The sequence below is a fragment of the Streptomyces sp. NBC_01428 genome, from assembly GCF_036231965.1.
Classification (GTDB): Bacteria; Actinomycetota; Actinomycetes; order Streptomycetales; family Streptomycetaceae; genus Streptomyces.
Window position 1 is genome coordinate 7,220,216 of the sequence record NZ_CP109499.1, and the last position, 57,671, is coordinate 7,277,886.

The 57,671-nt window shown below is 71.3% G+C and carries 46 protein-coding genes and 1 tRNA gene (2 of these 47 running past the window's edge); 24 read left to right on the forward strand and 23 right to left on the reverse strand.

What is annotated here, in order from left to right; genetic code table 11:
• Both OG406_RS31290 and OG406_RS31295 read right to left on the reverse strand, forming a co-directional pair.
• On the reverse strand, window positions 1–152 hold the 5' end (the start) of the coding sequence (locus OG406_RS31290) for an NUDIX hydrolase (protein ID WP_081223535.1). It extends 364 nt beyond the left edge of the window; the window shows 152 of its 516 coding nt (coding positions 1–152); its start codon is at window positions 150–152; its stop codon lies off the left edge, out of view.
• 75 nt (window positions 153–227) lie between these two features.
• Window positions 228–1,121: a DMT family transporter gene (locus OG406_RS31295; RefSeq protein WP_266854607.1), complete on the reverse strand. Its 894-nt coding sequence runs from the start codon at window positions 1,119–1,121 to the stop codon at window positions 228–230.
• A gap of 297 nt (window positions 1,122–1,418) precedes the next feature.
• Between OG406_RS31295 and OG406_RS31300 the strand changes: the two genes are divergently transcribed.
• From OG406_RS31300 to OG406_RS31320, 5 genes are all read left to right on the forward strand, one after another.
• Window positions 1,419–3,074: an FAD-binding dehydrogenase gene (locus OG406_RS31300; RefSeq protein WP_329188970.1), complete on the forward strand. Its 1,656-nt coding sequence runs from the start codon at window positions 1,419–1,421 to the stop codon at window positions 3,072–3,074.
• Between the two features lie 254 nt (window positions 3,075–3,328).
• On the forward strand, window positions 3,329–4,279 hold the full coding sequence (locus OG406_RS31305) for a hypothetical protein (RefSeq protein ID WP_164372512.1): 951 nt from the start codon (window positions 3,329–3,331) through the stop codon (window positions 4,277–4,279).
• Window positions 4,280–4,320: 41 nt separating this feature from the next.
• Window positions 4,321–5,886, forward strand: coding sequence for an APC family permease (locus OG406_RS31310; RefSeq protein WP_329188973.1), 1,566 nt, complete (start codon window positions 4,321–4,323; stop codon window positions 5,884–5,886).
• A 123-nt stretch (window positions 5,887–6,009) separates the two neighbouring features.
• Window positions 6,010–6,777: a molybdopterin-dependent oxidoreductase gene (locus OG406_RS31315; protein ID WP_164372510.1), complete on the forward strand. Its 768-nt coding sequence runs from the start codon at window positions 6,010–6,012 to the stop codon at window positions 6,775–6,777.
• Window positions 6,761–7,405, forward strand: a complete 645-nt coding sequence (locus OG406_RS31320; protein ID WP_081223528.1) for a cytochrome b/b6 domain-containing protein — start codon at window positions 6,761–6,763, stop codon at window positions 7,403–7,405. The genes OG406_RS31315 and OG406_RS31320 overlap by 17 nt, the downstream gene beginning before the upstream one ends.
• A 103-nt stretch (window positions 7,406–7,508) precedes the next feature.
• Here OG406_RS31320 and OG406_RS31325 read toward each other — a convergent pair whose 3' ends face one another.
• Window positions 7,509–8,906, reverse strand: a complete 1,398-nt coding sequence (locus tag OG406_RS31325) for a GntT/GntP/DsdX family permease (RefSeq protein WP_267050335.1) — start codon at window positions 8,904–8,906, stop codon at window positions 7,509–7,511.
• A 138-nt stretch (window positions 8,907–9,044) separates the two neighbouring features.
• Window positions 9,045–9,569 carry a gluconokinase gene (locus OG406_RS31330; RefSeq protein ID WP_329188974.1) on the reverse strand — a complete coding sequence of 175 codons (525 nt, stop codon included), beginning with the start codon at window positions 9,567–9,569 and terminating at the stop codon, window positions 9,045–9,047.
• Window positions 9,570–9,699: 130 nt separating this feature from the next.
• Between OG406_RS31330 and OG406_RS31335 the strand changes: the two genes are divergently transcribed.
• Complete coding sequence (locus tag OG406_RS31335; protein ID WP_164372507.1) at window positions 9,700–10,401, forward strand: FadR/GntR family transcriptional regulator; 702 nt, start codon at window positions 9,700–9,702, stop codon at window positions 10,399–10,401.
• A gap of 17 nt (window positions 10,402–10,418) precedes the next feature.
• Here the strand turns inward: OG406_RS31335 and OG406_RS31340 are convergent, their stop codons facing one another.
• The 4 genes from OG406_RS31340 to OG406_RS31355 all read right to left on the reverse strand — a co-directional run bounded on the left by OG406_RS31340 (window position 10,419) and on the right by OG406_RS31355 (window position 16,556).
• The gene (locus OG406_RS31340; protein ID WP_164372506.1) at window positions 10,419–10,793 is read right to left on the reverse strand and encodes a YchJ family protein; all 375 of its coding nucleotides are present in this window, start codon (window positions 10,791–10,793) and stop codon (window positions 10,419–10,421) included.
• 4 nt (window positions 10,794–10,797) lie between these two features.
• Complete coding sequence (locus OG406_RS31345; RefSeq protein ID WP_164372505.1) at window positions 10,798–12,195, reverse strand: M1 family metallopeptidase; 1,398 nt, start codon at window positions 12,193–12,195, stop codon at window positions 10,798–10,800.
• Window positions 12,196–12,268: 73 nt separating this feature from the next.
• Window positions 12,269–16,144 (reverse strand): Pls/PosA family non-ribosomal peptide synthetase, encoded by a 3,876-nt coding sequence (locus tag OG406_RS31350; protein WP_329188978.1) that lies wholly within the window; start codon window positions 16,142–16,144, stop codon window positions 12,269–12,271.
• Between the two features lie 327 nt (window positions 16,145–16,471).
• Window positions 16,472–16,556: transfer RNA gene (locus tag OG406_RS31355), tRNA-Leu, on the reverse strand.
• A 187-nt stretch (window positions 16,557–16,743) separates the two neighbouring features.
• On the opposite strand from OG406_RS31355, the gene OG406_RS31360 reads away from it, so the two are divergent.
• The 3 genes from OG406_RS31360 (at window position 16,744) to OG406_RS31370 (ending at window position 19,724) form a co-directional block, all read left to right on the forward strand.
• On the forward strand, window positions 16,744–18,069 hold the full coding sequence (locus OG406_RS31360) for a M20/M25/M40 family metallo-hydrolase (protein ID WP_164372503.1): 1,326 nt from the start codon (window positions 16,744–16,746) through the stop codon (window positions 18,067–18,069).
• A gap of 144 nt (window positions 18,070–18,213) precedes the next feature.
• Window positions 18,214–18,447: a chaplin ChpH gene (chpH, locus tag OG406_RS31365; RefSeq protein ID WP_081223521.1), complete on the forward strand. Its 234-nt coding sequence runs from the start codon at window positions 18,214–18,216 to the stop codon at window positions 18,445–18,447.
• Window positions 18,448–18,641: 194 nt separating this feature from the next.
• Window positions 18,642–19,724 (forward strand): chaplin, encoded by a 1,083-nt coding sequence (locus OG406_RS31370; protein ID WP_329188981.1) that lies wholly within the window; start codon window positions 18,642–18,644, stop codon window positions 19,722–19,724.
• A 105-nt stretch (window positions 19,725–19,829) separates the two neighbouring features.
• On the opposite strand, the gene OG406_RS31375 is transcribed toward OG406_RS31370, so the two are convergent.
• Entirely contained in the window at window positions 19,830–20,018 is a 189-nt protein-coding gene (locus OG406_RS31375) for a DUF5703 family protein (RefSeq protein ID WP_081223519.1), read from the reverse strand.
• A 47-nt stretch (window positions 20,019–20,065) separates the two neighbouring features.
• Between OG406_RS31375 and OG406_RS31380 the strand changes: the two genes are divergently transcribed.
• The gene (locus OG406_RS31380) at window positions 20,066–20,758 is read left to right on the forward strand and encodes a hypothetical protein (protein ID WP_081223518.1); all 693 of its coding nucleotides are present in this window, start codon (window positions 20,066–20,068) and stop codon (window positions 20,756–20,758) included.
• Window positions 20,759–20,928: 170 nt separating this feature from the next.
• On the opposite strand, the gene OG406_RS31385 is transcribed toward OG406_RS31380, so the two are convergent.
• Together OG406_RS31385 and OG406_RS31390 are read right to left on the reverse strand one after the other, a co-directional pair.
• Complete coding sequence (locus OG406_RS31385) at window positions 20,929–23,259, reverse strand: helix-hairpin-helix domain-containing protein (protein WP_329188983.1); 2,331 nt, start codon at window positions 23,257–23,259, stop codon at window positions 20,929–20,931.
• The gene (locus OG406_RS31390) at window positions 23,256–24,239 is read right to left on the reverse strand and encodes an aldo/keto reductase (RefSeq protein ID WP_081223516.1); all 984 of its coding nucleotides are present in this window, start codon (window positions 24,237–24,239) and stop codon (window positions 23,256–23,258) included. Before OG406_RS31390 ends, OG406_RS31385 begins: the two co-directional genes overlap by 4 nt.
• A 298-nt stretch (window positions 24,240–24,537) precedes the next feature.
• Here OG406_RS31390 and OG406_RS31395 point away from each other — a divergent pair, with 298 nt between their 5' ends.
• Both OG406_RS31395 and OG406_RS31400 read left to right on the forward strand, forming a co-directional pair.
• Complete coding sequence (locus OG406_RS31395) at window positions 24,538–25,593, forward strand: LLM class F420-dependent oxidoreductase (protein WP_164372499.1); 1,056 nt, start codon at window positions 24,538–24,540, stop codon at window positions 25,591–25,593.
• Between the two features lie 225 nt (window positions 25,594–25,818).
• The gene (locus OG406_RS31400) at window positions 25,819–26,607 is read left to right on the forward strand and encodes a ferritin-like domain-containing protein (protein ID WP_267050330.1); all 789 of its coding nucleotides are present in this window, start codon (window positions 25,819–25,821) and stop codon (window positions 26,605–26,607) included.
• Window positions 26,608–26,623: 16 nt separating this feature from the next.
• Here the strand turns inward: OG406_RS31400 and corA are convergent, their stop codons facing one another.
• Window positions 26,624–27,622, reverse strand: coding sequence for a magnesium/cobalt transporter CorA (corA, locus tag OG406_RS31405; RefSeq protein ID WP_266612371.1), 999 nt, complete (start codon window positions 27,620–27,622; stop codon window positions 26,624–26,626).
• A gap of 98 nt (window positions 27,623–27,720) precedes the next feature.
• On the opposite strand from corA, the gene OG406_RS31410 reads away from it, so the two are divergent.
• The 4 genes from OG406_RS31410 to mshC all read left to right on the forward strand — a co-directional run bounded on the left by OG406_RS31410 (window position 27,721) and on the right by mshC (window position 31,248).
• The gene (locus tag OG406_RS31410) at window positions 27,721–28,407 is read left to right on the forward strand and encodes a histidine phosphatase family protein (RefSeq protein ID WP_164372496.1); all 687 of its coding nucleotides are present in this window, start codon (window positions 27,721–27,723) and stop codon (window positions 28,405–28,407) included.
• A 120-nt stretch (window positions 28,408–28,527) separates the two neighbouring features.
• On the forward strand, window positions 28,528–29,118 hold the full coding sequence (locus tag OG406_RS31415; RefSeq protein ID WP_081223511.1) for a DUF3090 domain-containing protein: 591 nt from the start codon (window positions 28,528–28,530) through the stop codon (window positions 29,116–29,118).
• Window positions 29,082–29,909 carry an SCO1664 family protein gene (locus OG406_RS31420; protein WP_329188987.1) on the forward strand — a complete coding sequence of 276 codons (828 nt, stop codon included), beginning with the start codon at window positions 29,082–29,084 and terminating at the stop codon, window positions 29,907–29,909. Before OG406_RS31415 ends, OG406_RS31420 begins: the two co-directional genes overlap by 37 nt.
• Window positions 29,910–30,018: 109 nt before the next feature.
• Entirely contained in the window at window positions 30,019–31,248 is a 1,230-nt protein-coding gene (gene mshC, locus OG406_RS31425; RefSeq protein ID WP_266612365.1) for a cysteine--1-D-myo-inosityl 2-amino-2-deoxy-alpha-D-glucopyranoside ligase, read from the forward strand.
• 65 nt (window positions 31,249–31,313) lie between these two features.
• Here mshC and OG406_RS31430 read toward each other — a convergent pair whose 3' ends face one another.
• The 8 genes from OG406_RS31430 to OG406_RS31465 form a co-directional block, all read right to left on the reverse strand.
• The gene (locus OG406_RS31430) at window positions 31,314–32,006 is read right to left on the reverse strand and encodes a hypothetical protein (protein WP_329188989.1); all 693 of its coding nucleotides are present in this window, start codon (window positions 32,004–32,006) and stop codon (window positions 31,314–31,316) included.
• Window positions 32,007–32,070: 64 nt separating this feature from the next.
• Window positions 32,071–33,828 (reverse strand): S8 family peptidase, encoded by a 1,758-nt coding sequence (locus tag OG406_RS31435; RefSeq protein WP_329188991.1) that lies wholly within the window; start codon window positions 33,826–33,828, stop codon window positions 32,071–32,073.
• 389 nt (window positions 33,829–34,217) lie between these two features.
• Window positions 34,218–35,381 carry a PAC2 family protein gene (locus OG406_RS31440; protein WP_164372491.1) on the reverse strand — a complete coding sequence of 388 codons (1,164 nt, stop codon included), beginning with the start codon at window positions 35,379–35,381 and terminating at the stop codon, window positions 34,218–34,220.
• Between the two features lie 305 nt (window positions 35,382–35,686).
• Window positions 35,687–36,358, reverse strand: a complete 672-nt coding sequence (locus OG406_RS31445; RefSeq protein ID WP_164372490.1) for a FadR/GntR family transcriptional regulator — start codon at window positions 36,356–36,358, stop codon at window positions 35,687–35,689.
• Between the two features lie 217 nt (window positions 36,359–36,575).
• Window positions 36,576–38,192, reverse strand: a complete 1,617-nt coding sequence (locus tag OG406_RS31450; protein WP_267050326.1) for a glycerol-3-phosphate dehydrogenase/oxidase — start codon at window positions 38,190–38,192, stop codon at window positions 36,576–36,578.
• A gap of 19 nt (window positions 38,193–38,211) precedes the next feature.
• Window positions 38,212–39,750, reverse strand: coding sequence for a glycerol kinase GlpK (gene glpK, locus OG406_RS31455; RefSeq protein WP_266612356.1), 1,539 nt, complete (start codon window positions 39,748–39,750; stop codon window positions 38,212–38,214).
• Between the two features lie 61 nt (window positions 39,751–39,811).
• On the reverse strand, window positions 39,812–40,603 hold the full coding sequence (locus OG406_RS31460) for an MIP/aquaporin family protein (RefSeq protein WP_081223504.1): 792 nt from the start codon (window positions 40,601–40,603) through the stop codon (window positions 39,812–39,814).
• Between the two features lie 350 nt (window positions 40,604–40,953).
• Entirely contained in the window at window positions 40,954–41,718 is a 765-nt protein-coding gene (locus tag OG406_RS31465; RefSeq protein WP_081223503.1) for an IclR family transcriptional regulator, read from the reverse strand.
• A 269-nt stretch (window positions 41,719–41,987) separates the two neighbouring features.
• On the opposite strand from OG406_RS31465, the gene metH reads away from it, so the two are divergent.
• The 4 genes from metH (at window position 41,988) to OG406_RS31485 (ending at window position 50,075) form a co-directional block, all read left to right on the forward strand.
• Window positions 41,988–45,515, forward strand: a complete 3,528-nt coding sequence (gene metH, locus OG406_RS31470) for a methionine synthase (RefSeq protein ID WP_329188997.1) — start codon at window positions 41,988–41,990, stop codon at window positions 45,513–45,515.
• Between the two features lie 139 nt (window positions 45,516–45,654).
• Window positions 45,655–46,356, forward strand: coding sequence for an HAD family hydrolase (locus OG406_RS31475; protein WP_164372486.1), 702 nt, complete (start codon window positions 45,655–45,657; stop codon window positions 46,354–46,356).
• A gap of 464 nt (window positions 46,357–46,820) precedes the next feature.
• Window positions 46,821–48,425: an ABC transporter substrate-binding protein gene (locus tag OG406_RS31480; RefSeq protein ID WP_164372485.1), complete on the forward strand. Its 1,605-nt coding sequence runs from the start codon at window positions 46,821–46,823 to the stop codon at window positions 48,423–48,425.
• Between the two features lie 69 nt (window positions 48,426–48,494).
• On the forward strand, window positions 48,495–50,075 hold the full coding sequence (locus tag OG406_RS31485) for an ABC transporter substrate-binding protein (protein ID WP_164372484.1): 1,581 nt from the start codon (window positions 48,495–48,497) through the stop codon (window positions 50,073–50,075).
• A gap of 126 nt (window positions 50,076–50,201) precedes the next feature.
• Here the strand turns inward: OG406_RS31485 and OG406_RS31490 are convergent, their stop codons facing one another.
• On the reverse strand, window positions 50,202–50,873 hold the full coding sequence (locus OG406_RS31490; RefSeq protein WP_081223499.1) for a response regulator: 672 nt from the start codon (window positions 50,871–50,873) through the stop codon (window positions 50,202–50,204).
• A 14-nt stretch (window positions 50,874–50,887) separates the two neighbouring features.
• Window positions 50,888–51,835: a RecB family exonuclease gene (locus tag OG406_RS31495; RefSeq protein ID WP_164372483.1), complete on the reverse strand. Its 948-nt coding sequence runs from the start codon at window positions 51,833–51,835 to the stop codon at window positions 50,888–50,890.
• 284 nt (window positions 51,836–52,119) lie between these two features.
• Here OG406_RS31495 and OG406_RS31500 point away from each other — a divergent pair, with 284 nt between their 5' ends.
• From OG406_RS31500 to OG406_RS31510, 3 genes are all read left to right on the forward strand, one after another.
• Window positions 52,120–53,877, forward strand: a complete 1,758-nt coding sequence (locus tag OG406_RS31500; protein WP_329188999.1) for a site-2 protease family protein — start codon at window positions 52,120–52,122, stop codon at window positions 53,875–53,877.
• A 49-nt stretch (window positions 53,878–53,926) separates the two neighbouring features.
• Window positions 53,927–54,829: a tRNA (adenine-N1)-methyltransferase gene (locus tag OG406_RS31505; RefSeq protein ID WP_081223496.1), complete on the forward strand. Its 903-nt coding sequence runs from the start codon at window positions 53,927–53,929 to the stop codon at window positions 54,827–54,829.
• Between the two features lie 388 nt (window positions 54,830–55,217).
• A complete protein-coding gene (locus OG406_RS31510) occupies window positions 55,218–55,793 on the forward strand; it encodes a hypothetical protein (RefSeq protein WP_164372481.1) in 576 nt (191 codons plus the stop codon).
• Window positions 55,794–55,911: 118 nt separating this feature from the next.
• On the opposite strand, the gene OG406_RS31515 is transcribed toward OG406_RS31510, so the two are convergent.
• Window positions 55,912–56,217 (reverse strand): ferredoxin, encoded by a 306-nt coding sequence (locus tag OG406_RS31515; RefSeq protein WP_164372480.1) that lies wholly within the window; start codon window positions 56,215–56,217, stop codon window positions 55,912–55,914.
• Between the two features lie 253 nt (window positions 56,218–56,470).
• Between OG406_RS31515 and arc the strand changes: the two genes are divergently transcribed.
• A protein-coding gene (gene arc, locus OG406_RS31520) for a proteasome ATPase (protein WP_081223493.1) crosses the window boundary here: on the forward strand, window positions 56,471–57,671 show its 5' portion. The gene runs 566 nt beyond the window's last position; only the first 1,201 of its 1,767 coding nucleotides appear in the window; the start codon lies at window positions 56,471–56,473; the stop codon falls past the right edge of the window.

The following is a 57,671-nucleotide window of genomic DNA, read 5'->3' on the forward strand; positions in this document are numbered from 1 at the left end:
CGGTGGACGAAGACCCGGCCCTCGGCGTCCCGAGCCTGGATGAACACGCACCGGTGACGCAGCCCGCGCTCGTACGCCTCCCCGCGCGGGGACTGCCCGATGACCTGGTCGTTCTCGTCCACGATGTCGAGGATCTCGTCAGCGGCACTCATGGACCCCATCCAAGCAGCCGGGGGCGGCCGAGGGAGGCCGTCGAGGGGGAGTGCCCGTGTCGCCGGCGGGTCGTGTCAGTGCGGCTGGAGGTCCCGCGAGTGCTCCGGCTCGGCCGTGCCCGAGGGCATCGCCGGGTGCATCCCGAGCAGGATGATCCCCGCCACGACCCCCGCGAGCCCCGCGGCCTGCCAGGCGAGGGCGCCCACGTCGGTGCGGAGCTGGTCGCCGAGGAAGCCCACCCCGCAGGCGATGCCGGCCAGCGGCTGGGCGGCGGTGAGAGCGGGCAGCGACATCCGCAGGGGAGCGGTCTCGAAGGCGCTCTGGACCAGGATCAGGCCGGTCACGCCGAGGACGAGGACCGTGTACGGCTGCCAGCCGGTGAGCAGCTCGGACCAGCCGCCGTCGCCGAACCGCTGGCCGCTCACCCGGGTGAGCGCGTCCTGCAGGCCGTACAGCAGGCCGGCGGCGGTGGCGAGGAGCACGGGTCCCGCGCTCAGCCGGGAGCGTTTCGCGTAGGCGGTGAGCAGCAGGGCCAGCCCGACCACGATCCCGATGATCAGCCAGTGCCGCAGCGGATCGTCGATGGCCTCGCCGCCCTGCGGCTGCCCGGCGACGATGAACGCCGAGACGCCGCCCGCGAGCAGGATGAGCCCTGCCCAGCCCTGCCGCCCGAGCGGCTGTTTGGTCTGGTGGCGGGAGAGGGCCAGCGCGAAGAGGAGGTTCGTGGCGAGGAGCGGCTCCACCAGGGAGACCTCGCCCTTGCCGAGCGCGATCGCGCCGAGCACCATGCCGCACACCATGAGCCCGATGCCGCCCAGCCAGCGCGGGACCCGGACGAGGTCCAGCAGGATGCGCGGGGAGAGGAAGTCGCTCAGCGGGGCGTGCGAGGCGGCGTTCTGCTGGAGCACGAAACCGAAGCCCAGGCAGCAGGCCGCGCTCACTGCGAGGACCAGAACGAGAACCGACACGCTGGGTACCTCGATACATCGGGGTCGGGGGCCACGGTGCGTTTCCCGCCGACTTTAGTGCCAAGGGCCGGGGCCTGCTCCGGGAGTCCCGGGAGCCAGGCGGTTGACTCGGTCACCTTTCTTGCCGAAGGATCTGACCGATCAGTAACAACGGCTGGTCGCCCGTCGTGGCCGACCACCACATCTCCAATGTCTCATCAACCAGCGAAGCTGCCGATCGGTTCGTGACAAACGTCATCACGTCGTCCCCGGGCGCCGATCCGATCCGACCAGTCGGAATGCCGAGAGGACGGGCCCATGGCCTACGACGCAGATGTGATCGTCATCGGAGCGGGCCTCGCGGGGCTCGCGGCGACCGCCGAGCTCGTCGACGCGGGCCGCAAGGTGATCCTCCTCGACCAGGAGCCCGAGCAGTCGATCGGCGGGCAGGCGCACTGGTCCTTCGGCGGGCTCTTCTTCGTCGACTCCCCGGAACAGCGCCGCCTGCGGATCAAGGACAGTCACGCCCTGGCCCTCCAGGACTGGATGGGCACGGCCGGCTTCGACCGTCCGGAGGACCACTGGCCGCGCCGCTGGGCCGAGGCGTACGTCGACTTCGCGGCCGGTGAGAAGCGGTCCTGGCTGCACGGCCAGGGCGTGCGCTTCTTCCCGGTGGTCGGATGGGCCGAACGCGGGGGCTACGACGCCACCGGGCACGGCAACTCCGTACCGCGCTTCCACATCACCTGGGGGACCGGCCCCGGCCTCGTCGCGCCCTTCGAACGCCGGGTGCGCGAGGGCGTCGCCCGCGGCCTCGTCGAGCTGCGGTTCCGCCACCGGGTGACCGGACTGTCCCGCAGCGCCGGCTCGGTCGACACCGTCACCGGCGAGGTCCTGGCACCGTCCGGCATCGAGCGCGGCCAGGCCAGCAGCCGCGAGGTCACCGGCGCCTTCGAGCTCCGGGCCCAGGCCGTGATCGTCACCTCGGGCGGCATCGGCGGCAACCACGACCTCGTCCGCGCCAACTGGCCGGAGCGTCTCGGCACCCCGCCCGAACGGATGATCTCCGGCGTGCCCGCGCACGTCGACGGGGCGATGCTCGGGATCGCCGAGGAGACGGGCGCCCGGCTCATCAACCGCGACCGCATGTGGCACTACACCGAGGGCATCCAGAACTGGAACCCCGTCTGGGACAAGCACGGCATCCGCATCCTGCCCGGACCGTCCTCCCTCTGGCTGGACGCGCGCGGCAACCGGCTGCCCGTCCCGCTCTTCCCCGGCTTCGACACCCTCGGCACCCTCGAACACATCATGAGCACCGGATACGACTACACGTGGTTCGTGCTCGACCAGAAGATCATCGGCAAGGAGTTCGCGCTCTCCGGCTCGGAGCAGAACCCCGACCTGACCGGCAAGTCGATCCGCGACGTCATCGGACGCGCCCGCGCCGACGTGCCCGCCCCCGTGAAGGCCTTCATGGACCACGGCGCCGACTTCGTCGTGGAGAAGGACCTCGCCGCCCTGGTGCGCGGGATGAACGCGCTCACCAAGGAGCCGCTCATCGACGAGGCCGCGCTGCACCGCGAGATCGTGGCGCGCGACCGGGAGATCGCCAACCCGTTCACCAAGGACCTCCAGGTCATGTCCATCCGCGGAGCCCGCAAGTACCTCGGGGACAAGCTGATCCGCACCGCGAGCCCGCACCGCATCCTCGACCCCAAGGCGGGCCCGCTGATCGCCGTCCGCCTCAACATCCTCACCCGCAAGACCCTCGGCGGCCTGGAGACCGACCTCTCCTCGCGCGTGCTGACCGAGGGCGGCGAGGCGCTGGAGGGCGTGTACGCGGCCGGTGAGGCCGCCGGGTTCGGCGGCGGCGGTGTGCACGGATACCGGTCCCTGGAGGGCACCTTCCTCGGAGGCTGCCTCTTCTCCGGCCGGACGGCGGGCCGCGCGGCGGCCGGGGCGGTCGGCTGAGCCGAGGCTTACGCGGCGGGCCGGGTACGGGCAGATCCGCACGGAGGCCGTACCGCGGTGAAGGTCGGACGTCGAGGGACGTCCGACCTTCCGGGGACGCTTCGGGACGATGGGGGCGGTGAGGGTCAACTTCACCGCACGCCCCGCCAGTTGACACGTGTAGCGACTTGGCCGGCTCTTGACGTGAACTCTGGCTGAGGGTTTGCTGTCCGTGATCACTCTCTGACGAACCGCGCCTGTGAGGTTGAGCAGCGGTGTCACCACCCCCGCCACCCCTGGGCCGCGGCCGCAAGCGTGCGGCCCAGTCGTTCGACGCCGCCCTCGACGACGCCGAACTCGTCGCCGCCCGCACCTCGTTGAGCCAGGGGCGGTGGACCGCCGTCCGCGCCCTGCTCGCCGGGACCGGCGAGGACTGGGACCGCCGCGGACACCGCCTCACCGTTCTCGCGCAGGAGTCCGCCACCCTCGCCTGGGCCCGTGACTGGCAGCTCGCCGAACCGGAGTCCCCCGACGCGGCCGTCCTGCTCGGCTGCGCCACGGTCGAGCGCGCCCTGAACGGCAAGGAGCGCCCCGAACGCGCCCGCGACGCCTGCCGGTCCGCGGCGGCGCTCGCCCCCGCCGACCCCACGCCCTGGCTCGCCCTGCTCCTCCTGGAGCGCTCGCTCGGCGCTGAGGAGGACGTCGTCCGGCTCTTCGACGAGGTGCGCCACCGGCACCCCGACCACCACCACGCGCACCACCTGATGGTCGCCCGGCTCGCCGAACGCCGCGCCACCGCGGGCCAGGACCCGCTGCACGAGGTCTACGACTTCGCCAACTGGGCCGCCGAGCTGGCTCCCGCCGACTCGCCGCTCGCGATCCTCCCCGTGGTCGCGCACGCCGAACGCTTCCGGGTGCTCGCCGCCGCCGGGAGCGAACCCGCCGATCCGGTCGCCTCCGGACACTGGGTCGGACGGCGGGCCCGGCAGGTGATGAAGGCCGCCTTCGACTGGTGGCTGGAGTGGGAGCGCGACGACCATCCGCGGCGCCTCGTCGACCTCAACTTCCTTGCCCACGCCAAGTTCTGCGAGGGCCGGGGCGCCGAGGCCGCCGCCCTGTTCCACCGCATCGGCGAGCACCCCACCCCGGCTCCCTGGTCCTATCCGGACCGCGATCCGTACACCGCCTTCCGTACCGCACGCGACAGCGCGCTCGGCACGGTGTGAACGCCCCCCGACGACCAGACATCCGAAAGGACGACCCCGCGATGACGACGGGCAGTTCGAGCACATCGAGTACGTCGAGCACGGGAAGACCGGCCGCCGACGAGGCCGGCATCAGCACTTTCAAGGGGCAGGACCGCGCCCTGCGCGCCGGCCGCCTCGGCACGGGGGGCCTGCTGCTGTCCGTCCTCGCGGCGACCGCTCCCCTCATGGTGGTCGCGGGTGTCATGCCCACTACATTCGCGGTGATGGGCATCGTCGGGCAGCCGCTGCTCTTCGTCATCCTCGGTGTCGTCCTCGTGCTCTTCAGCGTCGGGTACGCCGAGATGAGCCGGCACGTCCACAACGCCGGCGCCTTCTACGCGTACATCTCCCGCGGACTCGGCGGCACCCCCGGCGCCGCCGCGGCGGCGGTCGCCCTGGTCGCCTACAGCGCGCTCCAGGTCGGCATCTACGGCCTCTTCGGCTTCGAGGTCTCCGGACTGTTCGCCACCTACCTCGACACCGAACTCGTCTGGTGGATACCGGCGCTCGCCGCCGTGCTCGTCGTCGGCGCACTGGCCTGGCTGAAGATCGACGTCAACGCCTGGGTGCTCGGCGTGCTGCTGGTCATCGAGGTCGCCCTCGTCGTCGTCTTCGACGTCGCGGCCGTCGCGGATCCCGCCCAGCAGGGCCTGTCGCTGCACGCGTTCAACCCGGACACCCTCACCGGAGCAGGCGTCGGCACCGCGCTGTGCTTCTGCATCGCGGCCTTCACCGGCTTCGAACAGGCCCCGGTCTACGCGGAGGAGACCAGCCGCCCGCACATCCTGGTCCCGCGCGTCATGTTCCTCGCGATCGGCTTCGTCGCCGTCTTCTTCGCGATCAGCTCCTGGGCGCTGACGGTGGCCACCGGGCCCTCCGCGATCATCGGGACGTCCCAGAAGCAGAGCGCCGGACTGCTGTTCTTCCTCACCGAGTCGCGGCTCGGCACCACGTTCACCGACGTCCTGCACGTCCTCTTCGTGACGGGCATGTTCGCCGCGCTGCTCAGCTTCCACAACGTCGTCTCGCGCTACGCCTTCGCCATGGGCCGTGAGGGGCTGCTGCCCGCCGCCTTCGGCCGGACCACGGAGTCCAGCGGCGCCCCCGGCACAGGCTCCCTGCTGCACACCGTCGTCTCCCTGGTCGTCGTCGGCGGCTTCGCACTCGCCGACGACAAGCCGACCGGCGACCCGACCGCACCCGTGCTGCACCTCTTCACCTGGGGCGGCAACGTCGGAGCCCTCGGGGTCATCCTCCTGATGGCGGCCGCCTCGCTGTCGGTCATCGTGTTCTTCGTCCGCCGCGGCGCCGCCCGCGCCCAGGGCTGGCGCCTGGCCACCTCCGCCGTCGCCGGCGTCGCCCTCCTCGTCATCGTGGTCTACACCGTCAAGGACTTCGACGTCCTCGTCGGCACCGGTCCGGGCTCCACCCTCAGCTGGCTGCTGCCCGCCGTCATCGGGGCGGCCGCGGTCGTCGGACTGGTCCAGGGACTCGTGCTGCGCTCCCGCAAGCCCGAGGCGCACGCCCGGATCGGTCTCGGGAACGAGGCGTTCCAGTTGGACAAGGCGGCCGAGTCCACCTCCTGAGGCGGCCCGCACGTCCTGTTCGGAGCCCCGCGCTTCGAACAGGACGTGAGAAGAGATGACGGAACGCTGACGAGCACCCGCCACCGCTGGCTTTTTGGGGGTCGCGGGTGCTCGAATCAATGAGTGAACACTGAACGGCCCGGCGAACCGGACCCCGAGCGGCCCGACGAGCCCGCCCGTCCCGAGGAACGCGGCAAGCCCATCGGCCGACGCGTCCTGCTCGGCACCCTCGGACTCGGCGCCCTCGGCGTGCTGACGGCGCCGACCCTCCAGAGCACCATGGAGTCCTTCCTGGCGGGCGCGTCCGAGAAGGACCCCACGGGCCTGACCGGACTGCTGCCCAACGGCGGCGGCTTCCGCTACTACTCGGTGACCTCCTCCGTCCCGCACAAGGACGAGAAGAACTACCGGCTCACCGTCGACGGCCTGGTCGACCACCCCGCCTCGTACACGCTCGCCGACCTGCGCGCCCTGCCGCAGACCCGGCTGGTCCACGACGTCCAGTGCGTCACCGGCTGGCGGGTCCCCGGCACCCCCTTCGAGGGCGTCCGGCTGTCCGACCTGCTCGACGCCGCGGGAGTCCACCACACGGCCGGGGCGGTCCGCTTCACCTGCTTCGACGGGGCGTACTCGGAGAGCCTGACGCTCCGCCAGGCCCGCCGCGCGGACGTCCTGGTGGCCCTGCGCATGCAGGACAAGCCCCTCGGCCACAACCACGGCGGCCCCGCACGCCTCTACGTCGCGCCGATGTACTTCTACAAATCCGCCAAGTGGCTCTCCGGCATCACCGTCACCGAGGACGTCCGTCCCGGGTACTGGGAGGACCGGGGCTACGACGTCGACGCCTGGGTCGGCCGTTCGAACGGACGCGACGATGAACCCACGAGCTGACGGCGCCCCGGACGTGTCCGCCGCCCCCGCCCCGTCCCGCCAGGTCCACCGCTTCACCCGGGCCGAACACTGGGTGCACCGCGTCACGGCCCTGCTGATGGGCGTGTGCGTGGTCACCGCGGCCTGCCTCTACGTACCCGAGCTGGCCGAACTCGTCGGCCGCCGCGAACTCGTCGTCCGCGTCCACGAGTGGGCCGGTCTGATGCTCCCGGTCCCGGTCGTCGCGGGCCTCGCCTCCCGCGCGTTCCGCCGCGACCTCGGTCACCTCAACCGCTTCGGCCCGCACGACCGCGTGTGGCTGCGGGCGGCGCTGCGCCGCGACAAGGACCGGGACTCCCGCCCCGCGGCCAAGTTCAACGCGGGGCAGAAGGTCTACGCCGCCTGGATCGCCGGCGCCACCCTGGTCATGGTGGGCACCGGGCTGCTGATGTGGTTCACCCACCTCACGCCCCTGATGTGGCGCACCTCGGCGACCTTCGTGCACGACTGGCTGGCCCTGACCATCGGCATCGTCCTCGCGGGCCACATCGGCATGGCACTGGGCGACCCGGAGGCGAGGCGGGGTCTGCGCACCGGGTCGGTGAGCCGCGAGTGGGCCGAGCGGGAGCACCCGTTGTGGCGGCCGTGAGCCGCGGGACCGCCTGAGCCCACGGAACGGTGAAGCGGGCCCGGAGATCCGGACCCGCTTCCGACCGGCGTGATCCGGTCCCGTCCTGAAGAGCCGTCAGGCCCTAGACGACAAGCGACAGCAGCAGCACCAGCCCGCCCGCCACCACCGAGATGATCGTCTCCATGACGGACCACGTCTTGATGGTCTGGCCGACGTCCAGGCCGAAGTACTCCTTCACCAGCCAGAAGCCCGCGTCGTTGACATGGCTGAAGAAGAGGGAGCCCGCGCCGATCGCGAGGACGAGCAGCGCCGTGTGCGTGCTCGACATGTCGGCCGCCAGCGGCGCCACCAGACCCGCCGCCGAGATGGTGGCCACGGTCGCCGAGCCCGTCGCCAGCCGGATGATCACGGCGATCAGCCAGGCGAGCAGCAGCGCGGGGATCGACCAGTCCTTGGAGATCTCCAGGATCATCCGGCCCACGCCGGAGTCGATCAGGGTCTGCTTGAAGCCGCCGCCCGCGCCCACGATCAGCAGGACACCGGCGATGGGGGCGAGGGACTTCTCGACGGTCGTCGAGATGCGGTCCCGGGTGAAGCCGGCCGCGCGGCCGAGGGTGAACATGCCCACGATCACGGCGGCGAGCAGCGCTATCAGCGGTGCTCCGGCGACGTCGAAGACGCGCTGTGTCATGTTCTCGGGGTCGTCGACGACGATGTCGACCAGCGCCTTGGCCAGCATCAGTACGACGGGCAGCAGCATGGTGGCGAGCGTGGCGCCGAAGCTGGGGCGCCGGTCCAGGTCCTCGGAGGCACGCTGCGGGATCATGCGGTCGGGCGCCTGGACGTCCACCCAGCGGGCTGCGTAGCGGGAGAACACCGGACCGGCGATGATCACGGTCGGGATGGCGACCAGGACACCGAGGGCGAGGGTGATGCCGAGGTTCGCCTTGACCGCGTCGATCGCGACCAGCGGACCGGGGTGCGGCGGAATGAGACCGTGCATCACCGACAGGCCCGCGAGGGCCGGGATGCCGATCCGCATCAACGAGTAGTTGCCGCGCCGCGCGACCAGCAGCACCACCGGGATCAGCAGCACGATGCCGACCTCGAAGAACAGCGGCAGGCCGATCACCGAGGCGATGAGCACCATCGCCCAGGGCATGGCGCGACCGCCCGCCTTCGCCAGGATGGTGTCGACGATCTGGTCGGCGCCGCCCGAGTCGGCGAGCAGCCGGCCGAGTATCGCGCCGAGGGCGATCAGCACACCCACGCCGGCCACGGTCGACCCGAGCCCGCTGGAGAAGCTGACGATGACCTTGTCGAGCGGGGCTCCGGCGAACGCGCCGAGGGCCAGCGAGCCGATCGTCAGGGCCAGGAAGGCGTGCAGTCTGAACTTGGTGATGAGCAGGACGATGACGGCGATGCCCGCCAGCACGGCTATGCCCAGTTGAGCGTGGCCCGCCGAGGTGATCGGTTCGACGGTGTCCGCTGCCAGCATCTCGACACTGAGTCTGGTCACGGTGATTCCCTTGCTTGTGGAAGGTCGCGGGGGAAGGTGGTGCGGGGCGGCCGCTCCCGGAAGGAGGCAGCGCTGAACCCGGCACGGGCGCCGCGCGCGCGAGGTGACGCGGCGAGGCGCCCGACGTGAGGGGTGCGGTTACTGCGGCGGTGCGAGGTGCGCGAGCGCGGCCACGGCCCGCTCGGTGATCTCGGCGGGGTCGCCGGAGACGTCCACCTCGACTCCCGCCTCGTCCGCCGCCAGCGGCTGGAGCGTGGCGAACTGGGAGTCCAGGAGGGCGGTGGGCATGAAGTGGCCCTTGCGGTGCGACATCCGGTCCTCGATGAGCTGTCGGTCACCGGTGAGATGCACGAAGGCGACGCCCGGGGCGGCGGCACGCAGCCGGTCCCGGTAGCCGCGCTTGAGAGCCGAGCAGCTGACCACGCCACCGAGGCCGGCCCGGTCGTGCGCCCATCGGCCGATGGCGTCCAGCCAGGGCGCGCGGTCGTCGTCGGTCAGCGGCGTCCCGGCCGACATCTTGGCGATGTTGGCCTGCGGGTGGAAGTCGTCGCCCTCGGCGTACGGAACACCGAGCCGGGCCGCGAGCAGCGGTCCGATGGTGGTCTTGCCGGTACCGGCGACGCCCATGACCACCAGGACATGAGGGGTGGGACTGTGCTGCATCGGGCTCTCGCTGTCTTCGTCGACATCTGATGTCGACGCCACTGAAACGCATTAGGTACGACAAATTCAAGAGTGTGTGACGTATAAGTCTGACTTTTTGATTGTGGCGTCCGCCTCGTACGCTGACGTCATGACCACACGGGGCCGGGGGCTGCACGGACGAGTACTGGAATCCCTCGGGCCGGCCATCACGGCGGGCGACTACCCGCCGGGAAGCGTCCTACGCACCGACGAACTCGCCCAGCGCTTCGAGGTGTCCCGCTCCGTGATGCGCGAGGCGGTCCGGGTCCTCGAATCCATGTACCTGGTCGAGTCCCGCCGCCGCGTGGGTGTGACGGTGCGCCCCAAGTCCGAGTGGAACGTCTACGACCCCCAGGTCATCCGCTGGAGACTGGCCGGCGCCGACCGCCCCCACCAGCTGCGTTCCCTCACCGTGCTGCGCTCCGCCCTCGAACCGGTCGCCGCCGGACTCGCCGCCCGGTACGCCACCGCCGCCCAGTGCGCGGAACTCACCGAGTGCGCGCTGGGCATGGTCGCCACCTCGCGCGGGCACCAACTGGAGGGCTATCTCGTCCACGACGTCGCCTTCCACCGCGTGATCCTCAACGCGTCCGGCAACGAGATGTTCGCCCGCCTCGGGGACGTCGTCGCGGAGGTCCTGTCCGGCCGGACCCACCACGAGGTCATGTTCGCGGACCCCGACCCCGCCGCCGTCACCCTGCACGTCAAGGTCGCCGAGGCCGTCCGCGAGGGCGACGCCGCGCTCGCCGAGCGGCTCACCCGGGAGATCACGGTCGGCGCCCTCCAGGAACTGGACATCCTCGCGCCCTGACCGGCGGGCTCGGACGGTCAGTCGAGGAAGTCGCCGTCCACGTAGACCCAGGCGCCGTCGACCCGCTCGAACCGGCTGCGCTCGTGCAGCGAACCGCCCCGGTACCCGGCGCGGAAGGTGACGGTCCCGGTCGTGTGGAACGCCGAGCCCTGCTCCGCGCCGAGGATCTCCAGGCCCGTCCACCGCATCCCGGGGTCGAACTCCACCCGGGCGGGACGCGTCCGCGGATGCCAGGTCCGCAGCAGATAGGCCTCGTCCTCCTGGACGAAGGCGCAGTACCGCGACCTCATGAGGGCCTCGGCACTCGGCGCCGCGGACTCACCGCGGTGGAAGCGGCCGCAGCACCGCGCGTACGGCTCGGCGAGCCCACAGGGACAGGAACGGCTGGTCATCGCGTCATTCTCCCCGGACCCGGGCCGAGTCGGCGTTCGTGGGCGGATAACCGGGCCGGGCCGGCAGCACCTGCGCGGCGGGGGAGGGCAGCGGCGGGAGCGCCGTCTCGTACAGCCAGGCCGTGAAGAGGTCGTCCAGCGGCTCGGCCGTGTGGCGTGCGACATGCGTGGTGAACACGGACGTGGTGACCACACCGCTCCGGTGCAGCGCCGACCAGCCGCGCAGCATGCGGAAGAACGCCTCGTCGCCCAGCGCGCAGCGGATCGCGTGCACCGCCAGCCCGCCGCGCTCGTAGAGCCGGTCGTCGAACATCAGCTTGCGGCCCGGGTCGGACAGCAGCAGATCCTGCGGCAGCGCCGACAGCTTCCGGTGCGCGGACGACGCCAGCCGGTGGGCCGTCCGCCCGCCGGAACGCTCCGACCACAGCCACTCCGCGTACTTCGCGAGGCCCTCGTTCAGCCAGATGTGCCGCCAGTCGGCGATCGACACGCTGTTGCCGAACCACTGGTGCGCCAGCTCGTGCGCGATCAGCCGCTCCGAACCCCGCGCCCCGTCCACGTGGTTGGCGCCGAACAGCGACAACCCCTGGGCCTCGACCGGGACGTCGAGCTCCTCCTCGGTCACCACCACCGCGTACTCACCGAACGGATACGGCCCGAAGAGATCCTGGAACAGCTCCATCATCGCGGGCTGCCGCGCGAAGTCCCGGGAGAACTCGGGGAGCAGCCGCGCGGGCAGATGCCCGGACTGCGGCACGCCGACCAGACCCGGATCGCCGAGCAGCACCGTCTGGTACTTGCCGATGGACAGGCCGACCAGATAGCTGGAGGTCGGCGCCGCCTGCTCGTACACCCAGGTCGTCGTGGACGCCTTCGTGGTCCGCGTCAGCAGACGCCCGCCCGCCACCACCGTGTACGCGGACGGCGTGGTGATCGAGATCTGGTACGCCGCCTTGTCGGCCGGCCGGTCGTTGCACGGGAACCAGGACGGCGAACCGACGGGCTGGCTCGCCACCAGCGCGCCGTCCTCCAGTTCCTCCCAGCCGATCCCGCCCCACGGGCTGCTCACCGGCTTGGGGTTGCCCGACCACTGCACCTCGACGGTGAACGCGGCACCGGCCCGGATCGGCTTCGGCGGACGGATCCGCAGCCGGCCCCCGCGATGCGTGTAGTGCGCTGCCTTCCCGTCGACCCGGATGCGGCCGATCCGGAAGTCCGCCAGGTTCAGCTGGAACTCGGCGAGCGCCGAGCGGCCCGCTATGGCGTTGAGCCGCGCGGTGCCGGAGAGCCGGTTCGGGGCGGGGCGGTAGTCCAGCGCGAGTTCGTACCGGTGCACCCGGTAACGGGGATCGCCGTTGGCCGGGAAATAGGGGTCCGGTCCCGCTGTCTGCTGAACGCTCACTGCTGCGACTGCTCCCTGCCCTGTGCTCGGCGTACCGCTGTACCGCCCTTCGTTGCCGACCGGCCGACGTCTTCTACGAACGCCAGGCCTCGATCGGGTTGCCCAGCCAGCGGGTGTCGTCGGGAACGGACTCCGCCGCCATCACGAGCGACGCGGGACCCAGGGTCGAGCGGGCCCCGACGGTGCTGCCGGGCAGGACGATTCCGCCCGGGCCCAGGGTGGCGCCCTCACGGAGGACCACAGTATCCGTCCGCAAGATCCGGTCGTGGAAGAGGTGGGTCTGCAGGACACAGCCCCGGTTCACCGTGGTCGCGTCCTCCAGTGTCACCAGGTCCGTCTCGGGAAGCCAGTAGCTCTCCACCCACGTACCCCGCCCGATCCGCGCACCCAGTCCGCGCAGCCACGCCGTCATCAGCGGGGTGCCCGGAACCGAACCCGCCAGCCACGGCACGGCGACGACCTCCACGAAGGTGTCGGCCAGTTCGTTGCGCCACACGAAACCGCTCCACAGCGGATGCTCCCCGGCACGGTGCCGGCCCACCAGCAGCCACTTCGCCACCACCGACACCAGGCACCCGAGCACCCCGGCGGCCAGCAGCACCGCTCCCGGGAACACCCACGCCCAGGGACCCAGCGCACACAGCGCGGCGACCGTCAGGACCGCCAGCGCGGCCGAGCAGAACACCGGCACGATCCGGCACGCCTCCACCAGACCGCGCGCCCACAGCAGCCGGGCCGGCGGGTCGTACGTACGGCTCTGGTCGCCGCCCTGCGCCGAGCGCGGCAGCTTCACCGGCGGCAGACCCAGGTACGAGCTGCCCTTCTTCGCCTTCTTCGGCGTCGCCGACAGCACGCCCACCAGACCCCCGTCCGGCACGCTGCGGCCCGGCGCCGTCATCCCGGAGTTCCCGAGGAACGCCCGGCGGCCGATCTCGGCCCGCCCGATCCGCATCCAGCCGCCCCCGAGCTCGTACGGCGCGGTCAGCGTGTCGTCGGCGAGGAAGGCACCCTCGCCGACCGTCGTCAGACTCGGCAGCGCGAGGACCGTCGAGATCTCGGCGCCCCGCCCGATCCTCATCCCGAGCAGCCGCAGCCACACCGGCGTGATCAGCCCCGCGTACAGCGGGAACAGCGTCTCCCGCGAGCGGTCCATCAGCTGCGTGACCGTCCACGCCTGCCAGCCGATCCGGCTGTGCGTGGGATGCGTGCCCTCCCGCAGCCCGAGACTCAGCAGCCGCACGAGGACCAGCAGCAGCACCGCGTACGCCAGACCGAAGGCGAGCGTCGCCGGCACCAGCGCGGTCGCCGCACCGCGCAGCGCCGCACCGAACCCGGCGTCCGCGCTCACGAAGCCCCGCGCCACGAGCAGCGCCGCGACGGCGGCCAGCACCGGAAGCGCCGTGAGCGCGAAGCCGGTCAGGCCGTACATCACCCGCCAGTACGTGCCGCGCCGCGGCCGGTCCTTCGGCCACGCCCGCTTCGCCTTGCCCAGCTTGCCCGCCGGGGCGCCAGCCCAGCGCTGCCCGGTCGGGATCTGCCCGACGACCGCCGAGCCGGGCGCCACCTCGGCACGCTTGCCGACCCGGGCCCCCGGGAACAGGATGCTGCGCGTCCCGACGACGGCACCGGCGCCCACCTTCACCGCGCCGATCTCCAGCCGGTCACCGTCCAGCCAGTACCCCGACAGGTCCACCTCGGACTCCACGGCGGCACCCCGGCCCAGCTTGAGCATGCCGGTCACCGGCGGCAGCGAGTGCAGGTCCACGTCCGGGCCCACCCGGGCGCCCAGCGCGCGGGCGTACCGGTCCAGCCAGGAACCCGTCAGCGAGGTCGCGCCACTGAACTCGGCGAGCCGCTCCGCCGTCCACAGCCGCAGATGGACCGAGCCACCGCGCGGGTACCGGCCGGCCTTCAGCCCGCGCAGCAGCAGCCGCGCCCCGCCCGCCGCGATCGCGAGCCGTCCCGGCGGGCTGAACAGCACCAGAGCACCGGCGCCCACCAGCCACCACGACGTGCTCGGCGCCCACGGATACGGGCCGAACCAGTGCAGGACGTTCCCGAGCGCGGCGAGCGCCACGGTCCAGCGCAGGCCGAGCAGCGTGAACAACGGCATCAGCACGAGGAGCTGGATCACCTTGGCGCGCATCGGCACCGGCGCGACCGTACGGCCGGCGCCGTCGTCCTGGACGGACTTCTCCAGGCGCCGGGCCAGCTTGCGCAGAACGGGCTGCTGGTAGATGTCGAGCACCGCGGCGCTCGGGTAGCGGGTCCGCAGCCGGGTGGTGAGCTGGGCGGCGGCGAGACTGTTGCCGCCGATCGAGAAGAAGTCGTCGGCCGAACCGCCGACGGGGATGCCGAGCACCTCGCTCCACTGCTCGGCCAGCCATGCCTCGGTGCCGTAGAGCTGCTCCTTCGCGCCGCCGGACTCCAGACCCTCCAGCGGCCAGGGCAGCGCGTTCCGGTCGACCTTGCCGGACGTCCGGGTGGGCAGGTCCTCGACCGGCGCGAGCAGCGGCACCAGCGCGGCGGGCAGTTCGGCCCGCAGCTTCTCGACCGCGGCCGCGTGGTCCCAGCCGTCCTGCGTCACGACATAGCCCACCAGGAGCTGATTGCCGCCGCGCGCGGTCCGTACGGCCGCCGCGGCGCCGGCGACACCGGGCAGCGCCTGTAGCGCCGCGTCGACCTCGCCGAGTTCGATCCGGCGCCCGCCGAGCTTGATCTGCTCGTCCGCCCGCCCGAGGAAGACCAGCCCCTCCGGTTCGGCCCGGACCAGGTCACCGCTGCGGTACGCCCGCTCCCACCCCAGGGAGGCGAGCGGCGCGTACTTCTCCGCGTCCTTCTCGGCGTCGAGGTAGCGGGCGAGCCCCGCCCCGCCGATCACCAGCTGGCCGCTCGCGCCCATCGGCACCAGCTCGCCGGCCTCGTCGACGACGGCCAGCTCCCAGCCGTTCAGCGGCAGCCCGATCCGGATGGGCTCCTCACCGGTCAGCAGCGAGGCACAGGCCACCACGGTCGCCTCGGTCGGCCCGTACGTGTTCCACACCTCGCGGCCCTCGGTCACCAGGCGCTGGGTCAGCTCGGGCGGGCAGGCCTCACCGCCGAAGATCAGCAGCCGGACCTCGTTGAGGGCCTCCGGCTCCCACAACGCGGCGAGGGTGGGCACGGTGGAGACCACGGTGATCTCCTGCTCGACCAGCCAGGGCCCGAGATCGGCGCCGCTGCGCACCTGGGAGCGGGGCACCGGCACCAGGCAGGCGCCGTACCGCCAGGCGAGCCACATCTCCTCGCAGGAGGCGTCGAAGGCGACGGACAGGCCCGCCATGACCCGGTCACCGGGGCCGATCGGCTCCTCGGTCAGGAAGAGGTCCGCCTCGGCGTCCACGAACGCGGCGGCGCTGCGGTGGCTCACGGCCACGCCCTTGGGCCTGCCGGTGGAGCCGGAGGTGAAGATGATCCACGCGTCGTGCCCGACGCCGGGGCGTGCCGCGGGCACCTCGGAGCGGCTCCGGGCCGTCAGCTCGTGCCCGGCCCCGACGACCGCGCGCACGCCCGCCTCGCCGAAGACCAGCTCGGCGCGCTCGTCCGGGTCCTCAGCGTCCACCGGCACGTAGGCGGCACCGGCCGCGAGGACGCCCAGAATCGCGACGTAGAGCTCGTTCGTGCCGGACGGGACCCGTACACCGACCCGGTCGCCGAGCCCGACCCCCGCCTGCGAAAGCCGCCACCGCGTGGCCTCGACCTCCGCGGCCAGCTCACGGTAGGTGAGCGCGCGCCGCCCGTCGTCCAGAGCGGGCTCGTCGGGGTACGCCCGGACGGAGGCGTCGAGGATGTCGACGAGGGTGCGCGGCGACGCGGCCGGGGCGGCGGAGAAGCGCGCCCGGTCACCGAACTCCGCACGCACCTCGTCGTCGGACAACGCGACCGCGGGGCCTTGCTGGAGGGCTGCCATCGGGTCCTCACGTGTTGTTCCCGGGAGACTCCGGGGCGCTGGGGGGCCCGCAGGTACGCCTGGGGATATTCCGGTCCAGCTCCGAGCAAGCCTGGAATTTTAGTACGACGCTAGCCCCGGGCCTGGTCATCAGCCATGCGAGGACCTCTCCCGGGTCAGCGGAACGTCTGATTCCGGTGTCCTGACGTGGAGGTATGTCAGCGTGACGAGATCTGCCCCACATCTGTCCGTGACACGGCGGACACACCGAGCGAGGGCTCTCTTCCGGTGGCTCAGCACAACGAGTGAGGGCCCCGACCTGACGGTCGGGGCCCTCACTCTTCTGTGTGTCCGAGGGGGGACTTGAACCCCCACGCCCGTTAAAGGGCACTAGCACCTCAAGCTAGCGCGTCTGCCATTCCGCCACCCGGACAAGGTGTCTGTCGCGCGGGGTTTCCCTCGCGGCGACAGAGAAAACATTACCAGGCTTTCCAGGAGCCCCGATCACCCCCCGTCGCGGCGTGAACGGCGTGTGACGGGCCGGGACCTGCCTTGGGGAGAGAGGGGTCGGAGAGAGAGGATGAGGGGGACCACCAGCGGCGACAGCGGGAGGAAGCAGCGTGAGCGACACCGGCACGACCAGCAGCGTCACGGGCCAGGACGAGGTCGTGGACCTCTGCCGCGAGCTGATCCGGATCGACACCAGCAACTACGGAGACCACTCCGGCCCGGGTGAGCGCAAGGCCGCGGAGTACGTCGCCGAGAAGCTCGCCGAGGTCGGGCTGGAGCCGCAGATCTTCGAGTCCCACCCGGGCCGCGCCTCCACGGTGGTCCGGATCGAGGGCGAGGACCGCTCGCGGCCCGGACTTCTGATCCACGGCCACACCGACGTCGTCCCCGCCAACGCGGCGGACTGGACCCACGACCCCTTCTCCGGCGAGATCGCCGACGGCATGGTGTGGGGCCGCGGAGCGGTCGACATGAAGGACATGGACGCGATGACGCTGGCGGTGGTGCGCGAGCGGATGCGCACCGGCCGCAAGCCCCCGCGCGACATCGTCCTCGCCTTCCTCGCCGACGAGGAGGCGGGCGGCACGTGGGGCGCCCGGCACCTGGTCGACAAGCACCCGGACCTCTTCGAGGGCGTCACGGAGGCGATCGGCGAGGTCGGCGGCTTCTCCTTCACGGTGAACGAGAAGCTCCGGCTCTACCTGATCGAGACCGCCCAGAAGGGCATGCACTGGATGAAGCTGACCGTGGACGGCACCGCCGGCCACGGTTCGATGATCCACAAGGACAACGCGATCACCGAGCTGTCCGAGGCCGTCGGACGGCTCGGCCGGCACAAGTTCCCGGTGCGCGTCACCAAGACCCTGCGGCACTTCCTCGACGAGCTGGGCGACGCCCTCGGCACCGAGCTCGACCCCGAGAACATGGACGAGACGCTCGCCAAGCTCGGCGGCATGGCCAAGCTCATCGGCGCCTCCCTGCAGAACACCGCCAACCCGACCCAGCTCGGCGCCGGCTACAAGGTGAACGTGATCCCCGGGCAGGCCACCGCCCACGTCGACGCCCGCTACCTGCCGGGATACGAGGAGGAGTTCCTCGCCGACCTCGACCGCATCCTCGGCCCGCGCGTGAAGCGCGAGGACGTGCACGCGGACAAGGCCCTGGAGACCAGCTTCGACGGCGCCCTCGTCGACGCGATGCAGACCGCTCTCTCCGCCGAGGACCCGATCGCCCGCGCGGTGCCCTACATGCTCTCGGCCGGCACGGACGCCAAGTCGTTCGACGACCTCGGCATCCGCTGCTTCGGCTTCGCCCCGCTGAAGCTGCCGCCGGAGCTGGACTTCGCCGGCATGTTCCACGGCGTGGACGAGCGGGTGCCGGTCGACGCGCTGCAGTTCGGCGTGCGCGTGCTGGACCGCTTCATCGACGCGTCGTGACGTTGACGCCGACATTCGCCCGCCCGTACGAAGATCGCCCGGCACGGGTGAATGTGCTCATCAGCTCGTAGCTCTACTACTCCTTCCTCGTTACAGGTGTTGCGATCAGCTACTTGGGATCGCATTTGCCTACAAGGAGGAATAATGATCAAGAAGGTCGTCGCCGCTGCGGCTGCCACTGGTGGTCTGGTTCTCGCGGGTGCGGGCCTGGCTGTCGCCGACTCCGGTGCTCAGGGTGCCGCCGTGCACTCCCCGGGCGTCGTCTCCGGCAACGTCATCCAGGTGCCCGTTCACATCCCCGTGAACGTCTGCGGCAACACGGTCTCCGTGATCGGGCTGCTGAACCCCGCCTTCGGCAACACCTGCTTCAACAAGTGACGTCGTGCCCCGTCTCCCGACGGGGCACCCCATGGGGTCACCTCATGAGGGTCACTTCGTGAAGGTCTGAGCTCGTCGGCCCCGGAGTGCGCGCCATGCGCTCCGGGGCCGACCTGCTTCCCGCGCACACGTCTCGTGGGCGTGCGCGTGTTCTGGATGGTCCACGTCCCAAGGACTGAGGCAGGGATACAGCTATGCGACAGGTCACCCGCAAAGGCCTGATGACCGTGGCCGCGGCGAGTGGTGTGATCGCCGTGACCGGCGTGTCCGCGCACGCCGACACGGGAGCGAACGGCTCGGCGTCGGGCTCGCCCGGCGTGCTCTCGGGCAACACGGTTCAGGTACCGGTGCACGTACCGGTCAACGTCTGCGGCAACACGGTGAGCGTGGTCGGGGTGCTCAACCCGGCCGTCGGCAACACGTGCGCGAACCAGAGCGGTCGGGGCGGCTCGTCCGGAGGCTACGGCGGATCCCACTCCGCCGGTGGCTCCCGGGCCGGCGGCCACGCGACCCGCTCACCCGGTGTCGGCTCCGGCAACCACGTACAGGTGCCGATCGACGCCCCCGTCAACGTGTGCGGCAACAGTGTCAACGTCATCGGGATCGGCAACGCGACAGCCGCCAACGGCTGCGCGAACGACTCGACCGGCGGCCACTCCACCACCCCGCCGGGAGGCGGCCACCCCGGACATCCGGGCACGCCTGGTCACCCCGGCAACCCGGGTACCCCTGGCCACCCCGGAAATCCGGGTACGCCCGGCCACCCTGGTACGCCCGGTCACCCGGGTCATCCGGGTCAAGGGCATCCCGGTCACGGGGGTCACCCGGGCCACCCCGGTCACGGGGGTCAGCCCGGACATCCGGGCCATGGAGGTCACCCCGGCCAGCCGGGTCACCCCGGACATCCGGGTACGCCAGGTCACCCCGGACAGCCGGGTCACCCGGGCCATGGAGGTCACCCGGGTCAGCCCGGGCACGGCCACTCGGGGCACCCCGGTCAGCCGGGCAACCCCGGAACGCCTGGTCAGCCGGGTACTCCGGGACAGACCGGCGGTACGTCCGGGGCGGGCGGCGGCAAGCACCGGGCCGGCGTCTCGCAGGTGACGCACCTGGGCGCGCGGTCCACGGTCCGGACACCGCAGGCGGCGCAGAACGGCCCCGCGCAGCTCGCGCACACGGGCAGCGAGCTGCCCATCGGTGCCGTCGTCCCGGCCGGAGCGGCCGCGCTGCTCGCGGGCGCCGTGCTCTTCCGCCGGGCGCGCTCGGCACGGGTGTGATCCCTTACGACACAGATGTGATCGCGACGCCACGGCTTCCCCGGTGGCGTCGTGACGGTGTGGGCCCCGCCAAGGCGGGGCTCCTCCCGTTCCAGCGCCCTTACGTCACCACGTCGCCCGCACCTGGCGGATGATCCGCCGGCGCAGCCGCACCCTGCGGCTGCCGTCGCGGAGCAGACTCAGGCGGTCCAACTCCCAGTGTCCGTACTCGGCATGGTCCGTCAGCAGACGCGTCGTCTCCTTGCGGGAAACCCCGCGAGGCACGTACACGTCGACAAATTCGTATTCCGGCATCGCATCTATTGTGCGGGCAGAGGCCCGGTACGGATAGCGTCTGCACTATGTCTGATGCTGTGCAGCCCACCGCTGCCGAGGTACGAGCCGCCGCCGAGGCGGTCAAGACCGCTCTCGACCGTCACCTGGCCGCGGTCGAGCGCAGGACGGGCGACGACGACCCGGCCGTATACGAAGCGTTCAACGAGCTCGCCGCCGCGGCCGAGGAGTACGACGAGCTCCTCTACGACCGCTACGACGAGGTCACCCCCTTCGAGATCCCCGGCGGGGACGACACGCTGCCTCCGTACACCGGCCCGGAGGAGCCGAACGCGCTGAGCGTGGTGATCCGCCGCGACTACTCCGTGGTGGAGCCGCAGCGACTGCTGGCGCAGGCCCAGCGCGTGGAGGCCGTCGAGGAGGACGGTGCCACCGCCACCGAGGGCTTCGACGCGGCGTCCGGCACCCTGCACGGGGCGCTCGGGGTCCTGTTCGGCGAGTTCGAACCGGACGAGATCGCCTCCCGGCACAAGGAGTTCGGGCTGGAGGAGGGCGACTCCACCCTGTGGGTGACCGCGGCCGACGAGTCCGCCGAGCCCGGCGAATGGCTGGAGGCCCCCTTCGAGGCGATCGACCCGCAGCGCGTCGTGTGCCGTTTCGACGTCAGCGCGGTGTTCGACGACGAGTCGGACGACGAGGACCTCGAGGACGACCTCGACGCCGACGCCGAGCTGGTGGACCCGCTGGACGCGGACCGCTGAGGCCTGGTCCGGTACGGATCTGAGGCGTCATCTCGCCGACAGGTACGGGGGTGGCGGTCACCGGAACACGGTGACCGCCACCCCCGTTTCCGTCAGCCGGGTCGGGCCGACCCGACCCGGCTGACGCGGTCGCTTGTCGTGCGACGGCCCTTCCGAGCCGGCCGCTCCGGTCAGCTCGCCGTCGCCGCCGGTGTCTGGGCCTTCAGCAGGGCCGGCAGGCGGGTGGTGCGGGGTTTCTGCGGGACCTCCGCCACGGCGTGCTGCAACGCCTGCTCCACGCCGTGCACGACGGACAGGTGCTGTTCCGCCCGTCCGAAGGCCGTGTACACCCACGGGCGGGTCAGGGTCGCCGCCGCGTCGCCCGGGAGCACCACGACCGCGGCGGGCCAGCGCAGTCCCACCGCCTGGTGCGCGGTGAGGGCCCAGCCGTGCCGCACGGTCTGCTCGACCCGCTCCTTCGCCACGACGACGGGTTCGCCCGCGCACTCCAGGTGCAGTCCGTCCGCGTCGGCCTTCACCACCCGGCCCTGCAGGACGCGGCCCGGCGTGGGGGAGTAGGCGATCCGGTCGTCCGGGTCGAAACCCCCGAAGCGGCCGGGGCCGGGATTCAGCCGCTCCTTGAGAGCGGTGTTCAGCGCGCGGGTGCCGACCGCGCCGCCGTGCCCGGGTGTGATCACCTGGGTCTGCGCCGTGGGAATGCCGATCGCCCGCGGCACCGAGTCGGCGACGAGCTGCACGGTGCGGTGCACCGCCTCGCCGGCGTCGCGCACCGGGACGATCACGACCTCCTTGCCGGGCGCCTCCACCTGGTTGAGCTCGCCGATGCCGACGCCCGAGACCAGCTCTCCGACAGGCCCGGGGTCGGGTGTCCGGGAGGCCACCTGCGGGCAGGCGCGGGCGGCGATCAGGTCGGCGAAGACCCGCCCGGGGCCAGCCGACCACAGCACTCCGGGGTCACCGCTCAGCACGAGGCGGGCCCCGTCCGGCAGGGACTCGGCGAGCACGGCGGCCGTCTCGACGTCGAGCTGCGGCGCGTCGAGGACGACCAGGACGTCCAGGTCCAGAGCCCCGTCGGCGTCGCGGCCCGGACCCTCCGCGCCGGAGAGCAGTCCTTCGACGGTGGCGGTGCCGGTGGCTTCGCCGTGGCCCGCGGTGTCCTGGGCGGGTCCGGCCAGCAGCTGCGTGAGACGGTCACGGCCGTCGGCGGTGTGGGCGGCGGCCCAGCCGCGCAGACCGAGGCCGCGGGTCACGTGCAGCAGCGCCGCCACCTCGGACCGGGAGGCGTCACCGCCGGTGTGCAGCACCAGGCCGTGGGCGGCGGCCGCGCGGATCAGCTCGCCTGCGGAACGGGGCGCGGCGCCGGCGGCCTCCTCCCAGTCGGCGGCCGAACCGTCCGCCTTGGGCACCGAGTTCATGATCCGGCCCAGTCCGTCGGAGAGGCTCTCCTCGGCCAGCGCGTACCGCTCCAGGCCGATGAGGATGCGCACCGGGCGCTCCTGCGGCTCCTCCGAGTCGTCCTGCGGCGCCGCGGGCGCCGGGTCCAGGGCGTCCTGGAAGACCAGGGCGTCGCCCTCCGCGAGCGCGGCCTGCACGGCGGCGTCCGGATCGGGCACGGCGCGCTGCGCGAGCGCCGCGACGAGCGCGGGAGCGTCCAGGGCGGTGTGCCCCGCCACGGCGGCCTGTTCCAGGAGCCACACGGTCAGGGCCCGGCCCCGACGCTCGTCGTCCGGGCCGCACTCGGCGCCGAGCAGCGCCCGCGCGAACCCGTCCGCCGGCTCGGGCCGCACCCCGGCCACCCGCAGCAACTGCCAGGGGTCCTCGCGCAGTTGGCTGTCGGCGCCCTCGCCCAGCGCGGCGACGACCTGGGGTGCGAGCGTCTCCGGCGCGCCTCCCTCGGTCAGCACGGCCCGGACGGCGTCGACGGCCTCCGGCGCGGCGGCACTCGGCGAGGCGGGCTGGGCGGCAACGGGCCCCGGTCGCCGCGCCGGCTCCTCGACGACCCGGCGCGGCGGGGGCGTCGGCTCGCGGAAGGCGGTGGCCACCGGCTTCTCGCCGCTCTCCACGGCCCGTACGGCCGCGAGCAGGTCCGCCGCCGTGCCGCTGAGCTTGGTCCCGGCCGCGATCGGCGTCTGCTTCTCCGCCTTCCGCCGCTCGATCCGCTCCCGCTCCAGCCGCTGGGCCGCCAGCTCCGCCGCCGCCTCGGACACCTGGGCGGCGGCCTCGGCCTCCGTGGCGGTCCCCGTCCCGGCGGTTGCCTCGGCGTCGGTGTCGCCGCCGTCGCCGTCGTCACCGTCCTCGGCTTCGGCGCCGGTGCCGGCCTCCGCGGCCGGGCCCGTCCCGTCGTCCGTCCCCGCCCCTTCCGGAGCGGTCCCGTCCCCGTCCCCGGAGCGCGCGCCCGACTCACCCGCGTCCGCGCCCGTGTCCTGCGGGTCGCCCGCGGTCGAGTCCGCGCCCGGCGCCCCCGGCTCCGCTTCCTCCGTGGTCTCGGGCTCCGTGCTCACAGCGTGCTCCAGTCGTGATCGGGATAGTGGTGCACCGGGGCCGACACGTCGTCGAGAGCCCGGCAGATCTCGTCAGGAAGACTAAGGGTCTCCACTGACAACGCGGCCGTGAGCTGCTGCGCGTTGCGCGCGCCGACGATCGGTGCGGCGACGCCGGGTCGGTCGCGGATCCACGCGAGCGCCACCTGGAGGGGCGTCACGGCGAGACCGTCCGCCGCGATCGACACCGCCTCCACGATGCTGCTCGCCGTCTCGTCGAGATAGGGCGCAACGAACGGCGCGAGGTGCTCCGACCCGCCCCGCGAGTCGGTCGGCGTCCCGGCCCGGTACTTGCCGGTGAGCACGCCCCGCCCGAGCGGCGAGGAGGGCAGCAGGCCGACACCCAGGTCGAGGGCGGCCGGCAGCACCTCCCGCTCGATGCCCCGCTGGAGCAGGGAGTACTCCATCTGCGTGCTGGCCAGACGCGTGCGTATGCCGGGCGCGGCGAGCTGCCAGGTGGCCGCCTTGGCGAGCTGCCAGCCGCAGAAGTTGGACACGCCCGCGTACCGGGCGCGGCCACTGCTGACCGCCAGGTCGAGGGCCTGCAGGGTCTCGTCCAGGGGTGTGTGGGGGTCGTAGGCGTGGACGTGCCACAGGTCCACGTAGTCGGTGCCCAGGCGGGCCAGTGAGGCGTCCAGGGCCGACAGCAGGTGGCTGCGCGAACCGTCGAAGCGGCGCTCGGGGTCCGGCACGCTTCCGGCCTTCGTCGAGATGACCAGGTCGCGGCGCGGCACGAGCCCCTCGACAAGGCGTCCCAGCAGGTACTCGGCCTCCCCGTCGCCGTACACGTCCGCCGTGTCGACGAGGGTCCCGCCCGCTTCCCAGAACGCCTTCAACAGGTCCGCCGCGTCGTGCTCGTCGGTGTCCCGGCCCCAGGTGAGGGTGCCGAGTCCGATCCGGGACACACGCAGGCCGGTACGGCCGAGATGCCTCTGCTCCATGAACGCCGAGATTACTGTCCGGAACCGGCCGCGTGGGGGCCTGTGGACAACCGAAATCCCACCGATCGCCGCACGTGACGGCGCGTGGTCCGGAACCGGGGCGGCCACCGGCGTACGCGGGCGCACGGGCCGCGCGTCGACAGGGGCCCCGCGAGGCGCCGGGCGGAGTTCACCGGGGAGTCCCGGACCGTGCGCCGGGCAGGTGCAGACAAGGCCGAAGATGCCGCTCCCCGGCCGGGACGTCCGCACGCTAGGGTCTCGGCCAAGGGACGTTACTGATCGGTAAGGGGAATCGGCCATGCAGCTCGGCATCAACCTCGGCTACTGGGGCGCGGGAATGGACGCGGACAATCTCGCCGTGGCCCAGGAGGCCGACCGGCTCGGGTACGCCGTCTGCTGGGCCGCCGAGGCCTACGGCTCCGACGCCGCCACCGTGCTCAGCTGGGTCGCCGCCCAGACCGAGCGCATCGACATCGGCTCGGCCATCTTTCAGATCCCGGCCCGGCAGCCCGCCATGACCGCGATGACCGCCGCGACCCTCGACTCCCTGTCGGGCGGCCGCTTCCGCCTCGGGCTCGGCGTCTCGGGACCGCAGGTCTCCGAGGGCTGGTACGGCGTCAAGTTCGACAAGCCGCTGGCCCGCACGCGCGAATACGTGGAGATCGTCCGCAAGGCCATGACCCGCGAGCGGCTGTCGTTCGAGGGTGAGCACTGGACCCTGCCGCTGCCGGGCGGCCCGGGCAAGCCGCTCAAGCTCACCGTGCACCCCGAGCGCGAGCACATCCCGCTGTACGTCGCCGCGATCGGCCCCAAGAACCTGGAGCAGACCGGCGAGATCGCGGACGGCGCGCTGCTCATCTTCCCCTCGGCCGAGCACCTGGAGGAGACCGCGGTCAAGCACCTGCGCGCGGGCCGGGAGAAGGCCGGGAAGACCATGGACGGCTTCGACGTCTGCCCGACCCTGCCGCTCGCCCTCGGCGACGACAAGGACGTCAGCGCGCTCGCCGACATGTTCCGCCCGTACACCGCCCTGTACGTCGGCGGCATGGGCAGCCGGAAGCAGAACTTCTACAACCAGCTCGCCCAGCGCATGGGCTACGAGAAGGAAGCCGCCGAGATCCAGGACAAGTACCTGTCCGGCGACAAGGAGGGCGCGGCGGCCGCCATCCCGCACGCGCTGATCGACCAGACGACCCTGCTGGGCTCGGTCGACCGCATCGCCGACCGGATGACGGCGTACGCCGCCGCCGGTGTCACCACGCTCACGCTGGCTCCGGCGGGCTTCACCCTGGAGGACCGGATCGCCTCGCTGCGGGCCGGATCCGACGCCCTGGAGCGCGCCGGACTGGCGTAACCGCGCCGGAACGGATCCGGAGGAAGTCTGCGGCCGTGGTGGGGGCTCGGGGGTCTTCCCCGCCACGGCCGTCACGGGGAACAACGCGCCGACGGCCCCTTGGTTACGCGCCCGGGCCCAGTTCTCCGTCCGTCGTTCGGCGGATTTGTCCGACACATCGGTTGCCGGTCGCCCGACATCCCATTTGACTCGTTTTCTGCGGAACCCTGCGGAGAGGTGTCAGAGATGCTTTCGGCCAAGAATCTGTTCCAGGAGATCCTCGACAACGACGAGTCGTACCGGCTCTTCTGCTCCATCGCGGCCAGCGGGGAGTCGCAGGGCGGCTGGGAGAACGCCAGGATCGCCGCGCTGGTCCCGGCGGGCGAACGCGACCTCGCCCCCAGGATCGCCCGCCACGGCGCCGACGAGGACAAGCACGGGCGCATCTTCAACGCCCTCATGAGGAAGCGCGGGCTGGAACCGGTCGAGGTCCCGGCCGACACCGACTACACGATGCTCCTGGAGCGGCACGGCATCGGTCTGGCGCACGAGCAGCTCAAGGGCGCCCGGCCGCTCACCGTGCAGGACGTCGTCACCTACCTGGCCCACAGCCGGGTCACCGAACAGCGCGCCTCCGAACAGATGAACCTGTTGCGCAAGCACTTCGCCGACCACCCCGACCTCGGGCGCGCGGTGAAGATGATCTCCAACGACGAGGACAACCACCTCGCCTACTGTCACGAGGAACTGCTGCGCTTCGCCCGCGCCGGCCACGGCCGCGCGATCCAGCGGACCCTGCGGACCTGCGCGCACGCCGAGATCCGCGTCTACCGGGACGTGAGCCTCGCCGTGATGGCCCACATGGGAGACATCCTCGGCTGGTCCCGCGCGAAGGCGGCCGTCCTCGCCGCGGGCATCCACGCCGTGTACGCGTACGAGCGTGCCGTGGGCTGGCGCCGGATGGTCTCGCTGGAGATGCCGGAGCGGCGCGGCGCCCTCGACGGCCCCGCCACCACCGCGCCCGAGTTCGCCTGACGGCGGCGGGCCGTCGCTACAGCCAGCCCCGCCGCTTGAACTGCCGGTACAGCAGGACCTCCAGCACGACCATGATCCCCACCACGGCCGGATACGACCACACCCAGTGCAGCTCGGGCATGTGGTCGAAGTTCATGCCGTAGATCCCCGCGATCATCGTGGGGACCGCCGCCATCGCGGCCCAGGCGGAGATCTTCCGCATGTCGTCGTTCTGCCGCACGCTCATCTGCGCGAGATGCGCCGAGAGGATGTCGGACACCAGCCGGTCCAGGCCCTCCACCGACTCGTTGACCCGCATCAGGTGGTCGTTGACGTCCCGGAAGAAGGGCTGCGCGTCCACGTTCACGAACGGCACCGCCGCCGTCGCCAGGCCCGAGCCCGAGAGCCGGGTCAGCGGCGCCGCCAGCGGGACCGTGGCCCTGCGGAACTCCTGCACCTGCCGCTTGAACGCGTAGATCCGCGAAGCGGTGTTCCGGGAGCCGCCCTGCTGCGGCGAGAAGACCTCCGCCTCCAGCTCCTCCAGGTCGGTGCCCAGCTCGGTGGCCACCTCCAGGTAGTGGTCCACCGTGGCGTCCGCGATCGAGTACAGCACCGCCGTCGGCCCGTGCCGCAGCATCTCGGGATCCGCCTCCAGACGACGCCGTACGGCCGCGAGCGGCGACTCCTCGCCGTGCCGCACGGTCACCACGAACGAGTCCCCGAGGAAGACCATGACCTCGCCGGAGGAGACGGCGTCGCTCTCCGGTTCGTACGCCACCGGCTTCAGGACCATGAAGAGCGAGTCCTCGTACATCTCCAGCTTCGGCCGCTGATGGGCCTTGAGGGCGTCCTCGACGGCCAGTGGATGCAGCCCGAACTCCTCGGTGACCAGGTCGAACTCCCTCTCGGTGGGCTCGTACAGGCCGATCCACACGAAGGCGTCGCCCTCGGCACGGCACTGTGCGAGGGCGTCGGAGAGGTCGTCCGGGCCCTCTGTCCGCTTCCCGTCCCGGTAGATGGCGCAGTCGACGATCACGGAGCGTATTCTCCTGTCCTTGGGGCCCTGTCGCACTCCGGCCGCCGCTGTCCACAGCGCCCACCGGGTCCGCGAGCCGTCCGTCTACCCTGGGCCGCATGCCCACCCTGATCCTCGTCCGGCACGGACGTTCCACCGCCAACACCGCGGGACTGCTCGCCGGCTGGACCCCCGGCGTCGCCCTCGACGAGCGCGGGACCCAGCAGGCCGCGGCACTGCCCGGGAGGCTCGCCGGGCTGCCGATCGCCGAGATCGTCGCCAGCCCGCTCCAGCGCTGCCAGGAGACCGTCCAGCCGTTGCGGGAGGCCCGCCCCGAGGTGCCCGCGCACAGCGACGAGCGCATCGGCGAGGCGCACTACGGAGACTGGTCGGGCCGCAAGCTCGCCGAGCTCAAGGACGAGCCGCTGATGGAGGTCGTCCAGGCGCATCCGTCCGCGGCCGCGTTCCCGGGCGGCGAGTCGATGCGGGCCATGCAGACACGGGCCGCCGAGGCGGTGCGCGAGTGGAACGCGCGCGTGGAGCGCGACCACGGCAGCGACGCGGTCTACCTCATGTGCTCGCACGGCGACATCATCAAGGCGCTCGTCGCCGACGCACTCGGACTTCATCTCGACCTCTTCCAGCGGATCTCTGTTGAACCGTGTTCCATCACAGCGATCCGTTACACCCGCCTGAGGCCATTTCTCGTGCGGCTCGGGGACACCGGTGACTTCGCGTCCCTCGCGCCGCGCGAGGAACCCCCGAGCGGCGACGCCCCGGTCGGGGGCGGCGCGGGCGCACCGTGATCGTCGGCCGCAGTAGGGTGAAGCGGTCGAAGCAGCGCAGTAGTTGTCAGCAAGTTCTCAGCAGCCGATGCGGGGCGGCGCGGTCAGCCGTCCCTCATGCCGATCCAATGGAGACAGGACGTGTCCCGTCAGGTGTTCCTCTACGACCCCCCGGACCGCTTCGTGGCCGGTACGGTCGGGTTGCCCGGGCGCCGTACCTTCTTCCTGCAGGCCACCTCGGGGCCCCGGGTGACGAGCGTGGCCCTGGAGAAGACCCAGGTCGCCGCACTCGCCGAGCGGATGGAAGAACTCCTCGACGAGGTCGTCCGGCGCACCGGCGGCAGCGCCCCGGTCCCGGCGATGGCCCCCACCGAGGTGTCCGACACCGCCCCCCTCGACACACCCGTCGAGGAGGAGTTCCGCGTCGGCACCATGGCGCTGGCCTGGGACGGTGACGAGCAGCGCATGATCGTCGAGGCGCAGGCCCTCGTGGAACTGGAGGCGGAGTCCGACGAGGACCTCGCCGAGGCCGAGGAGCGTCTCCTCCAGGACGAGGAGAACGGCCCGCCGATGCTCCGGGTCCGCCTCACCGGAGCCCAGGCCCGCGCCTTCGCCAAGCGGGCCCTCGACGTCGTCAACGCGGGCCGCCCGCCCTGCCCGCTGTGCAGCCTCCCGCTCGACCCGGAAGGACACGTATGTCCGCGCCAGAACGGATACCGCCGCGGAGCGTGACGACCGCCGAGCTGCTCGCCCGGGGCGAGCTGAAAGTACGCGGACAGATCCGTGAGGCCTCGAACGCGGTGCTCTACTGCTCCGTGTCGTACGAGGGCCGCGAGGCGTTCTGCGTCTACAAACCCGTCGCCGGCGAGCGTCCCCTGTGGGACTTCCCCGACGGCACGCTCGCCCAGCGCGAGGTCGCCGCGTACGAGGTGTCCGAGGCGACCGGATGGGGGCTCGTGCCCACCACCGTGCTGCGCGACGGACCGTACGGCGAGGGCATGTGCCAGCTGTGGATCGAGCCCTCGGGCGGTGAGGACGGGGAAGGCCTGCTCGCGCTCGTGGAGGGCGAGGAGCCGGCCGAGGGGTGGAAGGCGATCGGCTTCGCCGAGGTCGGCGAGGGCGAGACGGCTCTGCTCGTGCACGCCGACGACGCCCGGCTGCGGCGGCTCGCCGTCCTGGACGCGGTGATCAACAACGCCGACCGCAAGGGCGGCCACCTGCTGCCCACCGGCGAGGGCCGCCTCTACGGCATCGACCACGGGGTCACTTTCAACGCCGAGAACAAACTGCGCACGCTGCTGTGGGGCTGGGCCGGCGAGCGGCTCACCGCCGAGGCGGTGGAGGTTCTCACCGCCCTGCGGGACGCCCTGGCCCCGGGGGAACCGCTGGCCACCCGGTTGGCCGAACTCGTCACCGCCGCCGAGATCGAGGCCACACGCGGGCGCGTCGCGGCCATGCTCACGTCCGGCAGACACCCCGAGCCCAGCGGCGAGTGGCCCGCCATCCCCTGGCCGCCGGTGTAGCCCGCGAGCGCCGCTCCGGCCGGGGCGGCGCACCGCGCAAGAGGGCCTTCCCGGCCATCTCGGGCTGGCCGGTTCGTATACGGAAGTTCCGTCCGGTTAGTCTCATGACATGTATGCCTGGCCCGCTTCCGACGTCCCCGCCCTGCCCGGTGAGGGCCGCGACCTCCGGATCCACGACACCGCGACGGGTGGGCTCGTCACCCTCGACCCCGGTCCCGTCGCCCGTATCTACGTCTGCGGCATCACGCCGTACGACGCGACCCACATGGGGCACGCGGCGACCTACAACGCGTTCGACCTCGTGCAGCGCGTGTGGCTCGACACCAAGCGGCAGGTTCACTACGTCCAGAACGTGACGGACGTCGACGATCCGCTGCTGGAGCGGGCCGAGCGCGACGGCGTCGACTGGGTGGGCCTCGCCGAGAAGGAGACCGCCCTCTTCCGCGAGGACATGACCGCCCTGCGGATGCTGCCGCCGCAGCACTACATAGGCGCCGTCGAGGCCATACCCGGCATCGTGCCGCTCGTCGAGCGGCTGCGGGACGCGGGGGCGGCCTACGAGCTCGAGGGCGACGTCTACTTCTCCGTCGAGTCCGACCCCGACTTCGGCAAGGTGTCCAACCTGGACGCCGCGACGATGCGTCTGCTCTCCGCCGAGCGCGGCGGCGACCCGGACCGGGCCGGCAAGAAGAACCCCCTCGACCCGATGCTGTGGATGGCCGCCCGTGAGGGCGAGCCGAGCTGGGACGGCGGTTCGCTGGGCCGCGGGCGCCCCGGCTGGCACATCGAGTGCGTCGCCATCGCCCTCGACCACCTGGGCATGGGCTTCGACGTCCAGGGCGGTGGTTCCGACCTCGCCTTCCCGCACCACGAGATGGGCGCCTCGCACGCGCAGGTGCTGACGGGCGAGTTCCCGATGGCCAAGGCGTACGTGCACGCCGGCATGGTCGCTCTGAACGGCGAGAAGATGTCGAAGTCGAAGGGCAACCTCGTCTTCGTCTCCCAGCTCCGGCGCGACGGCGTCGACCCGGCCGCCATCCGCCTCGCGCTCCTCGCGCACCACTACCGGGCCGACTGGGAGTGGACGGACGCGGTCCTCGCCGAGGCGGTCGCCCGCCTGGAGGACTGGCGGGCCGCGGTGTCCCGCCCGGACGGACCGCCGGCCGAGGCGCTGGTCGAGGAGATCCGCGCCGCGCTCACCCACGACCTGGACGCCCCGGCCGCGCTCGCCGCGGTCGACCGCTGGGCCGCGCTCCAGCACGGCACGGGCGGCACGGACGAAGGCGCCCCCGGCGTCGTCTCGCGTGCCGTGGACGCCCTCCTGGGCGTCGCGCTGTAACGGTTCCCCCTACGATCGGGCGCCGGGCGGAGTGATCCGCCCGGCGCCCTGTGCGTGCCGCCGCCCTACTGCTTGTTGACGATGACGGCCTGCAGCGCGTTGGTCGCCGTGTCGTAGAACCCGATGACCTCCTGCCCGAAGGCGAAGGCCTCCTGCACCTGGTCGTGCGTCACCTGGTTCGGGTTCACCAGCTGGCGCCAGCCGTCGTCGATGAACAGGTAGAGGATCGACGGCTGCCCCGGCAAGGGCGTGACGACGTCCCAGAACTTGGTGGCGATGCCGGTCACGAGCGACGCGGCCTGCACCGCGCTCGGCAGCACGAGCGGCTGCCCGAGCCCCGGCGACTGCGCCTGCTGTCCGCCGAGTTGCTGAAGAAGGTGCTCGAAGGGCTGCTGCCGGCCGATCTGCTGGAGCTGCTGCTGGAGATGCGGAGGAATCTGCTGCTGCGGCATCTGCCGGCCCATGTCGTGGCCGGCCATGTCCTGCTGCTCGTAGGGCTGTTGCATCTGCCCGCCGTACTGCTGCGGGATCTGCTGACCGAACTCCTGCTGACCATAGGGCTGCTGGATCCGACCGCCGAACTCCTGCTGTCCGTACGACTGCTGCGGCTGGGTTCCGTAGGGCTGCTGCGGGCTCATGCCCTGCTGCGGTCCGAACTGCTGCGGAGGAGACGTGGTCGGTCCCTGCTGCCCCTGCTGTCGGTCCTGTTGCTGCGCCTGCGGGTGTCCCTGCCGGCTCGTCTGCGGGATGGTGCTCATGCGGTTGCCACCTTCCGTCAATGGTTGGTTGCGTTCCGTTCCGTCGGTCCCGGGAGCCTGGTCCTCAGCCCGTGACGACCAGGCCGACGATCTCGTCGTCCGAGAACCAGACGCGTACGTCGGGACGTCCTCCCGCGAAGGCGGCCTGCACCGCCTGGGTGATCTCGGGGGACGGATGGGCGAGGTTGCGCCAGGCTCCGGAGACGTGGAGCCGGAGCCGTGGCGGCAGTTCGGGCGGGTACGGCATCAACTCGGCCCAGTACCACTCGGCCCGGCCCGAGCCGACCGCCTCCGGCAGCAGCCAGGCGACCGCCGCCCTGATGTCGGGCCGGTTGCCGATCCGCTGGGACGCGGGCCGGTCCGGCGCGTCCTGCTGCGGGGAGCCGGTGGCCCGCAGCACCGCACGGGCACGCTCCGGGGACATCGGTGCCTGGCCGGCCGCCTTGAGCATGCCCTGCAGCGCGGCCAGGGCACCGACCACCACGGGGGAGGCGGAGGAGGTCCCGGAGAACGTGTCCGTGTACCAGGCGATCTCCTCGGCGCCGCCCTGCAGATCGCCGGGCCGGTCCCAGGAGCCGCCCGTCGTGGTGACCTCGCGTCCCCAGCCCTGGGTGTCCACGCGCGCCCCGTAGTTGGAGAACGCCAGGCGTGACCGGTCCGGGCCGTGGTCGCGGCCGTGGGTGCCGGGCGGCGGTGCGCCGGCACCGACGAGGATCGCCCCGGACGACCGGTTGGAGGGGTTGAACGGGTTGCGCCACCACTCGGGGAACTCCGCGGGCCGCCGTTCGTACACCCCGTCGTCGAGCGACTCGGCACCGTTGCCCGCGGCCGCCACCACGACGATGCCCCGGGCGGTCGCGTCCTGGACGGCGGCGAAGTCGTCCGGCCACCACTCCAGCGGGATGTAGCCCTCCTGGCTGTCCCGCTCCTCGAAGTCGAACCGGGGCCCGGGGGCGTGCAGTTCGATCAGGATGATGTCACCCGGGCTCAGCCGCTCGGCCGCCGCGTGGACCGCTGCCGCCGTACCGATGCCCTGGAAGGAGGCGGCGGCGGTCACGGCGTCCGGCGCCACACCGGTGATCCCCTGCTCGTCGCGGTCGCCGCCGATGACGCCGATCACGGCCGTGCCGTGGTTGCGCCAGGCGAGGTCCGTGAGCGGTGTGCCGACCACCACCCCGGCGAGCTTGGAGGCCAGGTCCTCGTGCCCGAGCTGCCAGGCGCCCTCCACGTCGATGACCGTGACGTTCCGGCCCGCACCGCCCGGCCGTTGCCAGGCCCAGTACGCGTCGATGCCCTCGGGCGCCGGACGCAGGTAGCCCTGGCGGCTCGTGAAGTCGGGGGTGACGGGCGCCCCCTCCTTCCGCCGCCGGCCGTCGTCGGAGCTCCGGCCGGTCCAGCCCGCCGGAGCTCCCGAGGCTGTGGAGGCCGGCACGGCGCCGGGCTTCACGTACGCCGAGTCGATCTCCGGGAGCGCGGCGATCCGGGCGCGCAGTTCCTGGGCACGGCTGCGCACGCCGTGCACCCGGTAGAAGAGGGCGAGATCGGGGCCGCTCCCGGTGCCCGCCGCGCTGGACTGCTGAAGGCGTTCCTCGCTGCCGAACAGCGGTTCCAGGGCGAGCTGTTCGTCGCTGAGGAACATATTGAGGGCCGAGACGTCGGCGCCCGCCGCCGAGCGGACGCCCTCGGCCCGGGCGCGCAGCCTGGCCTCCGGACGTGCGACGACGATCAGCTCCTGCTCGGCTCCTCGGTAGGTGAATCCCGCTCCGTCGGGCCCCGGCCCGGACGTTCCCGGGCCCTGCGCCGGCTGTACCTGGTCGGTCATCGCGTACCGCTCCCTTCGATCCCTGGGGTGCCGGTCCCTGCGTGTGCTCCGCCGTGCCGTGACGCTGTGCCTCGCGCTGTCGCCCCGATCACGTCCCGTCGCCGGGCGGGGCCTCCGGGGCTCAACCTGGCACGCCCACGGCCTCCCGTCCACCCTGTCTTCGCCAACGTGGTTTGAGAACAAGTTGAATGGGGAAACCTGTGCAATCCGTCCGGAACCAGATGTCACGCCTCAATCAGGCCAAACACTGGCGAGACGGATGTCATGTGCCGGGAGGACAGCGGTCGTTGACGACATGACAGAGGGGCGGGGCGCGTCGTGCGCGCCCCGCCCCTCTGTCGTGCAGTTCTACGGCTCCGGCCGGTCGACTTGTCGTCCCGCCGCTCCGCTCAGTCCTCGGAGGGGTCCGACGTGTCGGAGGGTCCGGAGGCGTCGGAGGGGTCCGAGGTCTCGGGCGCGTCGGGCGCTCCCGACGGACGCGGGGAGTCCCCGGAGCCGGGCGCGCGCCCCCGGGTGTCCGAGCGGGCCCCGCCGGCCGTCTCGTCCGTCCCCTTGCGCGGCTCGGCGTCCGATCCGCCGTCCTGTCCCGCGTCGGACTCGGGGCGCTGCGCCATCGGCGGCCGCCCCCGTCCGCCGGGCGTGCCGGGGGTGTCGCGGAGGTACGACTCGCCGCTCTCCGTCGCGTGGCCGCCCGACCCGGCGGGCGGGCCGCCGCCGTCCCTGCGGCGCAGGTAGCGCTCGAACTCGCGGGCGATCGCCTCGCCGGACGCCTCGGGAAGCTCGGCGGTGTCCCGGGCCTCCTCCAGCGTCTGCACGTACTCGGCGACCTCGCTGTCCTCGGCGGCCAGCTGGTCGACCCCGAGCTGCCAGGCCCGCGCGTCCTCGGGCAGCTCGCCCAGCGGGATCCGCAGGTCGATGAGGTCCTCCAGGCGGTTGAGGAGGGCCAGGGTCGCCTTCGGGTTGGGCGGCTGCGACACGTAGTGCGGTACGGCGGCCCACAGCGACACCGCCGGGACACCGGCGTGGGTGCACGCCTCCTGGAGGATGCCGACGATGCCCGTGGGGCCCTCGTACTTGGTCTCCTCCAGGTCCATCGTGCGGGCCAGGTCGGCGTCCGAGGTGACGCCGCTGACCGGCACCGGACGGGTGTGCGGGGTGTCACCGAGCAGCGCGCCCATGATCACCACCAGCTCGACGCCCAGCTCGTGCGCGAAACCGAGCAGCTCGTTGCAGAACGAGCGCCAGCGCATCGACGGCTCGATCCCGCGGACCAGCACCAGGTCGCGGGGCTTGTCGCCGCCGACCCGGACCACCGAGAGGCGCGTCGTGGGCCAGGTGATCTTGCGGACGCCGCCGTCCAGCCAGACGGTCGGCCGGTTGACCTGGAAGTCGTAGTAGTCCTCGGCGTCGAGCGCCGCGAACACCTCGCCCTTCCATTCCTTGTCCAGGTGCGCGACCGCCGTGGAGGCGGCGTCGCCGGCGTCGTTCCAGCCCTCGAACGCGGCCACCATGACTGGGTCGATCAGCTCGGGAACCCCCTCCAGCTCGATCACCCAGCGCCTCCTTCCGATGTGCCCTCGCGTACGCACCAACCTTACGGCGTGCCGAGGGGCCCGCTGCAGCCCCCTCGCACGGGGGAGTGAACGGATCACTGCCCCGTCCGGGGCCCCGAAACACGCCGGACCACCGTCCCGGACGACCCGTCAGTCATCCGAGCTGTACACGGTCAACTCGCCCGAGCGGCCGGACCCTTGCGCTCTGTCCGTCCCATAGGTCGGATGACGGCGAGAGGTCGGATGTCCGCGCGACGCCTCGCCCCCGGCGCCGGGGGCGAGTGGCACAGAGGGCCGAGCGGTGCCTACAGCGTGGACCTGAGCCACTGCTCCACGCTGGCGATGTGCACGGTCGCCCAGGACCGCGCCGCCTCCGCGTCCCGGTCCCGCAGGGCGGCCAGGATGGCCCGGTGTTCGTGCAGGGTGCGGCTGACGGCGTCCTCCTGGGTCAGCCCCCGCCAGACCCGCGCCCGGGTGGTGGGCCCGGACAGCCCGTCGAGGAGCGAGCAGAGCACCGAGTTGCCCGACGTCCGCACGATGCCCCGGTGGAAGTCCAGGTCCGCGGCGACGAGTTCCTCCACGGACGGCTCCGGGCCCAGCTTGTCCAACTGATCCGCGAGGGCGTCCAGTTCCGCCTCGCCGATGAGCGTGGCCGCCATCGCGGTGGCCGCGGGCTCCAGGATGCGGCGCACCGCGAGGAACTCCAGGACCGTGTCGTCGCGGTGGAAGTCCACGACGAAACTCAGGGCCTCCAGCAGCAGTTGCGGGTCGAGGCTCGTGACGTACGTGCCGTCGCCCTGGCGCACGTCCAGGATGCGGATGAGGGACAGGGCCCGGACGGCCTCCCGCAGGGAGTTGCGGGACAGCCCCAGGTCGGCCGCCAGCTCGCTCTCCTTGGGGAGCCGGTCGCCGGGACGCAGCGCGCCGGAGACGATCATTCCCTTGATCTTCTCGATCGCCTCGTCGGTGACTGCCATGGCGGGGCCTCCTGGTGGCTCAGGATGTCCCCTCAGACATCCGATGTCTCAGGGGCCATTATGCGGGGTGCGCCCGCCCGCACAGGAAGCATCCGGAGGCGGGACGCCCCACACGGCCGCCGGAGGACGGGACCGCGGGCCCGACCCGAAAGGACCCCGGGCGCGGGTGAGGGGCGGCACCCCCCGTGGGAGCCGCCCCTCACACCGCCGCGGGTGCCTACTTCCGGTCGAGCAGGTCCTGCACGCGACCACGGACGTCGTCCGTGGCCAGGCCGCGGATGGTCAGGGTGGTACGGCGGCGCAGCACGTCGTCGGCCGTCTCGGCCCACTCGTTGTCGCGCGCGTAGACGACCTGCGCCCAGATCTCCGGGGCGTCCGGGTGGACGCGCTCGGCGAGTTCGGGGTTCTCGTTCGCCAGGCGGGCGATGTCGAAGGCCAGCGAGCCGTAGTGGGTGGACAGGTGCCGCGCGGTGTCGGCGGCCATACGGGGGCCGGGCGCGGGCCCGTCCACCAGGAGGCGGTGCGCGACGGCGCGCGGGTTGGCGACGCCGGGCAGCGGCATCTTCTTCGGCAGCTCGGAGATCGGCTCGAAGTCCTCACCCAGCGGATGGCCGGGCAGCGACTCCAGCTTCTTCATGATCGTGCGGCCGATGTGCCGGAAGGTGGTCCACTTGCCGCCCGCGACGGACAGCATGCCGCCGCGGCCCTCGGTGACGACCGTCTCCCGCTTGGCCTTGGAGGTGTCGCCGGGACCGCCCGGCAGCACCCGCAGACCGGCGAAGGAGTACGTGATCAGGTCCCGGTCGAGCTGCTGGTCGCGGATGGAGAACGCGGCCTCGTCGAGGATCTGGGTTATGTCCTTGTCGTTGACCGCGACCTCGCCCGGGTCGCCCTCGTACTCCTCGTCGGTGGTGCCGAGCAGGAGCATGTCCTCCCAGGGGAGGGCGAAGGTGATGCGGTACTTGTCGATCGGGGTGGCGAGCGCGGCCTTCCACGGCGCGGTCCGCTTGAGGACCAGGTGCGCGCCCTTGGACAGCCGGATCGACGGAGCCGCGTTCGGGTCCTCCAGCTTGCGCAGGTGGTCGACCCACGGCCCGGTCGCGTTCAGCACCAGACGGGCGTTCACGCCGAACTCGTCCCCGGAGAGACGGTCCCGCAGCTCGGCGCCGGTGACCCGGCCCCGGGTGAAGCGCAGCCCGGTGACCTCGGCGTGGTTGAGGACCGCGGCGCCGGACTCGACGGCCGCGCGGACCGTCATGAGCGCCATGCGGGAGTCGTTCATCTGGTCGTCGCCGTAGACGGCGACGGCCTTGAGGTTGTCGGTGCGCAGTTCGGGCACGTCCTGCGCGGCCTTGGCGGGGCTGAGCAGGTGGCCGACGCCGTCGCCGAACGCGGAGAGGGCGGAGTAGGCGAAGACGCCCGCTCCGAGCTTCGCCGCGCCGTGCGGCCCGCCCTTGTACACGGGGAGGTAGAAGGTGAGCGGGTTCGCCAGGTGGGGGGCCACCTGACGGGAGACCGCACGGCGCTCGAAGTGGTTCTCCGCCACCAGCTTCACCGCGCCGGTCTGCAGGTAGCGCAGACCGCCGTGCAGAAGCTTGGAGGAGGCGGAGGAGGTGGCGCCGGCGAAGTCACCGGCGTCGACCAGGGCCACCCGCAACCCGGACTGCGCGGCGTGCCAGGCGGTCGAGATGCCCAGGATGCCGCCGCCGATCACGAGAAGGTCGTACGTCGCCTTGGAAAGCTGCTCCCGGGTCTCGGCGCGGCTCGGGTTGGAGCCGGAGGCCGGGTGCGTACCGAGGGCAGGCACGGACTGCAGGGTGGACTGGCTGGTCATTGCGGGTTCTTACTCCTCGTCAGTTCTCGTCTTCGATCCAGCCCATGGTCCGTTCCACGGCCTTGAGCCAGCTCTTGTACTCACGGTCGCGGACGTCCGCGGCCATGTTCGGGGTCCATTCCGCGGCCCGGCGCCAGTTGGCGCGCAGGTCCTCGGTGTTGGTCCAGAAGCCGACGGCCAGGCCGGCGGCGTAGGCGGCGCCGAGGCAGGTGGTCTCGGCGACCATCGGACGCACCACGGGGGCGTCCAGGACGTCGGCCAGGGTCTGCATCAGCAGGTTGTTGGAGGTCATGCCGCCGTCGACCTTGAGCGCCGTGAGCTCGACGCCGGAGTCCTTGGTCATGGCGTCGCTGATCTCACGGGTCTGCCAGGCGGTGGCCTCCAGGACGGCGCGCGCGATGTGCGCCTTGGTGACGTACCGGGTGAGGCCGGCGATCACACCGCGGGCGTCGGGACGCCAGTACGGGGCGAACAGACCGGAGAAGGCCGGCACGAAGTAGGCACCGCCGTTGTCCTCGACCGAGGAGGCGAGCGTCTCGATCTCGGCGGCGGACTTGATCAGGCCCATCTGGTCGCGCATCCACTGCACCAGGGAGCCGGTGACCGCGATGGAGCCCTCGAGCGCGTAGACCGGCTGCTGGTCGCCGATCCGGTAGCCGACGGTGGTCAGCAGGCCCGAGTACGAGTTGATGATCTTGTCGCCGGTGTTCATCAGCATGAACGTGCCGGTGCCGTACGTGGACTTGGCCTCACCCTCGGCGAAACAGGTCTGGCCGAACAGGGCCGCCTGCTGGTCGCCGAGCGCGGAGGCGACCGGGATGCCGCCGAGCAGCTCGCCGAGCGGGCCGCCGGTGACCTCGCCGTACACCTCGGCGGAGGAGCGGATCTCGGGCAGCATCGCCAGCGGGACGCCGATCGACTCGGCGATCTGCTCGTCCCAGGCCAGGGTGTGCAGGTTCATCAGCATGGTGCGCGACGCGTTGGTCACGTCGGTGACGTGCCTGCCACCGTTCACGCCGCCGGTCAGGTTCCAGATGACCCAGCTGTCCATGGTGCCGAAGAGGATGTCGCCGGCCTCGGCGCGCTCCCGCAGGCCCTCGACGTTGTCCAGCAGCCAGCGGGCCTTGGGGCCGGCGAAGTACGAGGCGAGGGGCAGCCCGGTCTGGCGGCGGAAGCGGTCCTGGCCGACGTTGCGGCCCAGTTCCCGGCAGAGGGCGTCGGTGCGGGTGTCCTGCCAGACGAGGGCGTTGTGGACGGGCTCACCGGTGTTCTTGTCCCAGAGCAGCGTGGTCTCGCGCTGGTTGGTGATGCCGATGGCCTTGATGTCGTCGCGGGTGATGCCGGCCTTCGAGATGGCTCCGGCGACGACCTCCTGGACGTTGGTCCAGATCTCGGCGGCGTCGTGCTCGACCCAGCCCGGCTTCGGGAAGATCTGCTCGTGCTCCTTCTGGTCGACGGAGACGATGCGTCCGTCGCGGTCGAAGACGATGCAGCGGGAGGAGGTGGTGCCCTGGTCGATCGCGGCGATGAAGGGCCCGGCGGTGTGGGCGTCGGTCACGGTGTGCTCCGTAGCTCTCGGGTGTCGTTCTCAGGCGTGATGACGAGTGACGGCCGTCGTGTCACTTGAAGGCGATGTTGTACAGGCCGCCGGCTATGGCGCCGCCGATGAGCGGGCCGGCCACCGGTATCCAGGCGTAGCTCCAGTCCGAGCCGCCCTTGTTGGGCAGCGGCAGCAGGGCGTGGACGATGCGCGGACCCAGGTCGCGGACCGGGTTGATGGCGTAGCCGGTCGGTCCGCCGAGCGAGAGACCGATACCCACGACGACCAGCGCGGTCACCATGGCGCCGAGGACGCCGAGTCCGTTGCCGTTGTCGTTCAGACCCTGGGTGAGGATCGCGAGGACCAGGACGACGGTGGCGATGATCTCCGTCGCGAGGTTCTGCACCGCGTTGCGGATCTCGGGGCCGGTGGAGAAGATCCCGAGCACCGGACCGGCCTTCGGCGCGGTCTTCTGGTCGACCAGGCCTTCCTCGGCCGGCTGCTCGGCGAGGATCTCCGGATCGGTGAGATGCGCCTGGAACTGTCCGTAGTACGTGATCCAGACCAGGACGGCGCCGATCATCGCGCCGAGGAGCTGGGAGCCGAGGTAGAGCGGGACATCGCTCCACTTGGTGCCGCCCTCGATCGCGAGACCGATGGTCACCGCCGGGTTCAGATGGGCGCCGGAGACTCCGCCCGCGAGATACGCGCCGGTCAGGACCGCGAAGCCCCAGCCGAACGTGATCGCGAGCCAGCCGGCGTTCTGCGCCTTCGAGCGCTTGAGAGTGACGGCGGCGCACACGCCGCCGCCGAGCAGGATGAGTACGGCGGTACCGATGGTCTCGCCGATGAAGATGTCGGAGCTGGACACCCGCGACTCCTTTGTCCTTCGTCCAGGGGAAGCCGAACCCCGGGTCCCACCGGTGGTTCGTGCTCTCGGGAAGTGAGAGCGGTGTCGGCCCTGGCATTGCCACACTGTAACTCTTATTGCCGGTAACTGTTCGACAATGCCGACCGATGGACGGGAGTCTTGCTCTCGCGTTACCAGCTCGTCAAGAGTCCTGTTATCGAAAACACGATCGTTATTGATTGCCGTGTGCTATCGATCGCGGCCGGCCGGCCGCGCGCCGGCGCGTGCACGGCCCGGGGCATGGCGAAGGCCGGGAAGCATTCCGCTTCCCGGCCTCGTGCCGTACGAACCTCCCTGCGGCGCCCCGCGCCTCAGAAGCGCCCGGCGCCCAGGTCCCGCGACACCGCGCGGGCGCAGTCCCGGACCGCGGCGATCAGGTCCGGGCGCAGCTCCCCGTCCTGGCAGACCCGCTCCACGGCCCCGGTGATGCCCACAGCGCCGACCGGCATCCGCCGCCGGTTGTGGATGGGGGCGGCGACGGAGGCCACGCCCGTCCAGGTCTCCTCGACGTCGGCCGCGTACCCGCGCGCGCGGGTGATGTCCAGGACGCCCTCGAACTGGTCCAGCGCGCTGACCGTCCGCGGCGTGAACGCCGTGCGTTCGACCTCCAGGACCTCGCTGTGCGCCACCGGGTCGTAGGCCGACAGCACCTTGCCGAGGGCGGTCGAGTGCAGCGGCTGCATCGCCCCCACCTCCAGGACCTGGCGGCTGTCGTCGGGCCGGAAGACGTGGTGCACGATCAGGACGCCCTGCTGGTGCAGCACGCCCAGATAGACGCTCTCGCCGCTGGAGCGCGCCAGGTCGTCGGTCCACACCAGGGCGCGCGCCCGCAGTTCGTGCACGTCGAGATAGGTGGTGCCGAGGCGCAGCAGTTCGGCGCCCAGCTGGTAGCGGCCGGAGGCCGGGTCCTGCTCCACGAACCCCTCCTGCTGGAGGGTGCGCAGGATGCCGTGGGCCGTACCCTTGGCCAGGCCCAGCGAGGAGGCGATGTCCGACAGGCCGAGCTGGCGCTCGCCGCCCGCGAGCAGCCGCAGCATCGCCGCCGCCCGTTCGAGCGACTGGATGTTCCGTGCCATCGCCGTGCTGCCTCCGTCCCCTTCGACCGTCGGCATGCGCCTGACCGCCACCGTTCGGCAATGTCGAACACTACCGGTCGTAGCCGGGCTCTCGCCAATGGGTGGTCGCCACATGTTTCGCCGTTCTCCACACCTTCGTCACCCGCGCCACGCCCGTCCGTCCCGTGGACGCCCACGACCGTTCCCCGGTGCTCCGGGCTACCCTGACGGCGTGCGCCTTCCACGGGAAGCGCAAAGCCGACAGCCGTCGCACTCCAGGGAGCACCTTCATGGCCTCGTTGCCGACCCCGTCCCTTTCGTCCGGTCCCGAGGAGGGCCGCAGGCGAACCGACGCACTCCGAGAGGCGCTCGCCACCCGTGTGGTGGTGGCCGACGGCGCCATGGGCACGATGCTGCAGGCGCAGGACCCGACGCTCGAGGACTTCGAGAACCTCGAAGGCTGCAACGAGATCCTGAACGTCACCCGTCCGGACATCGTCCGCTCCGTCCACGAGGCCTACTTCGAGGTCGGCGTCGACTGCGTGGAGACGAACACCTTCGGCGCGAACCACTCCGCGCTGGCCGAGTACGACATCCCCGAGCGGGTTCACGAACTGTCGGAGGCCGGCGCCCGGCTCGCCCGCGAGGTCGCCGACGCGTTCGGTGCCCGTGACGGCCGCCAGCGCTGGGTCCTCGGTTCCATCGGCCCCGGCACCAAGCTGCCGACCCTCGGCCACGTCGCGTACGGCACGCTCCGCGACGGCTTCCAGGCCAACGTCGAGGGTCTGCTCGCCGGCGGCGCCGACGCCCTGATCGTCGAGACCACCCAGGACCTCCTGCAGACGAAGTCGTCCATCCTCGGGGCGCACCGCGCCATGGAGGCGACCGGCGTCCAGGTGCCCCTGCTCGTCTCCATGGCCTTCGAGACCACCGGCACCATGCTGCTGGGCTCCGAGATCGGCGCCGCGCTCACCGCGCTGGAGCCGCTCGGCATCGACATGATCGGCCTCAACTGCTCGACCGGCCCCGCCGAGATGAGCGAGCACCTGCGCTACCTCACCCGGCACTCCCGCATCCCGCTGCTCTGCATGCCGAACGCCGGCCTGCCCGTCCTCACGAAGGACGGCGCCCACTTCCCGCTCGACGCGGAGGGCCTCGCCGACGCCCAGGAGAACTTCGTACGGGACTACGGCCTGTCCCTGGTCGGCGGCTGCTGCGGTACGACGCCGGAGCACCTGCGCCAGTTGGTGGAGCGCGTCAACGGAGTGGCGCCCGGCGAGCGCGACCCGCGCCCCGAGCCCGGTGCCGCCTCGCTCTACCAGACCGTCCCGTTCCGCCAGGACACCGCCTACATGGCGATCGGCGAGCGCACCAACGCCAACGGCTCGAAGAAGTTCCGCGAGGCCATGCTGGAAGCCCGCTGGGACGACTGCGTGGAGATGGCCCGCGACCAGATCCGCGAGGGCGCGCACATGCTCGACCTGTGCGTCGACTACGTCGGCCGCGACGGCGTCGCCGACATGGACGAACTGGCGGGACGCTTCGCCACCGCCTCGACGCTGCCGATCGTCCTCGACTCCACCGAGGTCCCCGTGATCCGCGCGGGCCTGGAGCGGCTCGGCGGCCGCGCGGTCATCAACTCGGTCAACTACGAGGACGGCGACGGCCCCGAGTCCCGGTTCGCGAAGGTCACGCGGCTCGCCCAGGAACACGGCGCCGCGCTGATCGCGCTGACCATCGACGAGGAGGGCCAGGCCCGCACCGTCGAGACCAAGGTCGCCATCGCCGAACGGCTCATCGAGGACCTGACGGGCAACTGGGGCATCCACGAGTCCGACATCCTCATCGACACCCTCACCTTCACCATCTGCACCGGCCAGGAGGAGTCCCGCAAGGACGGCATCGCGACGATCGAGGCGATCCGCGAACTCAAGCGCCGCCGCCCGGACGTCCAGACCACCCTCGGCCTGTCCAACATCTCCTTCGGCCTCAACCCGGCCGCCCGCATCCTGCTCAACTCGGTGTTCCTGGACGAGTGCGTCAAGGCCGGCCTCGACTCGGCGATCGTGCACGCCTCCAAGATCCTGCCGATCGCCCGCTTCAGCGAGGAAGAGGTCACCACCGCCCTCGACCTCATCCACGACCGCCGCGCCGAGGGCTACGACCCGCTCCAGAAGCTGATGGCGCTGTTCGAGGGCGCCACCACCAAGTCCCTCAAGGCCGGCAAGGCCGAGGAACTGGCCGCGCTGCCCCTGGACGAGCGCCTCAAGCGACGGATCATCGACGGCGAGAAGAACGGCCTGGAGGCCGACCTGGAAACCGCGCTCCAGGACCGCCCCGCCCTCGACATCGTCAACGCGACCCTCCTGGACGGCATGAAGGTCGTCGGCGAGCTGTTCGGTTCCGGCCAGATGCAGCTGCCGTTCGTGCTCCAGTCCGCCGAGGTCATGAAGTCGGCCGTGGCCTTCCTCGAACCGCACATGGAGAAGTCGGACGCGGAGGGCAAGGGCACCATCGTCCTCGCGACCGTGCGCGGCGACGTCCACGACATCGGCAAGAACCTCGTCGACATCATCCTGTCGAACAACGGCTACAACGTCGTCAACCTCGGCATCAAGCAGCCGGTCTCCGCGATCCTGGACGCCGCCCAGGAGCACCGGGCCGACGTCATCGGCATGTCCGGGCTCCTGGTCAAGTCCACGGTGATCATGAAGGAGAACCTGGAGGAGCTGAACCAGCGCGGCCTGTCCGCCGACTACCCGGTGATCCTCGGCGGCGCCGCCCTGACCCGGGCCTACGTCGAACAGGACCTGTACGAGATCTACCAGGGCGAGGTCCGCTACGCCCGGGACGCCTTCGAGGGCCTGCGCCTGATGGACGCGCTGATCGGCGTCAAGCGCGGTGTGCCCGGTGCGGTGCTCCCGGAGCTGAAGCAGCGCCGAGTACGGGCCGCGGTGGACACCGTGGTCGAGGAGCGCCCCGAAGAGGGCCACGTCCGCTCCGACGTCTCCACCGACAACCCGGTGCCGACCCCGCCCTTCGCGGGCACCCGCGTCATCAAGGGCATCCAGCTCAAGGAGTACGCCTCCTGGCTGGACGAGGGCGCCCTGTTCAAGGGCCAGTGGGGCCTCAAGCAGGCCCGCGCGGGCGACGGTCCCACGTACGACGACCTCGTCGAGACCGAGGGCCGGCCGCGGCTGCGCGGTCTGCTGGACCGGCTCCAGACCGACAACCTGCTGGAGGCGGCCGTCGTCTACGGCTACTTCCCGTGCGTGTCCAAGGACGACGACCTGATCATCCTGGACGAGCGGGGCAACGAGCGGACCCGCTTCAGCTTCCCCCGCCAGCGCCGCGGACGTCGGCTGTGCCTGGCCGACTTCTTCCGCCCGGAGGAGTCGGGGGAGACCGACGTGGTCGGCTTCCAGGTCGTCACGGTCGGCTCCCGCATCGGCGAGGAGACCGCCAAGCTCTTCGAGGCCAACGCCTACCGCGACTACCTCGAACTCCACGGCCTGTCCGTGCAGCTGGCCGAGGCGCTCGCCGAGTACTGGCACGCGCGCGTGCGTTCCGAACTGGGCTTCGCGGGGGAGGACCCCGCCGGGATCGAGGACATGTTCGCGCTGAAGTACCGCGGCGCGCGCTTCTCGCTCGGCTACGGGGCCTGTCCCAACCTGGAGGACCGCGCCAAGATCGCGGACCTGCTGCAGCCCGAGCGGATCGGCGTCCACCTCTCCGAGGAGTTCCAGCTGCACCCGGAGCAGTCCACCGACGCCATCGTGATCCACCACCCGGAGGCGAAGTACTTCAACGCACGGTGACCGCCCCGACGCGCTGCGCCGCGAGCCGCCGAGCGCACTGATCGGATAAGTCGTACACTGGTCGGTCCACCGCAGGCCGGTTGTCCCTTGCACGAAAAGGGGCGACCGGCCTGATCGTCCCTCAAGGAGGTGCGCCAGGATGACCAGTACGGTCCCCGCGCTCGGAACCCGTACGGCCGAAGGCTCCGCCCTGCAGGCCGTTCTCCTCGACATGGACGGAACCCTGGTCGACACCGAGGGATTCTGGTGGGACGTGGAGGTCGAGGTCTTCAAGGCCCTCGGGCACGCCCTGGACGAGTCCTGGCGGCACGTGGTGGTCGGCGGCCCCATGACCCGCAGCGCGGGTTTCCTCATCGAGGCCACCGGCGCCGACATCACCCTCGCCGAGCTGTCCGTGCTGCTCAACGACGGTTTCGAGGCGCTGATCGGGCAGTCGTTGCCCCTGATGCCGGGTGCGACCAGACTCCTGGCCGAACTGGCCGCCCACGAGATCCCCACGGCCCTGGTCTCCGCCTCGCACCGGCGGATCATCGACCGCGTCCTCGGCTCGATCGGCCCCCACTTCTTCACCCTGACCGTCGCGGGCGACGAGGTGGAACGGACCAAGCCGTTCCCCGACCCCTATCTCCTCGCCGCCGCCCGGCTCGGCGCGGAACCCGGCCGCTGCGCCGTCATCGAGGACACCGCGACGGGTGTCGCCGCGGCCGAGGCCGCCGGATGCCATGTGGTCGCCGTCCCCTCCGTCGCCCCCATCGAGCCTGCGTGGCGCCGCACGGTGGTCACGTCGTTGGAAGAAGTCGACCTGCCATTCCTGCACGGGCTGATGACGGAAAAGAACTGACCCTTCACCGAGGGTGTGCCGTCGAATCACTCACTGTGCGGAGTCGAATACCGGAATTGACCCGAGGGTTCCCTGTGGTAACCGCGGGCGAGGGCTCCCCCGGAATGCGCAATCGGGCGGATGGCTGAATTCCGGTACTCTCCAACCGAGTTGACACTGTGACGTTCGTCACTTAACGGGGGGTCGACAGGGGGACCGACTTGTGTGTTGACCCCCCATTCGTGAGGGCTCGGCACGCCCTTGTGTCCCGATTGATGGAACGCTGCACGAATCCTTCCCGTGTCGGGTTATCGGTGCGTCCGCGCCCGGTTTCGCAGCGTGAGCGCACCACAACTCCAGTGGCTGCGGGCCGTCCTGGCGGTGCGGACTAATGTCATCGCGAGAACGTCGCCGTAACCCCGTGACCCGCCGCGCCACCCCTGCATGCCGGCTCGCGGAAACTACAGCTCTGGAGAAACTCGAGCATGAACCGCAAGACTTTGGTGCTGCCGGCCGTGGTCGGTCTGCTCGCCCCGGTGCTCGCTGCGTGTGGTGGGTCCGACAGCGGCAGCAGCAGTGGCGATGCCATCGTTGTCGGCACCACGGACCGGTTCACCGCGTCGAAGGACGCCCCGGCTCCGTTCGACCCCGCCTACGCGTACGACGTCGGCACCTGGAACGTGCTGCGCCAGACCGTGCAGACGCTGATGATCCAGCCGCGCGGCGACGGTGAGCCCGAGCCCGAGGCCGCGGAGAAGTGCGGGTTCAGCGACAGCGGCAACGAGCGTTACTCGTGCACGCTGCGCGAAGGTCTGAAGTTCTCCAACGGCGACGCGGTCACCGCGAAGGACGTCAAGTTCTCCATCGACCGTGCGCGCGCCATCAAGGCCGACAGTGGTGTGTTCGCCCTGCTGTCCACCATCGACACGGTCGAGACCCAGGGCGACCGCGAGGTGATCTTCCACCTCAAGAGCGCGGACGCGACCTTCCCGTTCAAGCTGTCGACCCCCGTCGCCGGCATCGTGAACCCGAAGGACTACGACAAGGGCAAGCTGCGCGACGGCTTCTCCGTCGACGGCTCCGGTCCCTACACCCTGGAGTCCGAGGTCAAGGGCGACGCGGTCGTCAAGGCCGTCTTCAGCAAGAACCCGAACTACAAGGGTCAGCTGAAGGTGAAGAACTCCAAGGTCGAGATGCGGTCCTTCGCGGACGCCGACGCCATGGGAACCGCCCTCGAAAAGGGCGACATCGACCTGATGACCCGCTCGATGACGCCCACGCAGATCACCAAGCTGTCCAACGCCGCGGGCGGCAACGTCAACCTGAACGAGATGCCCGGTCTCGAGATCCGCTACCTGGCCTTCAACACCAACGCCCCGTCGGTGAAGAACAAGGCCGTCCGCCAGGCCATGGCACAGGTCATCGACCGCGGTGAACTCGTCGCCAAGGTCTACGGAACGCAGGCCGAGCCGCTCTACTCGATGGTCCCCGCGACCATCACCGGCCACTCCAACGCCTTCTTCAACAAGTACGGCGACCCGAGTGTCAGCCGCGCCCGGACCGCGCTGAACAAGGCCGGCATCACCTCTCCGGTCAAGGTCACCCTGCACTACACGACCGACCACTACGGCTCGATCACCAAGCAGGAGTTCGAGATCCTGAAGAAGCAGCTCAACGCGAGCGGCCTCTTCGACGTCAGCATCCAGGGCACCGCCTGGGACAAGTTCGTCCCGGCCGAGCGCGCCAACGACTACGACGTGTGGGGCATGGGCTGGTTCCCCGACTTCCCCGACGCCGACAACTACCTGGCGCCGTTCCTCGACAAGGACAACTTCCTCAAGTCGCCCTACTCGAACAGCAACATCATCAACAACCTGATCCCGGAGTCCCGCCGCGAGGCCGACCGCCTCAGCGCGTCGAAGAGCCTCACGCAGATCCAGGACATCGTCGCCGACGACGTGCCGCTGATCCCGCTCTGGCAGGGCAAGCAGTACATCGCCGCGCGCGACGACATCACGGGTTCGGAGTGGGCGCTCAACTCCTCCTCCACCCTTCAGCTGTGGGAGCTCGGCCGCGGTGTGAGCGGCTGACCGACCGATCCGACCCGGGGCCCCTCGCGGGCCCCGGGTGCACCAGTTCCAACGACAAGGCACTTGCACGTGAACATGCGCAACCAGTGGCCAGTCCTGCCGATCGTGGCGGGGCTGGCCTCCGGCCTGTTGACCGGATGCGGCTCGGAGACGAGCGATTCCGGGAGCGACGGCTCCTCCGTGGTGATGGGGATGTCCGACGACGTCCTCGCCACCGACCCCGCCTCCGGCTACGACCCAGGATCGTGGCTGCTGTTCAACAACGTCTTCCAGTCGCTGTTGAGCTTCCCCAAGGGCGGCACCGAGCCCGAGCCCGAGGCGGCCAAGGAGTGCGCGTTCACCGACACCGGGACCAAGGTGTACAAGTGCACGCTCCAGGACGGTCTGAAGTTCAGCAACGGTGACGCGCTCACCTCCGCGGACGTGAAGTACTCCTTCGACCGCACCATGAAGATCGACGACTCCGCCGGTCCGGCCATCATGTTCCCCATGCTCGACTCGGTCGCGGCGCCCGACTCCAAGACCGTCGTCTTCCGGCTCAAGTACGCCGACGCCACCTTCCCGAGCAAGATCGCCTCCGGCGCCGGCTCGATCGTGGACCACCGGGAGTACGCCACCAACGGCCTCCGCAAGGACCACAAGGCCGTCGGCTCCGGGCCGTACCAGCTCGACTCGTTCGGCGACGACCAGGCCGTCTTCTCGGTCAACCCGCACTACAAGGGCACCGCGGAGGTCCAGAACTCCGGCGTCACGCTGAAGTTCTTCCACGGCGACCAGAAGGCACTGAAGGACGCCGTCCTCAAGAAGCAGGTCGACCTCGCCTACCGAGGCCTCGCCGCCGACGACATCGCGGAGATCCGGAACGACTCCGCGAACAGCGGTATCAGCGTCATCGAGGGCAACAGCGCCGAGGTCCAGCACCTGGTCTTCAACATGAACGACCCGGTCGCCGGCAAGCTCGGCGTCCGCAAGGCCATCGCCTACCTCCTGGACCGCGACGCCCTCGTCGACGACGTCTACGAGGACACGGCCACCCCGCTGTACTCGATCATCCCGACCGGCATCACCGGTCACAGCACGTCCTTCTTCGACACCTACGGCGCCCGCCCCTCGCCGTCGAAGGCAGAGGCCGCCCTGCGCGACGAGGGCATCACCGGCAAGGTGAAGATCACCCTCTGGTCGACCCCCTCGCGCTACGGTCCCTCCACGGACCAGGAGTTCAAGGCGATCGCCAAGCAGCTCAACGCCAGCGGACTGTTCGACGCGACCGTCAAGTCCGTCGCCTACGACCAGTACGAGAAGGACATCGCCCACGGCAAGTACGGCGTCTACGTGAAGGGCTGGGTCCCCGACTACCCGGACCCGGACAACTTCACGGCCCCGTTCTTCGGCAAGGGCAACGTGCTGAGCAACAACTTCAGCAACAGCACCATCACCGGCAGCCTCATCCCGAAGACGGCCGCCGAGAGCGACCGCTCCTCCACCGACGGCTCCTACGGCAAGCTCCAGGACCTGGTCGCCGAGGACCTCCCGATCATCCCGGTCTGGCAGGCCAAGCAGTACGCCGTGGCACGCGACACCATCTACGGCCTCGAATACTGCCTCGACGCCTCGACCGTGTTCCGCTTCTGGGAGATCAAGAAGGACTGACCCCGGGCCGACGCCGTACGCGAAGGGCGCCCGTTCCCCCAGGAACGGGCGCCCTTCGCGCTGCCCGGACGGTCCCGCACGCCGCCGGGCCGGCGTGCGGCGCGCGAGCGGTCGGGCCCGGAGAGGTCACTGCGCCCCGGGACGCACCAGCCCGCTCTCGTACGCGTACACCGCCGCCTGCACGCGGTCGCGGAGCCCCAGCTTCGTCAGGACGTGCCCCACATGCGTCTTGACCGTGGTCTCGCTGACGAAGAGGTCGGCCGCGATCTCCGCGTTCGACAGGCCGCGCGCGACCAGCTTCAGCACCTCGACCTCACGGTCCGTCAGCGTGTGCAGGGTGTCCGGCACCGGCTCGTCACCCGACGGCAGATGCCCCGCGTACTTGTCGAGCAGCCGGCGCGTGATGCTCGGCGCGAGCATCGCCTCGCCCCCCGCCACCACCCGGATCGCCTGCACCAGCTCGTTGGCGGGCGCGTCCTTGAGGAGGAAACCGCTGGCGCCCGCGCGCAGCGCCTCCACCACGTACTCGTCGAGGTCGAACGTCGTCAGGACCAGCACCTTCGCCGGACCGTCCCGGCCGGGGCCGGTGATCTGCCGGGTCGCCTCGACACCGTCCATCCGCGGCATGCGGATGTCCATGAGAACCACATCGGGCTGCAGCGCACGCACCTGATCCAGTGCCTGGAGACCGTCACCGGCCTCGCCGACGACCGCGAGATCCGGCTCCGCCTCCAGAATCATCCGGAAGCCGGTGCGCAGCAGCGGCTGGTCGTCGACCAGTAGGACGCGGATGGCCACGTAAGTCTCCTTCGCTAGTCCGGCCCCATTCTGCCCTGCTCGCGGGGACCCGACTCGGGCGCCCTGACCGCGAGCGGATACGGCGGGGGAGTACCGCCGAATTCCGGACACACCGCCTGGTGGTCGCACCAGCCGCAGAGCTTGGTGGGACGCGGCCGCCACTCGCCCGTCTCCGTCGCCAGCCGGATCGCCTCCCACAGCGCGAGCAGCTTGCGCTCCACCCGCTCCAGGTCGGCGATCACCGGGTCGTACGTCAGCACGTCACCGCTTCCCAGATACACGAGCTGAAGACGGCGCGGGACCACCTGCTTCAGCCGCCACACCACCAGCGCGTAGAACTTCATCTGGAACAGGGCACCCTCGGCGTACTCCGGACGGGGTGCCTTCCCCGTCTTGTAGTCGACGATCCGGACCTCGCCCGTCGGCGCGACGTCGACCCGGTCGATGATGCCGCGCAGGGTGAGACCGGAATCCAGCCGCGCCTCGACGAACAGCTCCCGCTCCGCCGGCTCCAGCCGGGACGGGTCCTCCAGCGTGAACCACCGCTCCACGAGCTGCTCGGCCTCGGTCAGCCAGCGCGCCAGCCGCTCGCCCTCCGGGTCGTCGGCGAACAGCTCCACGACCTCCGGACGCGTCTCGCGCAACCGGTCCCACTGACCGGGGATCAGCGACTTGGCCCGCGGCGCGGTCCGGTCCGCGGCCGGCGCGTCGAACAACCGCTCCAGCACCGCGTGCACCAGCGTGCCTCTGGTCGCCGCCGCGCTCGGCTTCTCGGGCAGCTTGTCGATCACCCGGAAGCGGTACAGCAGCGGACACTGCATGAAGTCACTGGCACGCGAGGGCGACAGCGAGGCGGGCGCACGCGCGACCGCCGGGGCCGGTCCGTCCGCGACAGGCACGACAACGGCCTCGCCGACCGCGGCCACTTCTTCGGGCGCGGCGCCCTCGGTGCTCGTTTCCATGACGACAGACCTTACGGCCCGCCACTGACACCCGGTGATCCCGTTCGGATCGGTACGTCCCGAATGTGGACAACGCACCACCCCGCCGGGCACCGCGCCGCACACGGCGACCCGGGCCCGCACGGCCCCGGCGACAGCGCCCGACCGCCCCCGGCACGGGCGACGGCACGGAAAACAGAGGGGGTGCCGGGGCGGAACGCGCCGCGACGGACGCATACCATCGACCACAGACCCTCCTGCTCCGCATGATCGGGGCGGGGAGACGCTTCGAACGAGGGGACATCGTGGACGAGAGCGGCGGGAGCGGGCAGCCGCGGTCCGGCACCGGCGAGGCGACCGAGGGCCCCGAGAGGCCCGGAGTCTCCGCCGGCCCGGCCGCCGACGCCCAGCGCCCCGGACCGGCCGGACCCGAGACCTCCACCGGGCCGGCGCCCACAGCCCCCGAACACGACGGCACGACCGAGCCGGCCGACAGCGGCACGACACCGGCCCGGCCCGGGACCTCCACCCCCCGCCCCGCTCCCGGACAGAGCCCCGCACCGTCCACACGGGAGGCGCCGAGCACCGCCCCGGCGCCCGACGCCCCGGGACCCGCGCCGCACGACAGCTCCGCGACGCACACCCGGTCACGTTCCGAGGCGGACGACGACCCCGCCGCGCGCACCCGCTCCACGGCCGAGACCGACGACGGAGACGACTCCCCGACCCCGCCGCACCAGGACCACGGCCACCACGACCCCACCGGCACCGGGAACACCCCCGGAACACCTCCCGAGCACCACGACGCCCACCGGACCCTCGCCCACAGCGGCAACACAGGCGGCGGAACCGGCGGCGACGGCAGCGGTGGCGGTGGCGGCAAGGGCGGTCGCCCGCCCCGCCGCCGCAAGGAGCCCGGCGGCGGCCTGCTCATGGGACGGCCGTTCGGCGTCCCCGTGTACGTCGCACCCAGCTGGTTCCTCGTCGCCGCCCTGATCACCTGGGTGTTCGGCGGGCAGCTCGACCGCGTCCTGCCCGAACTCGGCGCCGCCCGCTACCTGGTCTCGCTGTTCTTCGCGGTCGCCTTCTACGCCTCCGTACTCGTCCACGAACTCGCCCACACCGTCGCCGCCCTGCGCTTCAAACTGCCGGTGCGCCGCATCCAGCTCCAGTTCTTCGGCGGCGTCTCCGAGATCGAGAAGGAAGCCGAGACCCCCGGCCGCGAGTTCGTGCTGGCCTTCGTCGGCCCCCTGCTCTCCCTCGTCCTGTCCGGCGTCTTCTACCTCGCCATGCTCCCCGTCGAGCCCGGCACGGTCCCCGGCGTCCTGCTGGCCGGCCTGATGATCTCCAACCTCATCGTCGCCGCGTTCAACCTGCTGCCCGGCCTCCCCCTCGACGGCGGCCGGATGCTCCGCGCCGTCGTCTGGAAGATCACCGGCAGGCCGATGAGCGGAACCGTCGCCGCCGCCTGGGTCGGCCGCGCCCTCGCCGTGTCCGTCCTGATCGGACTGCCCCTGCTCACCCAGTCCTCCGTCCTCGGCGCCGCCCCCGAGGACATCAGCGGCATGGACACCGTCACCGACGCCCTGCTCGCCGCCATCCTCGCGGCGATCATCTGGACCGGCGCCGGCAACAGCCTGCGCATGGCCCGACTCCGCGAACACCTCCCGGATCTGCGCGCCCGCTCCCTCACCCGGCGCGCCGTCCCCGTCGAGACCAGCACCCCCCTCTCCGAGGCCCTGCGCCGCGCCAACGACGCCGGGGCCCGCGCCCTGGTCGTCGTCGACGCCGACGGCGAACCCCTCTCCCTGGTCCGCGAAGCGGCCATCGTCGGCGTCCCCGAACACCGGCGCCCCTGGGTCGCCGTCAGCGGCCTCGCCCAGGACCTCACCGACGGCATGCGCGTCTCCGCCGAACTCGCCGGCGAGGAACTCCTCGACGTCCTGCGCGCCACCCCCGCCACCGAGTACCTGGTGGTGGAGGACTCGGGCGACATCTACGGCGTCCTGTCCGCCGCCGACGTCGAGCGCGCCTTCGTGAAGGCCATGGCCCGGCCCTCCTGACCCTCCACCGTGGTCGGCGGCCCCGCCCCCGGACCGGTAGGCTGTTCACATGTCCGAACCGACCGGTGCCGCCCGCAGGCGCGGGCCCTTCAAGGTCGGGGACCAGGTTCAGCTGACCGACCCCAAGGGCCGCCACTACACGTTCACGCTCGAGGCCGGGAAGAACTTCCACACCCACAAGGGTTCCTTCCCGCACGACGAGCTGATCGGCGCACCCGAGGGCAGCGTTGTCCGCACCACCGGAAACGTCGCCTACCTCGCGCTGCGCCCCCTGCTCCCCGACTACGTCCTGTCCATGCCCCGCGGCGCCGCCGTGGTCTACCCCAAGGACGCGGGGCAGATCCTGGCCTTCGCCGACATCTTCCCCGGCGCCCGCGTCGTGGAGGCGGGAGTCGGCTCCGGCTCGCTCAGCAGCTTCCTGCTGCGCGCCATCGGCGACCAGGGCATGCTGCACTCGTACGAGCGCCGCGAGGACTTCGCCGAGATCGCCCAGCAGAACGTCGAGCGCTACTTCGGGGGCCCGCACCCCGCCTGGCAGCTCACGGTCGGCGACCTCCAGGACAACCTGAGCGACGCCGACGTGGACCGCGTCATCCTCGACATGCTCGCCCCCTGGGAGTGCCTGGAGGCCGTCTCCAAGGCGCTCGTCCCCGGCGGCATCCTCTGCTGCTACGTGGCGACCACCACCCAGCTCGCGCGGACCGTCGAGTCGATCCGCGAGATCGGCTCCTTCAACGAGCCGACCGCCTGGGAATCGATGATCCGCAACTGGCACATCGAGGGCCTGGCCGTCCGTCCGGACCACCGGATGATCGGCCACACCGGCTTCCTGCTCACCGCCCGCCGCCTCGCGGACGGCGTCGAGCCGCCCATGCGCCGCCGACGCCCCTCCAAGGGCGCCTACGGCGACGACTACACCGGCCCGAACGCCGACGGCGGCTCCGGCCGCTGAGCCATCCAACGCAGCACGGCCGTGGCCGAGTTCCCGAATGTCCCGGGGAACTCGGCCACGGTGCTTTTCCGTTGACCCCGCTCAGGAACACCGTCGGCGGCCCTCTTCACGACCCCTGTCAGGGGCGCCGGACAGAAGCGTCGGGCAGGTCGGTCCGGCGGCCCCGAGCCCCCTCCACGAGCCGTCGGACGGCCGGCGCTGCCCCTCGGCCCACCGTCGCCCACCCCCGCACCCCGGGTGCCGTCCGACCGTCGAGGGGACGCCTCCCCCGACAGGCTGAGAACTCGCTCAGAAGTCCGGACCCCGCCGTTCCCCAGGGCTGTGACGTGTGGCACCATGCGGGACACCCCACCCCCACCGGCACAGCCCCTCACGGGAGACACTCCTAGTGCAGCAATCCGCCGTCCCGGAACTGGCACACACGCACACCAGCCCCCTCCAGTGGGTCGCCACGGCCACCGCCATCGCCGGAGTCGTCGCGTTCTCCTCCGTCCTCCAGCCCGATCCCGCGCGAGCCGCCCAGCCCGCCACCGGAGCGAAAGCGGCCGCGGCCCCCGTCACCGCCCCGGACCCGTCCGGCGTCGAGTTCCCGATCACCTGCGGGCCGGCCAAGGCACTCGTGACGAAGAAGGCCTCGGGCGACCTCGACGGCGACGGCCGCCCCGAGACCGTGGCCGTCGTCCGCTGCGACGCCGGATCCGGAACCCCGCCCAGCGGCGTCTACGTCCTCACCCAGGGTGAGGACGCGAAGAAGCCCCGCGTCGTCGCGACCCTGGTCGACCCCAAGGACCGCCTCAGCGTCACGGACTTCGCGGTCCGCGACGCAGCCGTCACCGCCACCCTGCTCGGCTACTCCTCCGCCGACGTCCCGAGTTGCTGCCCGGACGTCAAGGACGAAGCCAAGTGGCAGTGGAAGAACGGCGCGTTCGTCCGCTCCACCCCCTCGGGCGCCCGGAGCGTCTGAACCCGGACCCGGGTCCGGCACCTCCACCGGGCCCGGCGGGCACACACGGAAAAGACACCCCCCGCCGCGGCGGAGGGTGTCTGGAAGCGGACAACGGTGACACGGGGTGTCCCACGCGTCACTCCGCGTCGGGCCCGTACACCTCGACCTTGTCCGAAACCCTACGGACGTGGATGCAGTCGCCCGGACATTCCTTCGCCGAGTCCGCCACGTCACGCAGAAGCGTCAGCGGTACGGCCGTTGTGGCACCCACGGCCTGCAACAGCTCGTCGTCACCGCTCTTCACATAGGCCAGGCCGTCGATGTCCAGCTCAAAGACCTCGGGGGCGTACTGGGCACAGATCCCGTCGCCCGTACACAGATCCTGGTCGATCCAGACCTCAAGCGCCTCGCCGTCGGCTCCGGCCTCCTGCTGCACGGTCATTTCTCCTGCCGTTTCCTGCGTCGAGCGAACCGAAGATTGGGGAATCGGGCCAGCTCTGACGGGTGTTGAACACTTCGACCCTACCTCCGCCCGCTTCCCAATCATGTTCGGTGGGTATTCCCCTGGCGTGAGGGAGAGCGCAAGGGTGAAGATCGGACACACCCCGACAGTCTTTGTGATCTAGGGGTTTCAATCGACACCCACCCAGGTAGGGTCTGGAAGCGTCCAGCTCCCCTTGGAGGAGGTGAGGACCGTGGCAGCCCACGACGACGACATGAACCGCGGCATCCGCCCGGGAAGAGGGTCCGATGACCCCGCCGGGCAGATTGCCTACCTTGAGCAGGAGATCGCCGTCCTGCGACGCAAGCTCGCCGACTCTCCGCGGCACACGAGGATTCTCGAAGAGCGGATCGTCGAACTGCAGACCAACCTGGCCGGCGTGTCCGCGCAGAACGAACGGCTGGCGAACACGCTCCGTGAGGCCCGCGACCAGATCGTGGCCCTCAAGGAAGAGGTCGACCGGCTGGCGCAGCCTCCGGCAGGCTTCGGTGTCTTCCTCGTGGCGAACGAGGACGGCACGGCGGACATCTTCACCGGGGGCCGCAAGCTCCGGGTGAACGTCAGCCCCAGCGTGGAGCTCCCAGAGCTCCGGCGCGGCCAGGAAGTGATGCTGAACGAAGCTCTCAACGTGGTCGAGGCCATGGAATACGAGAGCGTGGGCGACATCGTCACCCTCAAGGAGATCCTCGAGGACGGCGAGCGAGCCCTGGTGGTGGGGCACACCGACGAGGAACGGGTGGTGCGGCTCGCCGAGCCGCTCCTGGACGTCACCATCCGTCCCGGCGACGCCCTCCTCCTGGAACCCCGATCCGGCTATGTCTACGAAATCGTTCCCAAGAGCGAGGTCGAGGAACTCGTCCTCGAAGAGGTCCCGGACATCGGCTACGAGCAGATCGGCGGTCTGGGCGGCCAGATCGAGATGATCCGCGACGCGGTCGAGCTCCCGTACCTCTACCCCGACCTCTTCAAGGAGCACGAACTGCGGCCGCCCAAGGGCGTCCTGCTGTACGGGCCCCCCGGATGCGGAAAGACGCTCATCGCCAAGGCCGTGGCCAACTCGCTGGCCAAGAAGGTCGCGGAAGTGACCGGACAGGCCACCGGCAAGAGCTTCTTCCTCAACATCAAGGGCCCCGAGCTCCTGAACAAGTACGTCGGCGAGACCGAGCGGCAGATCCGCCTCGTCTTCCAGCGTGCACGCGAGAAGGCCAGCGAGGGCACACCCGTCATCGTCTTCTTCGACGAGATGGAATCCCTCTTCCGCACCCGCGGATCCGGCGTCAGCTCGGACGTGGAGAACACCATCGTCCCGCAGCTGCTCGCCGAGATCGACGGCGTGGAGGGCCTGCAGAACGTCGTGGTCATCGGCGCCTCGAACCGCGAGGACATGATCGACC

Coding starts and splice junctions, on each gene's coding strand:
- OG406_RS31430 (WP_329188989.1), bottom strand. CDS start 32,006: ATGAGCACCATCCCGCAGACGAGCCGGCAGGGACACCCGCAGGCGCAG.
- OG406_RS31320 (WP_081223528.1), top strand. CDS start 6,761: ATGAACCCACGAGCTGACGGCGCCCCGGACGTGTCCGCCGCCCCCGCC.
- OG406_RS31350 (WP_329188978.1), bottom strand. CDS start 16,144: ATGGCAGCCCTCCAGCAAGGCCCCGCGGTCGCGTTGTCCGACGACGAG.
- OG406_RS31410 (WP_164372496.1), top strand. CDS start 27,721: ATGCCCACCCTGATCCTCGTCCGGCACGGACGTTCCACCGCCAACACC.
- OG406_RS31340 (WP_164372506.1), bottom strand. CDS start 10,793: ATGACCAGCCGTTCCTGTCCCTGTGGGCTCGCCGAGCCGTACGCGCGG.
- OG406_RS31435 (WP_329188991.1), bottom strand. CDS start 33,828: ATGACCGACCAGGTACAGCCGGCGCAGGGCCCGGGAACGTCCGGGCCG.
- OG406_RS31480 (WP_164372485.1), top strand. CDS start 46,821: ATGAACCGCAAGACTTTGGTGCTGCCGGCCGTGGTCGGTCTGCTCGCC.
- OG406_RS31475 (WP_164372486.1), top strand. CDS start 45,655: ATGACCAGTACGGTCCCCGCGCTCGGAACCCGTACGGCCGAAGGCTCC.
- OG406_RS31420 (WP_329188987.1), top strand. CDS start 29,082: ATGTCCGCGCCAGAACGGATACCGCCGCGGAGCGTGACGACCGCCGAG.
- OG406_RS31370 (WP_329188981.1), top strand. CDS start 18,642: ATGCGACAGGTCACCCGCAAAGGCCTGATGACCGTGGCCGCGGCGAGT.
- OG406_RS31400 (WP_267050330.1), top strand. CDS start 25,819: ATGCTTTCGGCCAAGAATCTGTTCCAGGAGATCCTCGACAACGACGAG.
- OG406_RS31450 (WP_267050326.1), bottom strand. CDS start 38,192: ATGACCAGCCAGTCCACCCTGCAGTCCGTGCCTGCCCTCGGTACGCAC.
- OG406_RS31375 (WP_081223519.1), bottom strand. CDS start 20,018: ATGCCGGAATACGAATTTGTCGACGTGTACGTGCCTCGCGGGGTTTCC.
- OG406_RS31505 (WP_081223496.1), top strand. CDS start 53,927: ATGTCCGAACCGACCGGTGCCGCCCGCAGGCGCGGGCCCTTCAAGGTC.
- metH (WP_329188997.1), top strand. CDS start 41,988: ATGGCCTCGTTGCCGACCCCGTCCCTTTCGTCCGGTCCCGAGGAGGGC.
- OG406_RS31300 (WP_329188970.1), top strand. CDS start 1,419: ATGGCCTACGACGCAGATGTGATCGTCATCGGAGCGGGCCTCGCGGGG.
- OG406_RS31515 (WP_164372480.1), bottom strand. CDS start 56,217: ATGACCGTGCAGCAGGAGGCCGGAGCCGACGGCGAGGCGCTTGAGGTC.
- OG406_RS31445 (WP_164372490.1), bottom strand. CDS start 36,358: ATGGCAGTCACCGACGAGGCGATCGAGAAGATCAAGGGAATGATCGTC.
- OG406_RS31380 (WP_081223518.1), top strand. CDS start 20,066: ATGTCTGATGCTGTGCAGCCCACCGCTGCCGAGGTACGAGCCGCCGCC.
- OG406_RS31465 (WP_081223503.1), bottom strand. CDS start 41,718: ATGGCACGGAACATCCAGTCGCTCGAACGGGCGGCGGCGATGCTGCGG.
- chpH (WP_081223521.1), top strand. CDS start 18,214: ATGATCAAGAAGGTCGTCGCCGCTGCGGCTGCCACTGGTGGTCTGGTT.
- OG406_RS31310 (WP_329188973.1), top strand. CDS start 4,321: ATGACGACGGGCAGTTCGAGCACATCGAGTACGTCGAGCACGGGAAGA.
- OG406_RS31395 (WP_164372499.1), top strand. CDS start 24,538: ATGCAGCTCGGCATCAACCTCGGCTACTGGGGCGCGGGAATGGACGCG.
- OG406_RS31495 (WP_164372483.1), bottom strand. CDS start 51,835: ATGGAAACGAGCACCGAGGGCGCCGCGCCCGAAGAAGTGGCCGCGGTC.
- OG406_RS31390 (WP_081223516.1), bottom strand. CDS start 24,239: ATGGAGCAGAGGCATCTCGGCCGTACCGGCCTGCGTGTGTCCCGGATC.
- OG406_RS31330 (WP_329188974.1), bottom strand. CDS start 9,569: ATGCAGCACAGTCCCACCCCTCATGTCCTGGTGGTCATGGGCGTCGCC.
- OG406_RS31335 (WP_164372507.1), top strand. CDS start 9,700: ATGACCACACGGGGCCGGGGGCTGCACGGACGAGTACTGGAATCCCTC.
- mshC (WP_266612365.1), top strand. CDS start 30,019: ATGTATGCCTGGCCCGCTTCCGACGTCCCCGCCCTGCCCGGTGAGGGC.